The organism is Bacillus cereus group sp. N6 (assembly GCF_016483705.1).
Classification (GTDB): Bacteria; Bacillota; Bacilli; order Bacillales; family Bacillaceae_G; genus Bacillus_A; species Bacillus_A wiedmannii.
The window spans coordinates 230,685-288,355 of record NZ_JAEHBI010000001.1 but is presented as its reverse complement, the minus strand read 5'-3'; the positions used below and the strand labels follow the sequence as shown (position 1 = coordinate 288,355).

Sequence of the window (57,671 nt, the reverse complement as noted above, 5' to 3'; positions counted from 1 at the left end):
TAACAGGATATAGCTACTGGGCTGTCGGAGTAGATATTACACATTTAAAAGCGATAGAAGACCAGTTAAAACAACAAACGTCTGAATTGGAATTAATTTTTAAGGCTTTACCAGATTTATGTTTCTTAACAGAAGATGATGGCACAATTATAGATTATAAAGCAGGATCCCCTTCGAAATTTTACGTACCGGCACAAGCTTTTATGGGAAAAAAGTTTTTCGAAGTATTACCATCTCCAGTAGCACAGCAGTTTCAGGAAGCAATTCATCAAGTGAAGGAAAAAGGGACGAATGTAATTGTTGAATATCCACTTACAATTAATGGGAGTGTCGATTTCTTTGAAGCTAGATGCTTACCATTATTACATGATAAAATTATGATCATTGTACGCGATATTACAGAACGGAAAAAGACAGAAGAATTGCTAAATAAATCAGATACACTTGCAGCAATTGGTCAATTAGCAGCTGGTGTGGCTCATGAAGTGAGGAACCCATTAACTGTCATTAAAGGGTTTATACAGTTATTTCAAATTAATAAAGAAGATCAAGAAAAATATTTTGATTTAATGCTTTCTGAAATTGAAAGAATAGAAGCGATTCTTCAAGAGTTTTTATCAATTGCTAAAACAGATGAGATAAATACAGAACAAAGAAATATTTATCAAATTTATAATAATGTCGTATCGTTAATGAATACAAAAGCAATTATGACGAATATTCAAGTGGAACTATATGCAGACAACAAAGACATAAGCATTGAATGCTCAGAAAATCAATTGAAACAAGTGTTTATTAATATTTTGCAAAATTCAATCGAAGCTATGCCAGATGGCGGGAAAATTACAATTCATATTAAAGAGATAAACGATGAAGGTGTCATTATTCATGTAATTGATGAAGGAATAGGGATACCTGAAGATAGAATTAAGAGATTAGGTGAGCCTTTTTATAGTACGAAAGAAAAAGGTACCGGTATCGGATTAATGTTAAGTTATAAAATCATTGAAAGTCATCAAGGAAATATAAGTATTATGAGTGAAGTTGGAGTCGGGACAACAGTAACGATTTACTTGCCGAAAGCTCAGAGCGAAAAATCTCTATCAAATTATGATGATAGATTCGAATCAATACGTCCAATTATTAACTCTTAAATTACTAAATCCCCAATAACCAAAAGCTTAACTTTTGGTTATTGGGGATTTTTATATTTAATTTAGTAAACTTTACCTTTTCTTAACCTTTGTTTTAATTTCTATTAAGTTTTTATCAGTATATTAATATTTGTGCAAAGTACTGTATAGAAAATGTGCATTACTTTTAATATATAGATTCAATTATTAGTAGGAATTCGGTAAGGAGGAGATTATGACAAGGTGAAAAAGCATGAGAAAAAAAGTGGTAGAGCAATACCGACGCGGTTAAATATTTTATTTCTTTGTGTATTTTTATTATTTTCTGCAATGATTATACAGTTAGGTAAAGTGCAAATTTTCGATGGAGAGACTTATAAAAATGAAGTAGAAAAGAGAGAAAATGCAACTGTGAGCCTATCTGTCCCACGCGGAAAAATATTTGATAGAGAAGGCAATCCAGTAGTTGATAATAAATCTTTACGTACAATTACATATACAAAGATGAAAGGTGTAAAATCAGAAGATATATTAAAAACTGCAAGACAACTTGCAGACATAATTGAAATGCCGCAAGAAGATATAGCTAAGTTAACTGAGACAGATAAGAAAGATTTTTGGATGCAATTAAATCCGAAACTGGCTGAAAATCTAGTATCGAAAAAAGAAATAGATACATTTAGAGAAAAGGATATTAGCGGCAAGAAGCTAGATAAAAAAATAGAAGAGTTAAAAAGAAAACGGGTTACAGATAAAAATCTTCAGGAATTAACAGAGAAAGATATAAAAGTGTTAGCTATTAAAAGTAAGATGACTTCTGGTTATCAAATGGCTCCTCAAATTATTAAAAAAGATGTTAGTGAAAAGGAATTTACTATAATTAGTGAAGGTTTAGCGAATCTCCCAGGTGTAGACGTATCTGTTGATTGGGAGAGAGTGTATGTAAATGATGGATTATTCCGATCTGTTCTTGGAAATGTTTCTAATTCCGATGAAGGATTACCAAGTGAACGATTAGATTACTACTTGGTACGTGATTATAGCCGAAATGATAGGGTTGGAAAAAGTTATATCGAGCAGCAATACGAAGATGTACTTCATGGTACAAAAAAAGAAGTAAGAAGCGTTGCAGATAAACAAGGTAATACAATTAGAACGGAAATCGTTTCTGAGGGAAAGAGCGGTAAGAATTTAACTTTAACAATAGATATGGAATTACAGAAGAAAGTAGAAGAAAGTATTGAAAAAATATTAAAGACATATAAAGGGTCAGAATCCATGTTGGACCGTGCTTTCGTTGTGATGATGAATCCGAAAAACGGACAAGTATTATCCATGGCCGGGAAAAGACTTGTAGAAAAAGACGGAAAAACAGAAGTTGAAGACTATGCATTAGGCACAATGACTAGTTCTTATGAGCTTGGATCAACAGTTAAAGGTGCGACAGTTTTAACTGGATTTGAAACGAAAGCTATAACACCAGGTACTTATTTTTATGATGCACCTATGAAGTTTAAAGGAACAAAGGAAAAAAAGTCTTGGAAAGAGTTTGGAAATATTGATGATTTAAGAGCGTTACAAGTCTCTTCAAACGTTTATATGTTTCATACAGCATTAAAAATTGCAGGTGTAGATTATGTGAAAAATAGTTCATTAAATATTAAACAGGAGTACTTTGATAAAATGAGGTATTATTTCAGGCAATTTGGATTAGGTGTTCCAACGGGTATTGATTTACCAAATGAAACAGCTGGACAAATTGGTAAAAAAGATAATCAACCTGGTTTCTTACTAGACTACTCAATTGGCCAGTATGACACCTATACGCCACTTCAACTTGTACAGTATATTTCAACAATCGCAAACGGTGGATATCGAATGAAGCCACAAATTGTTCAAGAGGTAAGAGAGCAAACGTCGCAAAAAGATGAGATTGGTAAAGTGGTGCATGCAGTAGAACCAATCGTTTTAAATAAGATAGATATGAAAGAGGAATATATAAATCAAGTAAAGGAAGGATTTAGAAAGGTATTCCAAGAAGGTGATGGAACAGGAGTAAGGGCGTTCCAAAAAGCATCTTATAAGCCAGCAGGTAAAACAGGGACAGCACAGACAGTATACGGTGGAGAAAGTGATATTGGAAGAAATGAAAAAGGTGAGCGAAGAGAATGTTATAATTTAACGTTAGCAGGATATGCGCCGTATGATAATCCTGAAGTATCATTCTCTGTAGTTGTGCCGTGGGTTATTAATGATAAATCTGGTATTAACTCTGATATTGGAAAAGAAGTTTTAGATGCTTATTTTGAACTGAAAAATAAGAGATTGACTGGAGAAACTATAAAAATAGATAGCTCTCAAGAAGGTTAAAACATATGAAATAGTACAGAAACTAGAGTCGACTTATTTAGAAATAGGTTCAAAATGGGTGATAGAGAGGTAAAATCATTCTATCAATTATTCACATTTTATAAAATAAATCATATATTGATAGCATAGGACAAGCTGAAAAGCTTATTCTAACCTCACAGAACACTCCTTATCACGGTTTGGCATCTACTTATGTAGATGCCTTTTTTAATTTAATCACTAACAATTATTTATCAACCTAAAGTAGCAAGCATATTAGGACTATTAGGTGAAGATTGACGGTAATAATTACAGTATGCTTAATAAGCGAATTGAAATGTAAGGAGTGAGAAATAAGTGCTAAATATTTTAGTGGTTAATTTTCCAGCAGAGGGACATGTAAATCCTACATTAAGTTTAGTCAAAGCCTATACTGAACGAGGTGATCACGTACATTATATTACGACAGAACAATTTAAAGGCAGAATTGAAGATTTGGGAGCTACTGTATATACACATCCAGATTTATTAAAGGAGATTTCTATTGATTCTGAAACTCCAGATGGGCTGAATTCTTTCTTTCGTGTACATGTTCAAACTTCTTTATATATATTAGAAATTACGAAACAATTATGTGAAAACATACATTTTGATTTCGTAATTTATGATATATTTGGCGCTGGAGAGTTAGTAAAGGAGTATTTACAAATTCCAGGCATAGTTTCTTCTCCTATATTTTTAATTCCTCCAAATTTTTTGGAAACATTACCTTTTCATCCAAATGCAGAAATACCATTCCAACCTGATAAAATTTCTGAACAGTTACTATATCAAATGGAACATGAATTTGGAGTAACACCTAAAAATAATCTTCAATTTATGCATAACAAGGGAGATATTACTCTTGTGTACACAAGTCGCTATTTTCAACCTAATAGCGATTTATTTGGAAGAAATAACATTTTTATTGGACCGAGTATTTCAAAGCGTAAAACAAATGTACAGTTTCCATTTGAATTACTTAAAGATAAGAAAGTTATTTATATTTCAATGGGGACACTGCTTGAAGGACTCGAACCATTCTTTAATACTTGCATTGATACTTTCTCGGATTTTGATGGAATAGTTGTAATGGCAATTGGTGATAGAAATGATCGTTCAAAAATTAAGAAAGCGCCAGACAATTTTATAATTGCTTCATACGTACCCCAATCAGAAATATTAAGTGAAGCAGATGTTTTCATTACACATGGTGGTATGAATAGCGTACACGATGCCATTTATTTTAATGTCCCATTTGTTATAATTCCACACGATAAAGACCAGCCAATGATAGCGCAAAGATTAACTGAACTTGAAGCAGCACATCGGTTATTGAAAGAGAATGTTAATGTGCAAACTTTAAATGAAGCGGTAACAGACGTTCTTTCAAATGAAAAGTATAAACTTGGTATACGAAAACTGAATGATAGTTTTTTAGAATGTGGTGGTACTAAAGAAGCAATTGCAGTGATTACATCTCTTTTAAATAAATAGTTTAGACAAGATAAAAGCATAGAGGCACTACCTTTATGCTTTTATCTTATTATACTGCAAACTGCACAGCAGTATTTGCATGTAAAAAAGCGGTATCAAAAACAGGTACAGTAAGGTCGTTTTGGGAAATGAGCAATGGTATTTCAGTGCAGCCTAGCAATATACCTTCTGCGCCATTTTGAATTAATGAGTTTGTAATTTGTAATAGCTTTTCTTTTGATGTTTCTGAAATAATTCCTTTACTTAATTCATTTAAAATAACATAATGAATAAAATTTCTTTCCTCTTTATTTGGAATAATTGTCTCAATGTTATAGTTCGCTAGACGTGATTTATAGAAGTCTTGTTCCATCGTTTGTCTCGTTCCTAATAGTCCAATACGTTTTATATTATGTTCTACTATTTCTTTAGCACTTACATCACCAATGTGAAGGAGTGGTATTGATATTTCCTGTTCTACTTCTTCAGCAAATAAATGGACCGTATTGGAACACATTAATAAACAATCAGCTCCGGATTTTTCAACCTTTTTTGCGACTGTGACTAATTCGTTTTTCACTTCTTCATATTGATGATTTTGTAATAAAGTAGTTACTTCACCAAAGTCCATGCTATATAAAACAAGCTTCGCATTTTGATCGTATTGAGAGAGTGTAAGTGTATTAATATGTTTATAGTATAACGATGTAGATTCCCAACTTAGTCCACCAATTAAACCGATTACTTTCATCGTACATTCCTCCCGTAACTATTTTGAATTCATTATTTCGTAATTCCTATAAGAATACAATGATTTAAATGTACAGTTAAACGAAAAATAAAAATAATTAGAAAAGTGTTGAAATTTATACTTATTAGTGCCATAATACGAATTACAAATTAATACTTATCCAGAGAGGTGAAGGGAACGGCCCTATGAAACCTCAGCAACCCCTATATAAATTTATAGGAAGGTGCTAATTCCGCAGAGGACACGATGTGTTTTTTGGAAGATAAGAGGATTCTTGAACGTGAAGAAAATGACCTCTTATGTAAGGGGTCATTTTTTGTTGTATAGAAAGGGAGTGTCGATGCATAATTCATTTTCAAAATAAATATAGAGTAATAAAAGTTGACTAATACGGGAGGGGAATTGTAATGAACAAATTATCAACAAAGTTAGTAGTAGCAATCGGAATTGGAGCAGCATTATACGGGCTATTAGGACTTTGGGGATTTTCTATTGCACCCAATACATTTATTAAACCTGCATTAGCTATTTTAACCGTTTTTGGAGCGTTATTTGGCCCAGTGGCAGGACTTTTAATAGGACTTATCGGTCATACCGTAACAGATACAATCGCTGGATGGGGTATTTGGTGGGGTTGGGTTATTAGTTCAGGCATTATCGGCTTTGCAATGGGACTCATTCAAAAAAGAGTTAGCTTTAGTGTGAAAAACGGGACGTATAATAAGCGGGATATTTCTTATTTAGCCATTACTGGGTTAATTGGTATTGTCATTGCTATTATATTTGCTGGGGCATTCGATGTTATTGTGATGGGAGAACCATTTGACAAAATTGTTATACAAGTATTAGGAGCAACAATTGCTGATGTTATTGTATTTTTAGTTCTTGGATTGCCAATTACAATAGGTCTAGCTAAATCTAATAAGAAACATACACATTTAAAAATTGAAAAGTAGGGATGTTAACATGCAACCAATCATTTCTTTTGAACAATTCAGCTTTCAATATGAACATGCTGCGCAGCCTACTGTAAAAGACATTACATTTCATATATACCCTGGAGAAAAAGTACTAATTGCTGGACGAAGTGGTTCAGGGAAGTCAACGTTAGCTCATTGTATAAATGGGCTAATCCCCTTTTCTTATGAAGGGATTAGTACTGGTAATATTTTAATTGCCGGAAAAGACTCGAGGAAAGAGAGTGTTTTTGAACAGAGTAAACAGGTAGGAACAATTTTGCAAGATCAAGATGCTCAATTTATAAGTCTTACAGTAGAAGAGGATGTAGCTTTTTATTTAGAAAATGAATGTGTAAATCAAGATGATATGAAAAAGATTGTTTCGGACTCATTAAAAAAAGTAAAGATGCATGCTTTTCGTAAACAAAGTCCACATGAATTATCAGGAGGGCAAAAACAAACTGTTTCTTTAGCAGGTTTGTTAACAACAAATGCTGATATATTATTGTTCGATGAACCGTTAGCAAATTTAGATTCAGCAAGTAGTTTACATACGATAGAACTTATTAAAGGCATACATAAACAATATAATAAAACAATTGTAATTATTGAACATCGAATAGAAGAAATGTTAAACCTGGATTTAGATAAAATCATTTTAATGAATGAAGGGGAAATTGTTGCGATAGGGACACCAGAAGAGATTTTAGCGTCAAATATATTACCATCTATCGGCTTAAGAGAGCCTATGTACGTAGAAGTATTAAAGAAATTGCAGTTTGATGGTAATAATGACGTAATATACTACCCGCTTGAAAATCTTCAAAGGGAAAGTGTTCGTAGCATAATAGATGAGTGGATGGAGAAGCAAGTTTCTTTTAAGGGTACTCCTACAAAAAAAGAATTATTGAAAGTAGAGAATTTGTCATTCTCCTATCCTAATAAACAAAAAGTATTGGACAATGTAAATTTCTCCATATATGAAGGTGAAATTGTAGCACTTTTGGGCCATAACGGAGCCGGTAAATCAACATTAGCTCATAGTCTTATAGGCATAAACAAAACAAAAAATGATAGGATTGTATTTGATGAAGTAAATATCAATTCTTGGTCTATTCGTAAACGTGGTGAGGTTATATGTTATGTGATGCAAAATCCAAATCAGATGATTACACAACCTACTGTTATAGAAGAGGTTTCATTTTCATTAAAATTAAAAAAGTTTTCAAAGGAAGAAATTAAGCTTAGAGCGGAAGAAACATTAAAACTTTGTGGTTTGTATCCATTTCGAAATTGGCCAATTCAGGCATTAAGTTATGGACAAAAGAAGAGAGTAACGATTGCATCTGTACTAATAGCAAATCCGAAACTTATCATATTAGATGAACCGACAGCGGGACAAGATTATTATCATTATAAACAGTTTATGTCGTTTATTAGAAAACTAGCTGTAAAGGGAATATCTTTTATTTTTATCACACATGATATGAATCTCGCTTTAGAATATGCAGACAGAGCGATTGTTCTAGATGAAGGGGAAATTATTGCGAATAATTCCGCGTGCGTTGTATTAGGGGATACAGAAACGTTACAAAGGGCGAACCTAAGGGAAAGTTCTTTATTCAAACTAGTTAAATTTAGTGGAATTTCATATCCTGAAAGGTTTATGGAACATTATTTTGAGGATATTAGGGGGGAGGAAGGTGTATAGTACATATTTTCATCGCATGGATGGAGCAGTGAAACTGTTGTTATTTATTTTTTGTATGACACTTACTTTTTTATTTTTTGATTTTCGTATATTGCTATTTGTATTTATAATTGGATGTATCGGACTATTTATTGCTAAAATTCCATTTCGTAAAATTTGCATTGTTTTTACTGTTATATTTACATTTAGTTTATTAAATTCTGTCATGATTTTATTTATTACACCAACTCATGGATCTGAATTAACCGAATCATATACTTCGTTTTTACATATCGGATATGCAACAATTACATATGAAACATTATTTTATGCAGCTACACTTTCATTAAAATATTTTACGTTATTACCATTTACACTTATTTATATATACACGACTGATCCAAGCAAATTTGTGAGTAGCTTAAGTAAATTTCGAATTCATTATAAGATTACATATGCAATAAATATTGCATTACGTTATATACCTGATATTCAGTCCGAATATAAAGTTATTAAACATGCACAAGAGGCGAGAGGAGTAGCTTTTGAAAAAGGAGAAGCAAGTTTATGGATTCGTATGAAAAACCGTGTCTTAATTTTTTGGCCTTTAATTATTCATTCACTAGATAGAATCGATACAGTTTCAAATGCAATGGATTTAAGAGGATTTGGAAAGAAGAATACACGAACTTGGTTTTATACAAATAAAGCGAAAAGCGGGGATTTCATTGCTTTATTTGTAGGCATTTTTATTTTAATTGTTGCAGTGTATTTAAAGTTACATGTATTTCAAAACTTTTGGTATCCATTTTAAAGCACTCTCAAATGAGTGCTTTTACTTATTTTTATGTGGACATGCTCAAAAAAGGGATATTTACATAATGTATAATACGAACCAGTTAAAATGATCAACTACCTATTAGTTTTCAAACCAAAAGGAGGAGAAAATATGAGTTACGGTGGTTCTTGTGGTTTTGGTGGAGGTTTCGCGTTATTAGTTGTGTTATTTATTTTATTAATTATCGTTGGATGCAGCTGCTGGGGCGGAGGGTACTAATTTCTAATTAGTCTCCACAAATGTAAACTTAAAAAACATAGAAGATACTTATGTATCGAAACAAATAAAAAAGGAGCAATTATGCTCCTTTTTTATTTGTTTTCAGATGAGTTCATATTACATCTCGGCAATGTAATTGTCAAAGTTGTACCTTTATTAATAACGCTTCGGATTTTCAAACTACCTTGCATCGTTTCAATGATCTTAACAGCAACCATTGTACCTAAACCTGTACCTTTTGTTTTTGTACTAAAATATGGTTCACCAAATCGATTTACTTGCTCTTGTGACATACCAATTCCGCTATCCTCAATTCGAATAATAACTTTATTATTACTAATAGATGAGGAGATATGTAAAGTACCACCATTAGGCATTGCTTCAATCCCATTTTTTATTAAGTTTAAAAAACATTGTTGAAAGTGCTGTTTATTGCCTACAATTGTTGCTGTGGAAAAATCTTTTGTAATATGTATTGTATTCATATTGCATAATGGTAAGATCATATTAATAACTCGGTTCAACTCTTGTTCTACTGAAATATGATCTGATTTTTCTGAAGCAGGTTTGGCAAACGTTAAATAATCATCAATAATTCCTTGTGCACGATGTAACTCTTCAAGTATATGTTCAATATACTCGTCTCTTGATTCTGGAGTTAAATTAGGTGTTTTTAAAAGTTGAGTAAATCCTTTTACGACAGTTAAGGGGTTTCTTACTTCGTGCGATATACTAGCAGCAAGTTGGCTAACAATCTCCATTTTTTCCATTTTAATCATCTTCGATCGCATACATACTGCATCTTTTAAAACTTCATTAAAATAAATGCCAAACAACATCAAAATGGTTGGTAATATTATGAAATAAATAATGTACAAATTATTCACTTCAAAATCTGATAAAGTTAATACAATTACAGTTGTAAATATTGCTAGAAAAAATGTTAAAAACATTCCATAAGCTACTTTAATTTTTCTATTATACTTATTAAATTTTGCGGATGCGAATGCTGTAACGATAAACATTGTTCCATAAACTAGTATTGTTAACATACTAAATCCATAAAATGAAAATCTTGTAATTAATAAAATAGCAAACAAAATGATACCAACAGGGAAGCCACCATAAAGTGTGCCTATTATAACTGGTATTTGTCTTAAATCATGAATACAATTTTCATCCATATAGATTGGATAGCGCATACATAAAATAAGAGGGATACTCGTACAAAGGATAATAAGTAATTTTTTATATTTCTTTAAATAGCGTCCGCTATCATATATAAAATAAAAAATAAATATACTACTTAAAATGTAAAGAAGATTATTTAATACGTTTTGATTAATATAAACAAAGTTCATAATATTTTCCTCGTTATTTTGAATTTCCATTTTATATGTATTATACATGATTATAGTAGAAACTTTATGTTTTTAATAATATAGGTTATATCTTTTCAGCATTTGCCACGTTTATCCACTCTTCATAAAATACTTTAACTGATTCATATCGTTCAGCTCGGCTTTCATTTACAGCACAATACGCTATTTCATATAAATTCCTACTTGCTTCCCATTTTGTAAAGGAACGATCTTTTCCATCTCCTAAAATTTCGAAAGCCATCGCCCCCATATTAAATACATTTGTTCTTGCATCAATCATAGCGTTTAGCTCAAATTCTTCAGGAGACATAAAACGCGAGGAGCCCCATAATCTTCCCATTTTATTCACATATGGTTTTTTAGAATATAAATCAATATCACAAATCTTCGTCTCATTTGTATGAAAATTATATAAAATACTACCGTCATAAAAATCTAATGCTACATAGTTTTTCTTTTCGACATATGTATGGAAAGAAAAGATGGAATGTAATGATTGAATTCGTTCCATAACTGATAAATGTTTAAATTTATAAAATGGAGAGCTTGGATTAGTATATTTTTCAGGAGGCGGAAAACTCCAATGCGAATGGAGACATTCACCATCAAACCAATCGAAAATTAATACATATCCAGAGTGAACTGGAAAGTGTTCAATTAGTTTTATAAGCGAGTCATGCTTTAATTCCTCATATAGGAAAACCGATTTTTTTAACCTTTCAATAGCGTCTTTCACAGTTCCTTCATATGCAAGTGTTTGTGCCCCTGCATATTTAATAAATTTCTTACGCCCATCTTTTTCTACACCAAAAGATAGATTGCCTGAATCTTGCTGGTCAAAAACCGCAAATACGTTTCCTAATTTCAATAGCCAATCAAAATTTTGATGTTCTTTTAACTGGAATGTAACTTGATTCAATTGAATTTCAACTGGAATATCTTTCATATTATACCTCGCATTTATTATAATAAAGTTGTATATTTCAGTATTCGACATATTTTGTGAAAATCCTATGTTAATCACATGAAATTTTATAAATATAATAATAAAAGATTATAAGAGGGTGGATAAAATGGAACAACAAATCGTTATTAAGCCATATGAAAAAGAATGGCATAAAGAGTATGTAATAGAAAAAGAGAAATTTATTTCTTTATTCGGAGGAGATTGTATTGCTATTGAACACATAGGGAGCACATCTGTACAAGGATTAGGAGCGAAACCTCTAATTGATATGATGATTGGTGTAACTGATTTGAAAATTACGGAAAAGTGGATTGAAGCGTTATTAAAAATTGGATATGAGTATGTTCCAAAAGAAACCCCTAATTGGCGTTTTTTTAGAAAGGGAAAATGGAGAGCTGGTACCCATCATTTGCATGTTTATATTTATAATAGTGAGGAGTGGAAGAATAACATTTTATTTCGTGATTTTCTTATAGAGCATAAATGGGCACAGAAAGAATATAGAGAATTAAAAGAGGAACTTGCAACTACATATCCTTTTGATCGTGTTTCATATACAAAGGAAAAGGCACCGTTTATTCAAAAAATAATACAGGAAGCTAAAAAGATTGCTAAATAAAGTGAAACTTTAATCAGTGGGGGTTTTCTTCATCCCCCACTGATTATTAGTTGAACCAATCGGACTTTTATGGGCAGTTGATCCCCCACCTAACTTGTTTGCTTCCGCTGAATTTTGAGGTGGGGGGCTTACTGCCCATTAAAGCGGGATAAAATTAAGTGATCTTCAAATTCTCATTTTATTTTAATCTTTCTCTCATGTTCCTTTCTTTTTAATTTGATATTCTGCTTGTTACAGAAGGTTTATAAGGAAGGAGCTTGAATGAATTGGAGAAGCTACTAAGAAATAAATATTTTCATTTGTATGTTAAAATTATAGGCATTACTATTATTTTTTGTAGTATAGCATTGTTATTTATTAATGTAATATACGGCAACGCATTAAATATGAAATGGTTAAATAAGAAATTAGGTTCTTTCGGTGAATACGGGGCAATTTTAGCTGCATCGTTATGGATTTTACGTCACATATGGTTATTTTTAAAAAAGAAAAATATAATTGGGTTTAAATTGATAAAGGATGTATATCTTTTTATTAAAAAGTTTCACGTATTAATTGGATATACTGTATTAGCTGTATCAATTACTCACGGCATTTATTTTTTATTAAAAGGAAGTCGGCATCTGCTTATATTTTATAGTGGTATATTCTCTCTTTTCATTTTAATCATACTAGGAATCGTTGGATTTTTCTTACAGAAACATAATAAAAAAACAAACTTGATATTGTATAGAAAAGCACATCAAATCATTGCAATTATATTTGGGATAGGATTACTCATTCATTTAACTGTATAGGAGGAATTACTGTTGCAACACATATTAATTATTGAGGATGAGGAAAGTTTAGCTGATTTTTTAGAATTAGAATTAAAGTATGAAGGATATAAGGTAGACATTCAGTTTGATGGAAGGAAGGGATTAGAAGCCGCACTTGAAACAAATTATGATCTTATTTTACTTGATTTAATGCTGCCTGGGTTAAATGGACTAGAAGTGTGTCGTAGATTAAGGGCAACTAAAAATACACCTATTATTATGTTGACTGCACGCGATAGTATTATGGACCGCGTGACAGGATTAGATAGCGGAGCCGATGATTATCTTCCGAAACCATTTGCAATTGAAGAGCTGTTAGCGCGAATGAGAGTTATATTTAGACGAGAAGAACATATAGAAAATAAACATGTTTCATCTCTTACATTCAAAGATTTACAGCTCCAGATTGAATCGCGAACGATTACGAAAGGAAATGAAGAAATCGAACTAACAAATAAAGAATTTGAACTATTACTGATGTTTATGAAAAATATTAATAGAGTACTTACCCGTGATGTTTTATTGGATCAAGTATGGGGATATGACGCGATGGTTGAGACAAATATCGTTGATGTATACGTTCGTTATTTACGTAACAAGTTACATAGTGTAGATAAGGAGGAATATATCCAAACGGTCCGCGGTGCTGGATATATAATGAAATGATCAAAAATAGTGTGCAACGAATTCGAAATCTACCTATAAAGTGGAAATTAACACTTTGGTCCACTACTCTAGTATTTATTTTATTCATTTTATATAGTGCTCTGCAGTTTATTGTAATTAATAAGTGGACTATAGACTATGAACAGAAACAAATAAATAGACAAGTGACAGAAATAGCGGCCTATTTCCAAGATAAAAATGATAGCCTTTCGAGTAAAACGTTTGAAAACAGTAAAGATTTCTTAAACAATATGATTGATAAACATCAAATGATTCGTATTATCGGTATGGACGGGAAAACAATTGTTTCTGTTTCTCGAGAGTTTAATGAATCGTGGATAAAACCAAAACAAGTTACACATGAGGAATTATTTATAAAAAGACATGTAGAAGATCGCATATTAGTTAAGCGTATACCAATTCAAACAAAAGAGTTCACTGGTACCATTGAACTTACGAAAAACTTAGAGGCTTTCGATCATTTATTAAAAATTATTCTAGTGGTAATGGTTATTGCCGGAATATGTGGATTAATCTTTAGTTTTTTAGGTGGGCTACTAATCACGAAAAAACTATTATCAAGCGTTCAAAATATAACGGATACGATGAAACGTATAAAGAAAAATGGACTAAATGAACGGGTTCCAGTACGTGAAAATAATGATGAACTTGCAAAATTATCGTTTCTTTTTAACGAAATGATGGATGAGGTAGAAACTTCTTTTACACAACAGAAGCAGTTTGTAGAAGACGCATCCCATGAACTGAGAACACCACTAACAATTATTCAAGGACATTTGTCTATGTTAAATCGGTGGGGGAAAGATGATCCAGCAGTTTTAAATAAATCGCTTCAATCCAGTTTAAAGGAAGTTGATCGTTTAAATAAGTTAGTTTTAGAATTGCTAGAACTATCAAGAGCTGAATCAGAACAGATGCATCCAATCGCAGCTGATCCAGTCCATGTAAATAGCATATTAAAACAAGTCTCACAAAATTTTGCCGTACTTCAAACTGAATTTCAATTTGATATGAAACTGGGTGGAGATGTGGCATATGTCTCAATACCTTCATCTTACTTAGAACAAATTATTATTATCGTAATGGATAACGCAGTGAAATATACAAAAGAAGTTAATAAATATATTTGTATTGAATCTAGTGTACAATCAGGGAAAGTTAAAATTTGTATCATAGATCGTGGAGCGGGAATACCCGAAGCTGATTTACCTTTTGTTCTTAACCGCTTTTATCGTGTGGACAAAGCAAGAAGTCGAAAACAGGGTGGAAACGGTCTAGGTTTGTCTATTGCAAAACGACTTGTAGAGAAATACAACGGAACGATTCAAATAGAGAGTAAAGAAGACGAAGGAACAATCGTTACGATTACACTGCCTACCGTTTCACTTTAATAATTCAAAAAGAAGGGATGTTTTGTGCATTCCTTCTTTTTTACGGTCAAATTATTTTGTTTATTTCGAACTTTCTAGTACATTAGAAATATAAAGGGGGAATAAAAATGAAAGCTATCGTACATCAATATAAAGCTGGATTTGAAGGGGTAGAATATAAAGTATTACCAGAGATAACACCTAATGCTGGAGAAGTGAAAGTGAAATTAAAATCAGCCGGCTTAAATCATCGTGATTTATTTATAATGAATAACAGAAAAGAAATGCAATTACCATTAGTTCTAGGGTCAGATGGTGCAGGTATTGTTACGGAAATTGGAGAAGGGGTTTCAGGTGCTTTATTGAAAACCGAGGTTATTATTAATCCTAGTATTGGATGGGATAATATTGCAGAAATACCTGAGTTACCAGAGGTGTTAGGTGGACCGAAGGATGGAACGTTTGCTGAATATGTTATTGTGCCAGCTGAAAATGTAGTGGAAAAACCGTCATATCTTACTTGGGAAGAGTCTGGGGTTCTATCTTTATCGGCACTAACTGCATATAGAGCGCTTTTTACAAAGGGTAGATTAAAGTGTGGAGAACATGTTTTAATTCCAGGCATAGGCGGCGGTGTAGCGACATTTGCCATGTTATTTGCAAAAGCAATTGGTGCAAAAGTAAGTGTTACTTCAAGGGTAGAGAGTAAAAGACGGTTTGCCGAAACATATGACGCAGACTTTTCTTTTAATAGTTCTGGAAATTGGGAAGAGAGTTTAAGCGGAGAGAAAGTAGATTTAATAATTGATAGTATAGGTCCAGCAACATTCTTAAAATACTTTGATGTATTAAAACCAAATGGGAGAATTGTTAATTTTGGTGCAAGCTCAGGAGATAAAATTGAATTACCATTACGAGCATTATTTTATAATCAAATCGATATAATGGGAACATCTATGGGTAGCCGTGAGGAATTTCATGAAATGGTTAAGTTTATAGAGAAACATAAAATTAAACCAATTATTGATAAAGTATATTCGTTAGAAGAAGCTATTCAAGCGTTAAGTCGTATGGAACAAGGAGAACAATTTGGTAATATCGCACTTCGTATGTAATAAAAATATGATTTCGCAACTAGTATATTTAAATAGCTATGTTATGTATTCTACACATAAAAAGCATATGATTCGTATTATTTGAAAGGTTTTTCAGCTTTATACATAATTAGCCGTTATAATTAGTCTTACTATTGTCAAATGAGTACTAGTAAAATGAGAATTAGATGAGAAAAGTTTAAGCCCATTTTCATATTGATGTTGTATACTGTGTAAATCAAGAACGCTTTTATTTAAGGAGAGAGTATTATGAATTACACAGTATTTCAATGGTTTAATAATTTTGCTGGATCATCCAAACTATTAGATACGCTAATGATTGCTATTACAAATAGTGCTGTATATGTAGCAATTTTGTTTATGTTTATCTTATGGTTTAATAATGGAAAGAAAGTCAATGCCATTAAAAAACAATATACAGTGTTATATACGACACTTTCAGTCATTATCGCTTTACTAGTAAATGTTGTGATACATGCGGTATATTACCATCCACGTCCATTTGTATCACATGATGTGCATCAATTAGTGCCACATGCAGCAGACTCATCATTTGTTAGTGATCATTCTGTACTTGTATTTTCAATTGCATGTGTATTTTTACTTAGAGGAGAAAAACTTAAATATGTCGCTCTTATATGGGCAGTATTAGTTGGTGTTTCACGTATGTACGTAGGAGTTCATTATCCTCTAGATATACTTGGTGCTGCGTTCTTAACATTTATTACGAGCGGTTTAGTAGTGCAAAGTACACGTATGTTTGAACCGATAGCGAAATTTGTATTTAAAATGTACGCATTAGTAGCGAAACGAATTCCTTTTTTAGCGAAATATAATCATATAGCTTAATTTTTATAAATAACTATTTATAGGTTTGTTAAAAAGTTCTCCTTTGGAAATCCAGAGGGGAACTTTTTTATTATGCACAAGATAAGGGTATGCGTATGAAAAGAGTGGCGAAAGAACAACGGAATTAGCATCATAAGTTCCTATTAAATTTGTATAAGTTAACCATCTTGTGACGGAATGTTCGTAAATTTCACGCACCGTACTGTAAATAGAAAAATAAAAGCAGAAACAACAGCTACTTTCAGAACGATTTAAAGGAATTAAAAGGAAAAGTTCGAAACATATAGTATTGAAAGCAAAAATTACATAATTTGTAGCACACCTCTGCAGTAGTTAATTGTGAAAGAAAGGGGATAAATATGCATAAACTTCAAACGAATAAAGGCGCGCGGTATTTTATGGTTGCTTTTATTGTTTTGTTTCTTATTATGCTTTTGCGTTTTTTCTATATTCAAGCAGTAGGGGTCGTCCATAATGTAGATGTAAAGGACCTTGCAACTGAACAACATAATAAAAAGGGTGTTTTGGAAGCAAATCGTGGCACGATTTATGATCAAGCTGGAAAAGTGCTAGTCCAAGATTCCACAACATATCGTGTTGTTGTGAATTTAAAAGGAACAAATAAAGTGAAAAATAAAGATGAAACCGCAAGGCAATTAGCTGATGCGCTTGAAATTGATAAAGAGGATGTATTAAAAAATTTTCATGATGGACGTACGCAAGTTGAAATTGGAAAAGTTGGCCGGAATTTATCTAGAGAAGTGAAGGAACAAATAAGGCAATTAAAAATCCCAGGTGTATCTTTTATGTCAGAGAAAGCAAGAGTATATCCAAATGAAGATTTTGCATCTTATATTCTTGGTTTTGCTAGACCTGATGATAAAGGAAATACAGAAGGGAAATTTGGACTTGAAAAGAGTCTGGATAAATATTTGCGCTCGACAAATGGGAAAATAGAATATGTGGGAGCACCAAGAGGAATCCCGCTTACAAATGATATAGGGAAAATAGAACCCGCTAAAAATGGGAATAACGTATACCTTACGCTCGATAAACAAATTAATAGTTTTCTAGAAGAAGCGATGAATAAGGCACAAGAGCACTATGATCCTTCTATGTTAGTAGGAATCATAGCGGATCCAAAGACAGGAAAAGTTTTAGCAATGTCTAGTAAACCTAGTTTTAACCCTAATAAAGGTGATATCGAGTACTTTTTAAATGATCCAATCGCAAATGCATACGAACCAGGTTCAACAATGAAAATATTTACGTTAGCTGCTGCAATAAATGAAGGGGTATATAACGGGAAAGAATATTTCCAATCTGGAAAATATTCAGTTGGTTCATCTGATATAAAAGATCATAACGGTGGGTTTGGATGGGGATCTATTACATTTGATGAAGGCTTCGAAAGATCATCCAACGTAGCTTTTTCTATTTTAGAAGATCAGTTATTGAAACCGGATAAATTTAAGCAATATATGAATAAATTTGGATTCAACCAAAAAACCGGAATAGATTTACCTGGCGAAAGTAAAAACACATTATTATTAAATACACAAATTCAACAAGTCACAACTTCTTTCGGACAAGGTTCTACAGTAACTCCCATTCAATTAATCCAAGCAGCTACTGCTATAGCAAATGACGGAAAAATGATGCAACCATATATCGTTGACAAAGTTGTAAATCCAATAAATAAACAAGTTATTATGGAAAATCAACCGAAAGAAATTGGGAATCCAATAAAAAAAGAGACAGCGGACAAGGTAAGAGACTTAATGGAGCGTGTTATTACGTCTTCAAAAGGTACTGGTACAATGTATAAAGTGGATGGTTATCCAATAGGAGGTAAGACAGGAACAGCGCAAATTCCGAATCCTGAAAATGGACGATATATGGAAGGAAAAGAAAACTATATTTTTTCATTTTTAGGAATGGCTCCGATTGATGACCCAGAGTTAATTGTATACTTAGCTATTAAGCAGCCAAAGTTAAAGGGAGATGAGTATGGAGCTCAGCCGCTCGCTGAAATATTTAAACCAGTTATGAAAAATAGCCTTGAATATTTAAAAGTGAAACCATATACAGAAAAACAAATGGCAGATGCAACGAAACGATCCCAATTAAAAGTACAAAACTATGTCAATCAATCAATGGATACAGTAGAGAATAGTGTGAAAAAAGAGAAGCTCCAACCGATAATTTTAGGCGAAGGAAAAATAATAAAACAATATCCGCAATCTGGTGAAGTAATGAGTGAAGGGGATCGTATATTTTTATTAGGGAAGAACGCAATAATGCCAAATTTACAAGGTTGGTCCATGCGTGATGTTATGTATTTCTCTAAACTATTAAAATTAGAATTAAAGACTACAGGTACGGGCTATGTAACGAGTCAAAGCATTGAAAAGGGACAAGATATACAAGAAGGCGATGCATTAGAACTAAACTTAGAACCACCTTTACAACCGTTAGTAGAGGCGAATACAAATTAATTCGGACAAAGTGAAGGGTCTATATACAATAGGCTCTTTATTTTATAGATTTAAGTAATTTCACGCACCGTAATTTTTAGAAAAAATAATAAATAAAAGAATTAACAGAAACACGTTATTAAATATCTGATTATTTTTTATTTACAGTTAAATGTTTCTGTGATAATATGGAAAAAATCAAATGCAGTGAAGAGAAGAGTAAATAAAATGAATTTTTCACAGAGAGCTCCATTTAGCTGAAAAGGAGTAAAAATTCTTTATTGAACCAAGCCTCTGAGCGGCACATCGAAACCTTTTATTAGGGGGTGGTGTGACGGGAGCTCCCGTTATAGAGCTATGGTATAAGCATGATTTACAATGCAGTACCTGATAAGGTTAATATGGCGACATATTAACAAACTAGGGTGGCACCGCGATGATAAATCTCGTCCCTAAGACAAAAAGTCTTGGGGGTGGGATTTTTTTATTGTTTAAATACAATTTGGAAAGCGGGGGCCTAAAATGAAAAACTTACTTAAAGATTGGAAATATCCTTTATTACTACTGTCTGGAGTTGGAATTGCGAATTTAGGAGCGTGGATTTACTTAATAGCACTGAATGTACTTGTCTATAATATGGGAGGATCAGCCTTAGCTGTTGCTACTTTATATGTAATTAAACCATTAGCCGCTTTATTTACAAACGCATGGTCAGGAAGTATGATTGATCGTTTAAATAAACGGAAGTTAATGATTCACCTCGATATATATCGTGCAGTATTTATCGCTATTTTACCTTTACTTCCATCACTTTGGATTGTTTATGTATTCGTATTCTTTATCAGTATGGCCAGTGCAATTTATGACCCAACTGCTATGACATATATGACGAAATTAATACCAGTAGAGAAAAGACAACGTTTCAACTCATTACGTAGTTTAATAGGATCTGGTGCTTCTTTAATTGGTCCAGCGATAGCGGGAGTATTGTTAATAGCAAGTACACCGGAGTTTGCTATATATATAAATGCTATAGCATTTCTCTTATCAGCAGTAATTACATTGCTGTTACCTAATCTTGATAAAAAATCCGATATTACTACGTCAAATGATAAGTTATCTTTAGCTGTACTAAAAAAAGATTGGAACATCGTTTTAAATTTCAGTAAAAAATCTTTATATATCGTTTTTGTGTATTTCTTATTTCAAGGGATGATGGTTTTAGTTGCCGCAACTGATTCACTTGAATTGTCATTTGCGAAAGAAGTTTTATTGTTAACAGATAGTGAATATGGCTTTTTAGTTAGTATTGCTGGAGCCGGGTTTATTTTAGGAGCTATAACAAATACAATTTTATCCAAAAAAATAGCGCCTTCATTTTTAATTGGAATAGGATCATTATTCATAGCAATTGGTTATTTAATTTATGCTTTTTCAAATGAATTTTTAATAGCTGCTATTGGATTCTTTATTTTATCTTTCTCTATGGCGTATGCAAACACAGGATTTTATACCTTTTATCAAAATAATGTCCCTGTCCATATCATGGGACGGATTGGGAGTATATATGGGCTTGTGATTGCGGGCATCACCATTTTAATTACGATTTTGTTCGGAGTTGCAACTCAATTTATTTCTATACAACTTGTGGTTATTGTAGGCTCATTGGTAATGCTGCTTATAACTATCATATTGTGTGTATTTACTTTATTGCCCTCACATTCTAAAGTGCATTCCTCTGAGTCAATCAATTCAAAATAGTAATCTGGGTTTTGATTTACGGTATTCAATAGGAGGGTTTACCCTCCTATATATGGAAATATAAGAAGGGTGAACAATATTGATAAACGAGGGTGGTTTTTGTAATGAAAACAAAAGACCAAATAGACAGCATTGTAAAAGAAATGCATCAGCATATAGATTTCTCTGGTGTAATTTTAGTAAAAGAAGAAAAAGGCTTAGTCTATGAAGAGGCGTTTGGTTACGCGAATCGCAATGAATGTATAAATAATACGCTACAAACAAGGTTCGGAATTGCCTCCGGTTGTAAAATATTCACTGCTATCGGTATCTGTCAACTTGTTGAGAAGGGGATAATTACTTTTCAAACAAAGTTAAAAGATTGTTTACATATAAACTTTCCAAACTTCAATGAAGATATTACAATACATCACCTTTTGACGCATAGTTCGGGTATTCCAGATTATTTTGATGAAAGTATTATGGATAACTTCGAAGATCTTTGGGAACAAACTCCTATGTATCTATTAAAAAATTTAAAAGACTTCTTACCATTATTCCAAAATAGAAATATGATGTTTGCACCTGGAAGTAAGTTTCATTACAATAATGCCGGTTTTATCATACTTGGATTAATAATCGAAGAACAGACAGGACTTAAATTTACGGAGTATATAGAAAAAAACATATTCAATCCAATTGGTATGAATGATTCTGGCTATTTTTCTTTAGATAGATTACCAAGACACACAGCTCTAGGATATATAAAAGACGAAATTAACCAAAATTGGAGAACAAACGCCTACTCTATACCAATAAAAGGTGGTTCTGATGGTGGTGCTTTTATTACTGCGCCAGACATGCTGAAGTTCTGGGAAGCGTTATTTAACTATGAAATCATAAGCCGAGAATATACAAACATGCTTTTAACTCCTCATATTCAAGTAAATAATAATCAGTCTTACGGCTATGGAATATGGATTGAAACAAGAGAAAACAAGATATTCAAATATCATGTAATGGGATATGATCCAGGAGTCAGTTTTCGCTCAGCCGTATATCCAGGCTTAGGAATTACATTAGTTATTCCATCAAATAAAGGAGCAGGACCCGAAAAATTAATGACAGAAATAGAAGGAGCTTTTTAATTATATGGATATAGAAATTAGAGCGTATAGAAAAGAGGATGAAACTGGTTGGGTACGTTGTCGTGTGTTATCTTTTTTAGATACAGCATATTACGATAATGTATTTAGAGAGAAAGAAAAACATGAAAATCCTGCTATTGAATTAGTAGCAGTATATGAAAATCAAATTGTGGGTTTAATAGATATCGAATATGAATTAGAAGAACGTGCAGTTTGTTCAAGAGGAACTGGTCTTGGCGGCATGATTTGGCATATTGCAGTTCATCCGGATTTTCGTAGAATGAAGATTGCTAATCAACTATTAAATGGGGCAGAAAAGTTAGCGAAAGAACTTAACCTAAATCGATTGGAAGCGTGGACTAGGGACAATTTATGGGTACACGAATGGTATGAAAAGAACGAATTTGTAATCGTAGATTCATATTTACACGTATATTCCGATCATACAGACGAGATAAAAGGTGTAATGAAAAGTAATATAGATCAGTTATATCCAGTTCAAACATTTGCTCATTATACAGGTGAAAATAAAGAAGAGATAAGAAAACAATTTAAACGAGTTCACGATTGTTTTTGTTTTGAAAAGTATTTTAACTAACTAAAAAACTTTTATTTTATAAAATAAAGGTACTAAAGACGTACGAGTAAAAAGTATGTCTTTTTATTTTTAAAAATAATGCTTCAGACTGATGAGGAATCACGTTCCATATTTTACAATTTAAAGTGGCAATCGCATTTTAAGTATGGAGTAAAAAGAGGTGAATATAATTTTATAGGTAAACAAGTATAAAGGAGGATACTAAATGGATATTTTACTTGTTATTCTTATTATCGTGTTAATGCAAAGTAAGGAACGTAAAGTGAAAGTTAATCGCATTTGGCTCGTTCCGACTTTGTTGTGCTTTGTAACAATTCAGTCCATTATTCATATGGGACAATTAACTATATTACAATTATTATTATTCGTTTCCATGCTCGGAATTGGATTGATTCTTGGGGTTATTAGAGGAAAAGCGTTAACATTTCGAATAGATAGTGAAACGGGTCATGTATTACGAAAAGGAAATTGGTTAAGCACAATAATTCTTCTTATTATTTTAGGGGCGAAAATTGTAATTAAGCAAAGTATGTTTTCTGGCAGTACGCATTACACATTAATGGTTGTAACGAATGCCTTTTTATGCGTCACATTAGGTACAGTAATAAGTAGACGATATTATATTTGGAAAAAATATAATAAGTTAATACAAAAAGTATAAATACATGTATCCCTTGTTTAACAATGCTGTGAACGGTAATACTGAATAACATTGAACTTTTACAACAAGGGATGATAATATGATATTCATTTACACAGATTTCGGCGGAACACATTCAACTGCACTCGCTGCAGCGTATCATTTAAATAAATTACCAACTGATCGTAAGTTAACGAAAGAAGAAATTTTGAATGTAGATTACTTTAATAAATTGAAAACTGAAGATATGGGGAAAATCATTTTTCATGGAGTAGACGAATATGGGAATCCCGTATATACAATTGGGTGCGGGGCATCCAAAGTCGTCGTACCTGCGATGAAGCATTTAGGAGAGATTTTGCAAAAACATTATCACAGCCATGAAAAAATTATTTTTTCTAATACATCACCAACAGTACCTTTACCTATGACTTTCGGTGGACTATTTTCTAGAAGGTTCCACATCGATTTTATTGGAGTACCATTACTCGTATGGGGAGCAAAACTTAGCTGTGATAACATACAAAGACTTGTTAGTTACACGAAAGAAGCTGGCCGATTGACGAATGATTATGTTGTAATTTTAGATAATGAAACTTTTAAATAATGCACGATAAGAAGAAAATTGGGCAAATACTTCGGTTTTCTTCTTTTTTTCGTGAAAATGACAAAAAATATTCACATTTAATATGCATCTACTATAGCAAAAACAATAAAGTCCTGTTACTATTACAGGGATATTCTCTTTTCGTAACATAAATATATAGAAAAGTCAGAAAAGAGGAATTGAATTAAGGGAGGAACAACATGAAGCGTGTTGCTTGGATTACTGATAGTACAACTGCGAGTTTTACAACAGAAGGAGATAACTTTGTTATCCCAATTGAAGTTATTATTGATAGTGTGTCGTACAAAGATTGTGAAGAAGGTGTGCGTGAGCGCGTCTATAATGCGTTAAACGAAGGTAAAACTGTCACTACATCACAGCCTAACATAGGGGAAATGGTAGAGTTATTTTCGAAATGCAAAGAAGAATATGAAGAGGGATTTGCAGTTGCTATTAGCGGAAAAGTAAGTGGAACCTATCAAAACATGAAGTTAGCTGCAGACATGGCAGGTTTCCCATTAACGGTATTAGATAGTGAAACAACAAGTTATCCGATGGATGAACTAATTAGAAAAGCGAAATCGTTATACAATGATGGTATGACGTTACAAGATATACACAAAACATTAGTAGATGAAAAAAGAAGACCTTTCCACGTATTCCCGAAAAGTTTAAAAGGCCTTTACGCAAGTGGACGTGTTAAAGGCGTTCAATTTTTACTTGGAAGTTTATTAAGTGTCAACTTAATATTAGAAGTAAAAGGTGGAGAGCTTTTACTTGAAAAGAAAGTTCGCAAAATCCAAAAATGTCGAGAATACATTAAAAATGAGCTTGAAAAAGAATTACCAAAAGTACTACACATGTTCCATGCTAACGATAAAGATGGAGCTGAAGAATGGATTTCAGATATTAGACAAGCATTCCCTGAAATGGATTTCAAATTATATCCATTACCAATTTCATTTGCAGTTCATGCAGGTGAAGGTACAATAGCAATTAGTTATTAAGAGGAAAACCCGTGAATGATTCGCGGGTTTTTATTTAATTAAATTGAAAATGGAGGCATATTACGTCGCCATTAAGCAAGAAGTCTCATTTTATCGTTTTTAGGAGCAATAATCCCTCAACTTGATTTGAAATTAAAAATATAAACCTTTGCCTACTGGCTGAACAGTTTCTAGTACAGTATCGACCATTGTTTCATTGATTAGGGTTCTTATAATCCAAGCTGAGAGATCTTGAGCAGCGAAACAACCTGCAGCAGTCGAGATATTTCCTTCGTTTACGAAACTTTGTTCAATAACATCTACATCGAATTCTTTAAGCTGTTCTACTACGGATGGATATGTAGTCGCTTTTTTACCTGTTAGCAATTTTTTAGCTCCTAGTAGTAATGAACCAGAACACATAGATCCTATTAATTGTCTTTGAGGATCTACATGAATGCTATTAATATATTCTTGGTTTTTATATAAATCTTGTACACCCTTACCGCTTGCAAATATTACTGCGTCAGCAGTAGGAATATCAGATATGCTTCCTGTCATGGGAATACGTAAACCAGACATGGATATATGAGTTTTTTCCGTTCCTAATAGTTGAACCTTCCAACCAGAAACACCGCCAACTAAACGTACACGATTTAATAAATCCCATGGTAAAAAAACATCTATATCAGTAAAGTTATCGAAACAGACTATTGCAATTTTCATTTTCTAATCCCTCATTCCTTATGTATATCCCCTTATTTAGAATATAAACTTCTCCTTTTTATGTTCTATATTAACTTATAAACTCCTGTATATTCCATGCATTTGAAAGAGGTGTTAGCAATTTTTTAACTCACCCAAACATATAAATCAATTAAATCTTCTGCTTAGTTTCTACCGATTCGTTCTACAAAACCAACATTTTTAGCAATAACTTCGTAAGGTATTTGGAAATGAGAATCTTTAACTTTCTCGAGCAAGTTGGTGTAATTCATCACATACAGAAATAGAAATAAAAGTGTCATCAGAATAGTAGTCCTGCTCCACTGGTTAAATAAAGGAGAGGTGATGATATCCGTTTACATGTATATTTTATTAAATAAAAAATTATATACTTACAAAATATGTTGCATTGAAATATCCTATACATACCTTAAATTTTGTTGTATAGAGAGATAAAAGGATTTTTAAAGATAAAAATAGAAACCTATATAAAAATATATACAAATGGTAGTGATACTATGAAAATAGGTAAATTTGGAGAATTAAATAACATAAGTATTGATACAATTAGACATTATATGGACCTGGGTCTCATTATTCCTGAAAAAAAGGGAGGGCATTATTTTTTTGATAAGTATTGTCAAACAGATTTAAAACTTATATTACATTACAAAGAGCTAGGGTTTAGCTTGAATGAAATTAAAGAACTATTTTTTTATAAAAATTTAGCGAAATCTATGAATTACAAAAAAGATACTTTTTACCAATCTTTATTTAAATTGAAATATGACCAGATGGAACAGGAAATAGAACTTTTGGAGAAGAGACGGGATAAATTAAAGGAAGTGTTACATGATTTATTATTAACAAATGAAACTTCGAATTCAATTATAGGGATAGATTTAAGCGTACTTCATTTGCTTACATGTTCTAAGTGTAGTAAAAAACTAATTCTTCAAGATGGAATTATTAATAACAATCAAATTACTGAGGGGAGGTTACTTTGTAATTGTGGTGAAGAATACATTATTACTTCAGGAATTATAACTGCTGGTAAATCATTTAAATTAAATGAGCAAACGTCACTTGAAGATACTATTTCGGATTATATTCATGAAACTGATAATGCGTATTTGGAAAATATGCATAGGGAAGGGGAATGGGCGAAAAAGAAACTAATACATTTAAATTTAAATAACAAATTAATACTGGATTTAGGATCGGGACTTGGATTCTTTTTGAGAAACATTTATGAAGAACTGCCCGAAGATTGCCTATACATTGCAGTGGATCGAGATTTAAATAAACTTTTATTTTTAAAAGATGTATTAGCGAGAAGAAATCCGAAAAGAAACATTCTCTTTATCTGTGCTGATTTTTTGAATATCCCTATTCAGAATCAGTCAGTTGATATTGTAATTGATCATTCTGGTACGAGCAATTATAGTTTTGAGCATGAGGATTTTTTACTTCGCGAATTAAATCCACTCTTTAAAACGGATTGTTATTTAGTAAGTTTATTTATTTTATTTAAAAATTTCAGCTCAAATAGCCAAATTACAAATAACTTTCGAGAAAATTTTACACTTTCAAAAGTAACGAAAGAAATCCAAAATCTACACTTTCAATCCATCGATGAAAGTACTTCAAATTATTTGAAACGAGGAGGAAAGTACGAGAATTTCTTTGTTCAAGGAGAAGAAATTTATACATATTCATTTTTCGGAAAAAGATAAGGGCAACTCCGTCAAAAAAAAGTCCGGTTTTATAACTGGACTTTTTTTGATGATTTATATTTATACTCTTTGCGATTAAAAGACAAAGAGGATGTTAATCTACATGTTTAGCACTCACATGACACTCTCTTATCGGTGTATGTCTAGTAAGAGAAAAGATAGCCAAAACTAAAGACAATAGAACTAGAGATCCACCAACCCAGGCCATGTAGGCAACATTCTCTACTTGTTTTAAAGCTATACCTCCAACTGCGGAACCGAGTGAGATTCCTATTTGTAGAGCTGAATTATTAAAACTTTGTTGTATATCTGACGTATCTGGGGCGGTTTGGATTAAATAACTTTGTTGAGGTGGTGCAAGTCCCCAACTTAATGCAGCCCAAACTATCATAACAGGAATAAATAGACCAATAGAAACTGTCGTGAACGGTAATATAAATAAGATTAGAGCAAATAAAGTAATAACTATCACAATACTTTTTGGAGCCCCTATTTTATCTGATAATATACCGCCGAACGCTCCGCCACTTACTGCAGCTATACCAAATACTAAATAAAATATGCTTATCCAATAAGGGCTTAGGTGAAACTTTTCTTCTAAGAAAGGAGTAAAATAAGCATATAAAGTATAGTGTCCTGCTAACATAAACATGGTAGCTAGATGAGCAGCACCTAGTTTTGGACTACACACGGCCTTTAATTGGATAGATAAAGGAGTTCGGTTTTCCTCACCAGGTATTTTCTCTAAAAATACTGAAATTAAGATAATAGATCCCAATGATAAAATAGCTATACAAAGAAAAATAACTCTCCAGCCAAATGTGTTTGAAATTAATATGCCTAGTGGTACTCCTAAAACAAGTGAAGAGCTAATACCCATATAAATTAATCCTAATGCTTTTGCTCGGTAAGAGGGATTTACAATCTTTGCTGCAATTGTAAGGGAAAGTACGACAACTAATGCTGTACTCATAGCAGTTAAAATTCTTGCTATCATCATAAAAGTAAAGTTTGGACTAAAATAAGTAAGTATATTACCAATTAGAAACATATAAAGTGAAATAATATACAATTTTTTTCTTTCCACTTTACTTGTAAAAATTAATAATACAGGACCTGCTATTGCATAAGTAAAGGCGAAAATTGTAATTAATTGACCAGCGGAACTTAATGAAACATTAAAATCTTTAGCGATGTCTGGCAATATTCCTCCAACAATAAGCTCTACAAGCCCTACTGCTATTGTTGCTAAAGCTAATATAAATACTTTGAAATTCATTTTTTGTATTCCCTTCTCGTCATTATTTACCTTAAAACAAAAAAACTCCTGACCACAAACGCTAAAAGACGCGTTTTGTAGTCAGGAGTTATTGGTTCCTGGTAGAGACCCCCAAGCCATATTCTTGGAGTTATACATGATTCTCATATGTAATTAGTCAATGTAATAGAAGATACCATATTACTTTTTACATTTCAATAAAAAAATTTCGTATTTGTACATGTGTACCTATATGAAAAAGATAAAATGGGCTTTCTGAAACTCTAATAATTTTACCTTTCGATGGAAGCGCGTCTAAATGATTCAACTATTGCTAACTATTGATTTTGTCATCATATGTTAATTAGAGATGAAGGATATTTGTTAATATTTATCCAATATTGAACAATATAAGTAAAACCATTCATATCATAATAAAAAATTTATAAAAACAAAGGTGAGATTATTGAATATTTCAGTTCTTGGTTGTGGACGTTGGGGTACATTTATAGCTTGGTATGCTAACAAGGTTGGTCATAATGTAATGTTGTGGGGGAGAGAAAATTCAAGAAATTACATTGAATTAGATGAAACTAGAAAGAATGATTATCTTAAGCTCTCAGAAGATATCGAGCTAAGTAATTCACTACATAAAACCATTGTATTCGCGGAGATTATTATTATATCGATTAGTGCACAGGAATTACGTTCATTTGCTAATCGACTAAACTTAATTGATGAAATACAAGGGAAAACCTTTATTTTATGTATGAAAGGGCTTGAAGCAACGAGTGGAAAAAGGCTCTCTCAAGTATTTAGCGAAATTGTTGGGAAAAATACCAATATGGCGGTTTGGATAGGGCCTGGACATGTACAGGATTTTGTAAATGACATTCCGAATTGTATGGTGATTGGATCTGAAAATATTAGTATCACTAAGAAGATTGTACAGGAGTTTAATAGTGATTTAATAAGGTTTTACTACGGGCAAGATTTGATTGGCAATGAAATAGGAGCTGCCACAAAAAATGTTATGGGAATCGCCGCAGGAATGTTGGATGGATTGAATTACAGCAGTTTGAAAGGTTCGCTAATGGCCAGAGGGACTAGGGAACTTTCACGATTGGTTACAGCAATGGGAGGAAATGATTTAACAATATATGGATTGAGTCATTTAGGAGATTATGAAGCAACATTGTTTTCATTACATAGTCATAATCGAAAATTCGGGGAAGCGTTTGTCTTAGGTCAAAATTTTGATAAATTGGCAGAAGGAGTTTCAACCGTAAAAGCATTGAAAGAACTATCTAAACAATATGATGTGGAACTTCCAATTAGTAACGCTTTATATGAGATTTTATTTGAAAGTAAAGATGCAAAAGATACATTAGAAGAACTTTTTTTAAGACCTGTTAAATTTGAATTCTGATGGTAAGATGTTTTATTAAAAATATATTTTCAATAGATGAGTGCTAATATTAAACAAACGAAATTGAGTTACTTTCACTAATGAAGATTATATAAATAACAAACGTAAGTATTAAACGGCTATATAAAGTAAAAAAGCGACATCCTTTCTGTAGAATTAATTATAGAAAAGGGTGGCGTTTTTTATATGTATATTTTTGTATCTAATCAATTACAACTATTTGCTTGAACAATTCTAAGCTATTTATCTTCAAATCATTGACGGTACATGAGATTAGTTTAATGGGCATGGGGTTAACCCCATCTTTTTTTATTTCTTTGTATTAATTTTTAAACACAATGTATTGATATTGGGTTAACCCAAGAACTTACACTTAATGTAATACAAAGAAAAGTGGGGGGAATTGTTATGGGAAGCTTACGATTACATATAGAAAATAAAAAAAGAAACCAAGAACTAAGAAATATTTGTTTATATTCAATCGCAAAAACAGTATCAATATTCGGTACCTCTATGTATAGTTTCGCATTAGGATTATATGTTTTACAAATAACTGGATCTGCGTTAAATTTCGCGATTACGCTCATATTAGGAACGATTCCAATGATTGTTATGAATCCATTTGCTGGTGTAATTGTTGATAAAGTTAATAAAAAGAAACTAGTTGTTTGTATGGATCTACTAAGTGGCTGCTTATTAATAGCTGTTTATATAGTAAGTAGCTATTATGGATTAAACTTATTCATTATTTATACTACAACCTTTCTTATGACGGTATTTACAACCTTTTTTGGAATAGGATTAGAAGCTGCAAAACCAAATATCGTCTCTAAAGAGAGGCTTATGAGTATTAATTCTATAAGTAAAATTATCGATTCTGTATCTTTAATTCTTGGCCCTATGTTAGGTGGCATCGTTTTTTCAGTATTTGATATTAAAACTTTTATAATTATAAACGGTATTTCATTTATTCTTTCAGGGATAGCATTACTATTTATTCACTTTAAACTGTTCGAGTGTAATATAAATGAGGAAAATGCAAAAAGAAGAGTTAATTTTATTAAAGATATAAAAGAGGGGTTTTCTTACTTACTTGAAAAAGAAAGCTTAAAGAATACGTTTCATATTTTAATTTCGTTTAATTTCTTCTTAGGCTTTGCTGTAACTGTTCCATTGCCATACATTATTAACACAGTACTCAATCTGACCTCTGAGGAATTTGGTATCATTCAAGGGACTTTTCCAGTAGGGATGATAATTGGTGCAATTGTAGTAAAAAAGATAACTGATCGTTTTACTTACTCTTATCTTTTGAAAAAGCTAAGTTCTATGTTGTCAGTTATTATGATTATTTTAGGAATTCCAGTTTTATTCAAAAGTTTTGAAGTGAATGATTTAGTATTCGTTATTACCTATTGTGTTGTTATGATCTTTTTAGGGTTTATTATAGCGCTAATTGATATTCCTTTAATTTATTTCATGCAAAAAGAGATTCCTAATGAATATAGGGGAAGAGTGCTTAGTATTGGATTAAGCTTAGGAAAAATGATGCAGCCAATAGCACTCGCAATATCAGGTCTATTATTAAATTATATTCCAGCCTACATCATTCCAATTGCAGGTGGAATCTTATATTTAATAGTAATTAAAGTTTCATCAAATCGTTTCACGTTAGAAGTTCATTCGAAAGATTATAGTGCTTCGTAGAATCTTAGGTTATTTATAGAATGTATATTGCTACATCTTTCAAGGTAAGCTATATACAGGTGGTTTATTTAAATATGCGATTCATTTTAATTATCTTTGGGATTGCATTTTGGTGCTTGGCTTAGCATTAATCTCTTGCAATATTTTTAGTTTATTTATCCCACTAGGCCTATTCTTAGTATTTGTTTTTGACTATATTCCAAAATCTGATGATTACTTACAAAACAAGTATGGGGAACAATTTACAGTGTATAAACAGAAAACAAAAAAACTAATACCGTTTATTTGGTAAATCAACTTCATAAATTATAAAAAGCGCAGGAGCTACATCCTGTGCTTTTCTATCGTAATTCAGCTGTTTTTCTAATAACAATCTTATCAATATCATCTTCTTCATCACCATTAAATAACCCGCGTTCTTTTAAATACGCCTCAAAATATAAATCTGCTTCTGCACGTTCATCATATGGTTTTACAGATAGAACGAAACCTAATTTGTTTTGTTCCTCTAAATGAGAAGTGGAGATGTAGGCCGGTACATTGTGGCGTAAAAAGAGTTCTTTAACCGGAATAATCATATCTTTCATTAATTTCGTTAACATACCCATTTCAAACTCGAAATTAAAGCGATCTATGCTACATAAATCAGCGAATACTACACCGATAAAACCTGTATTAAATACTTCTTGATATTCTACATCTTCGTCATTACCATAAAAATTCTTTTCGATTAAATAATTTATAAAGTAAGCAACACCGTCACTTTGTTCAAATGGTTTCGTTGAAAGAACAAAGCCGATTTTCTTTTGTTTATGTAAATACACACATGACATGTATGCTGAAATGTTATGTTCTTTAAATAGAGAACTTGTTGCCCCAGAGAGGCCATCAAGTACGTGATGAACAATTTGAAGTTTTTTACGAGCGAAATAATAGGATTTCTTTTGTAACTCCAATGTATCAATAAAGACAGAGCCGATAAAGCCTGTATTTGAAATGATAGGTGTTTGCTTTTTTCTTCCTCTGCGCTTTGCTTGAGCCATTGTAAAAATCATCCCTTCATGTACAATTAAAATAAAAAGAACGTTTGTTCGTATGTTTATATTTTACTATTAAAACGCTCTAAAGTAAAGGGTTTTTGACGAAAAAAACAACAAAAAAGACACCTGTAAAAGGTGCCTTAAACGCTGTAGGGAAGAGGGTTCATCCCAACTATTTATATTATGATACAGCAACGATCTCTTCTGCATCTTCTACATCTAAATGACAGTCCATAGTACGAACATCTTGATCTTCATGACTTCCGAAATAAATAGTAATTTTCATATGTATCGCTCCTTTATTCTAGGAATACCTAAAATAATTACTAGTAATGTTACTATTTATTATATACCACTTTTTTCATTCCGACAACGTTATATCATTTTTAATTCTTTTAGGGCAAAAAGAGTGATGTATAGAGATATTTTTATAGAAATAGATACATTTCTTATGTGTTATATTTAATACTGAAGAATTCGAAAACGAATTTTTATGAAAGGAGCAAAATGAATGAATTATAAACAGTTACTAATAGATAACTTCACATATAAAACCTCATATATTGCGCGGCAGTTACATGGAATGAATGTAAAAGAAACGAAGGATTACATTGCTGTCGACTGTGGTTTACCGGCAGATACATTTAATATCATTACTATACTAAACAATAATTTAACGGAAGGTATTGAGAAACTATATAAAGTGGTAAACAACTATAATCAAAAGAAATTTCCAATGAGTGTTTGGTTTTGGGATGATAGGCATGAGCAGACTATAAAAAGCGAATTAATAAAACTTGGCTTAAAAGAAGCAGAACAAAATATCGCGATGATAGCAGACTTAAAAACAATTCATCCAATAATAAACATGACAGAAGGTTTTACGATACAAAAAGCATCTTCTTCAGGACACATCAAAAAGTTTGGAGAAACGTTAGCTAATCTTTTTGGTACATCTGAGGAAGGTACACATGTACAAGCATTCTACAATGAAACTGCTTCTTTCGATTTATGGAATAGTAAACAAATGAAACTGTACTTAGGATTTTATAAAGAAGAAGTCGTATCGGTTGGTTCATTAGTATGTATAAAAGATAGTATTGGTATTTATGATATAGCAACGAAAGAAGAAATGAGAGGGCGAGGGTTTGGCTCTACTATGTTTAATTACTTGCTGCAAGAAGCAAAAGAATTAAAAGTTGCTCAATGCGTATTACAAGCTTCACCTGATGGCATTAATATTTATAAAAAGTCTGGTTTTCAATCTGTAGGACAAATGACTGTATTTGAAAATCGACATTTATTTGAATGAATTAACCTAGCCAAATTACTTTCATGTGGGAGTTAATACATCATTATGAAAAAGATATATATCGTTACAATCATTTGCACCTTTATAGTAATAGGTACTTTTGTTTTTCATAAAGCAAATGAACTTAAGTACACGAAAGCTATTGATCAATCAAATCATATAAAAAACATTGCACATAGAGGCGCTTCTGCGTATGCGCCGGAACATACAATATCAGCGTATAAATTAGGGCAACAATTGAGAGGAGATTATATAGAAATGGATCTCCAAATGACAAAAGACGGATATTTAGTAGCTATGCATGATGAAACAATAAACCGCACTACAAACGGTACGGGGCTAGTTAAGGAACATACATTAGAAGAAATAAAGCAACTAAATGTAGGTTCTTTTTTTAATGAAAAGCATCCAAGTTTAGCGAAGAAAGAATTTGAAGGTGCTAAAGTTCCAACACTAGAAGAAATTATTGAAACGTTTGGGCATAATGCTAATTATTACATTGAAACAAAATCGCCAGATGAATATCCTGGTATGGAAGAAAAGCTATTAGAAATTATAAAGCACTACGAAATAAGTGATAAAGTTATTATTCAATCATTTAGTGAAGTAAGTCTGCAAAAGATTCATAGTTTAGATGTTAATATACCTCTAGTACAATTACTACCTTACAAAAAGGCAGTTCAATTAACTGAATTAGAGATAAAAAAGTATAAAACGTACTGCATCGGTCTAGGTATGAACTACAAATATATTGATTCAGCTTATGTAAAAAAAATAAAGAAACACGGTTTAGAAGTTCATCCATTTACTGTAGATAATGAAACAGATATGAAAAAGCTACTTTTATGGGGCGTTGACGGGATGTTTACGAATTACCCAGATCGTTTACATTCATTATTACAACCTTAAACTATAATGGTGTAATTATCACTGAATCAATAATACAAGTACCAACAAGTATACAAAGATAGTTTGTCATCCAAATGGTAACATCATTGAATACATATAGCCGATATTGAAATGAAATCCGAAAAAGAATCCAATATTTTTATTGGATTCTTTTTATTTAGCTCTAAGTGACGAACTTAAAGCAATATGAATTTGAATTTGTTAATAAAATATTACATTGAGTATGATTTTTTGTAATTACCATCAGAAAGTAACGAAATTGTAATGAATTTTAACTACGCTTTTTATATTTTTTTGATACACTGGCTACGAGAGGAATACCAATTAATGTAGGTAAAAACCAAAACCATATAGGCGGCAATAAATTAATTATGGGAATATGAATACCGACGTTTACTAAAAGTGCGGTAACGGCACCAATATAAGAACCTAACATACCTCTAATATGGTGATGGAGCCAATTTTTCCAACGTTTTTTTCGTGCGAGGTATCCATATATCGCAAATGAATAAGATAAAATCGCTACATAAAATAAATATGCGATTTTATCCCAGTTTATAATGGATAATATAATTGCAGTAACGGTGATCACAACATAGGATGCATGATATATTTCACCCCATTCTGTATGTTTTCCTTTCTTCTTTTGAGCAACCATCGCTACAATACCGGTGATTAAGCATATTGCTCCAAATAATATGTGGATGGTTAAAAGAATGTGAAAAATGCTCATAATAATTCCTCCTTTTTTATTTTTATAGTATTGCAGTATAGGAGGAAAGTTGAAACGCATTGTTTATTCACCTTAATATTTTGAAATAAATGTACTCCTAACACAAATATAAACGGACAAATTTTTCTTGAACTTAGCGGAGACACGTATTACGTGAAAAGAAGGAGAGACTTCCATGTTTACATCTATTACATATTTACAATCTGGGAATGAGAAGCAACAAAAAGTGTATGATGTTTTGAATAAACTTAACATTATGGAGGATTTAATTTTGTATAGTCCGGTTCTTTGCGGGACAATTCCTATTAGAATTGATACTCTTCAATCTGACTTAGATATAGTAATGGAAGTACATAACTTTGATGTTTTTGAACAGGAAATGAGATCTTTATACGGTTCTTATAAAGGATTCAAAATAAAAAAGAAAAAAATTAAAACTACAGAATCGATAAAGGTAAATTTTGAATTTGAAGGTTTTAAATTTGAATTATTTGCTCAGCCTAAGCCAGTACGTAACCAAAATGCATATAGACATATGATAGTAGAGCACATGCTATTAATACAGCATCCCCATATAAGGGAAGAAATTCTTCGCTTAAAAGAGAACGGTTTAAAAACAGAACCTGCTTTTGCTCAAGTATTAAATATTGACGGAGATCCTTATGACGAACTTATTTTATTGGGACAGGAAATGAGATTGTGGTAAATACGATACACAAAAACTCCTCTATAGTTAAAAGAGGAGTTTTTGTTATGCCATGAGCTTACGGATTAATTCACTCAACAATTTAATTCCGCTAGTCATTTGCTCTGGAGAAACATATCCATATGATAAACGAATGTACCGATCTGATTCTTCTTCATATATACGTCCTGGGTTTAAAAGAATTCCTTTTGATAGCGCCTCTGAAAATAATTTCTTCATCGGAATGTTAGGTACAATCTTTAGCCATAAAAATAATCCACCACTAGGAATATCCCACGATGCAACATCTGCGCAGTACTTATTTAAAGCTCGTATCATGAATTGTCTTCGTTCTTTTAATTGAATTCTTACGTTTGCAACATGTTCTTCATAAAAACCTTTATTTATCCATTCAGCAGCAACTCTTTGAGATAAAGAGCTCGATCCATAGTCTGTTTGCATTTTTATATCTGACAATCTATCAATAACTGGTTCGGGTCCAATGATCCATCCAATTCTAAGTCCTGGGCTAAGTGTTTTAGAAAGACTACCAACATATAATACATGTCCATGTTTATCTATCGGCTTTAAAGGAGGTGGAGGTGGTTCATCAATCCATAACTCTCGGTAAATATCATCTTCAATTATAGGTAACTGTTCCTTTTCACATATTTTTATTATTTCTTTTCTTCGTTCTTGAGACATTAATGCCCCTGTTGGGTTTTGAAAACTAGGGATAGAATATAAAATGTTTTTCTTTTGACTGTATTTAATACGTTTTAATAATTCGTTAGGTAAAATACCGTGATTATCCATACATATACCAGATAGATTTATATTTGCTGATTGAAATACATGAAGTGAATATAAGTAAGAAGGTTGTTCAAGTAAAACGGTTGATTCTCTATGCAAAAGACCAATTGATATTAATTGGAGTGCTTGTAATGCACCAGAGACGATTAATATAGAACTGGCTGAAGTATGTATTCCGAATGATTTTACGTATTTACTAATTGCTTCACGTAACGGCAAAAAACCTTTTTGTTCTTCGTATCCAAAATAATCTATTTCGTCACTTACGCTTTTCATAATGGACTGCATAGTTTCTAGCGGGAAAATTTGAGGCGCAAGTTCACCTTTACTAAGATGGATAAGTTCTTTATTTGCTTCTGCTTCATTGATTTCTCGTACCATTAACTTGCTAGGTTTGTGAATACCAGCTTTTACATAGTCACTCCAATCAGGCGGGGGATTCGTCGCTAATAATGACCATGTATTATTTGTTACAATTGTTCCTGCTCCAATTTCCCCTTGAATCAATCCATCTGCCATAAGTTCATCTAGCGCAGTTATTACAGTACTTCGATTTACATGAAATAATTTGGCTAACTGCCGTTGACTAGGAATCTTACTTCCAATAGGCCATTCTCCATTTTCAATTTTTTCTTTCATAAAGTTTACTATCTGCCGATACTTAGGCAGTTTTTTATTAGTTGTCATAAAAAAACTCCCTCGTTCACTTTATAAATGCCAAGTGGTTGGTTTTTACGATAAATAACTGGTTGAAGACATTGTAACAACTATTAAATATGATGAAAAGAAATAATTGGTAATTATAAAGTGGTTGGTTTGAAGGGGGAGAAAAAACATGAATAATAAAAAATGGGACTTTCGGATTATTTGTGCTCATACTTTTACGATTTTAATATGGGGGACTGCCTTTCCAGCAATTCGCATGGGGCTCGAATCTTATACACCTGAGCACCTTACTTTACTACGTTTATTAATTGCTTCATTTATTCTTCTGTTGTTTTCTTTTATATACAAGTTACGACTGCCGGACTTAAAGGATATCCCAGCAATTTTTATATTTGGTGCTTTAGGATTTACTGTTTATCACATTGCATTAAACTACGGCGAAAAAACAGTAAATGCTGGATCTGCAAGTTTAATTGTTTCAGTCACACCTATAGTAACGGCTATTTTTGCATCTGTTTTTTTGAATGAAAAAATGAAATTAAATGGTTGGATCGGTGGTGTAATTAGTTTTATAGGAATTGCTTTCATATCATTTAGTCAAGGAGATGATATTCAATTGAATAGTGGAGGATTATTTATTTTATTAGCAGCGATTTCAGAAAGCTTATTTTTTGTTTTCCAAACTTCTTACTTGAAAAAGTATGGCTTCTTGCCATTTACTATATATACAATTTTATCTAGCACTGTATGTATGCTTATTTTCTCGCCGGGAGTGTATACAGAAATACTAGCAGCTCCTCTTGAAGTGAATATGAGTGTTATATATTTAGGTTTATTTCCAACAGTACTCCCATATATCGCATTGGCATATATCATATCTCATTCTGGTGCTGCTGAGGCAACAAGTTCTCTATATTTAACTCCAGTAACTGCATGTTTTATTGCTTGGTTATGGTTAGGTGAAGTACCGACTTTTGTTTCAATAATTGGCGGGGGAATTACTATACTTGGAGTTTTAATTACTCATATATCACTATCAAAAAAAGAAAAATATACAACTCTAGTAAATAATAAATCAATATAAACTCATTCCATAACCACTTTATTATACTTTCTTTTGTTGATAAATATAATATTTTGTATTTCAGTTAAATATTGTATGTTACATTTTATGTAGTAAGCATTTTAAAAGGAGATGACAACATAATGAATGGAAAAAGAAAAATTTTCACATGTATTTCTATTATAGGAATCGGACTAGCTAGTTTTTCTAATTCTAGTTTCGCAGCAAATGGAACGGACAATTCAGTACAAACTTCTATTCCCATAGTTAATCAACAAGTAGCTGCTGTAAAAGAAATGAAACCATTTCCCCAGCAAGTTAATTATGCAGGTGTTATAAAACCAAATCATGTTACACAGGAAAGTTTAAATGCTTCTGTAAGAAGTTACTACGATAATTGGAAAAAGAAATATTTGAAAAATGATTTATCTTCTTTACCTGGTGGTTATTACGTAAAAGGAGAGATTACGGGTGATGCTGATGGGTTTAAGCCACTTGGAACTTCAGAAGGTCAAGGGTATGGGATGATAATTACAGTATTAATGGCTGGTTATGATTCGAATGCTCAAAAAATCTATGACGGTTTATTTAAAACAGCAAGAACTTTTAAAAGTTCTCAAAATCCTAATTTAATGGGATGGGTTGTCGCAGATAGTAAAAAAGCACAAGGTCATTTTGATTCTGCTACTGATGGGGATTTAGATATTGCGTATTCTCTTCTTCTTGCTCATAAGCAGTGGGGATCAAATGGAACGGTTAATTATTTGAAAGAAGCACAAGACATGATTACAAAAGGTATTAAAGCTAGTAATGTTACAAATAATAATCGACTAAATTTGGGAGATTGGGATTCTAAAAATTCACTTGATACGAGACCATCTGATTGGATGATGTCACACCTTAGAGCATTTTATGAATTTACAGGTGATAAAACTTGGCTTACTGTTATTAATAATTTGTACGATGTTTATACGCAATTTAGTAATAAGTACTCTCAAAATACAGGACTTATTTCAGATTTCGTTGTAAAAACCCCACCATAACCCGCACCTAAAGACTTCTTAGATGAGTCAGAATATACAAATACATATTATTACAATGCTAGTCGGGTACCATTGAGAATTGTAATGGACTATGCGATGTACGGCGAGAAAAGAAGTAAAGTCATTTCTGATAAAGTCTCTTCATGGATTCAAAATAAAACGAATGGAAATCCTTCTAAAATTGTGGATGGTTATCAATTAAACGGATCCAATATTGGTAGTTATCCAACTGCTGTATTTGTTTCACCGTTTATTGCTGCAAGTACAACGAAAAGTGATAATCAAAAGTGGGTAAATAGTGGATGGGATTGGATGAAGAATAAGAAAGAAAGCTACTTTAGTGATAGTTATAATTTATTAACCATGCTATTTATTACAGGTAATTGGTGGAAACCAGTACCTGATGATAAGAAAATAGAAAACCTAATAAATGATGGAACTCAAAAAGGATACGATAAATAACAAGGTTTTCTTTTTAGTAAAAGGAATTAGCACTATGCTAGTTCCTTTTTAATATTTCGTGAAACAATACAGCTTTACACTTAAATCAAGAAAAATTTAATAAGATCATGTTGTAGGTTGTTGTCGGAAAAAGGAGAATATGTCACTCTGTTGAATATAAAAATACAACCTATTTATAAAGGAGCCTAAAATATTGAATGTCCAGTTAAAGGTTGTTACGAGAGAGAATTGGGAAGATGCCTTAAAGCTACAAGTTAAAGAAAATCAGACGAAATTTGTTCCATCTGTAGCAGTTTCACTTGCTAAAGTATATATAAAACCAGATGGAGACAATGTGGAGTACATACCATTTGCGATATACGACGGCAATCTAATGGTTGGTTTTATTATGCATGCTGTTGTAAGAGAAACAACTGATATGTATTGGATAAATGGATTTATTATCGATCAAAAGCAGCAAGGGAATGGTTATGGAAAAGCGGCATTACAAGAAAGTGTTTCTTTAATAAAAAATACATGTAAGGCGTGTAAAGAAATAAGATTAACAGTACATAAAGATAATGTCTTTGCAAAGAAACTATATGAACGTTACGGTTTTCAACCATTGGGACATGAATATGATGGTGAGCAAGTATATCGTTTGTTCGTTTAAGTATTACGAAGTAAAGATGTGAAATGAAAGATGCCATTAAATGACTGGGAGGAATAGCAGTTGAAAAATAAATTTCATCATATTGTACGAGCTGTTATGTTAAAGGATAATAAATTATTATTGGCTGAATATATTGGCCATCATTATTTTTTACCAGGTGGTCATGTTGAAGTTGGCGAGTCAGCTGAGAATGCATTAATAAGAGAACTACGAGAAGAACTCGGAGTAAATTGTAGTATAAAACAATTTTTAGGCGTCATAGAAAACCAATGGCAAGACCATGAAGTTCTTCATCATGAAATTAATCATATTTTTGAAGTAGATTCGCAAGAGTTACATATTGATTTCATACCAAAATCTAAAGAATCTCATTTAGCGTTTCACTGGATAGATTATAATCAAGAGGCTTTACATACGTATAAAATCATGCCAGTACCTTCAGTTAAAGAGTTACTAGAAAGGAAATTAAGCGATGAACGACTAAACTGTTGGATTAGCAATTTTTAAACACCTCTATTAATAGTAAATACGTCCCTGAAAGGAGATTAAGAAAATAGGCTGAAAAACAAGGTACATCACCTAGTGTAAGTTCATATTTTGTTGATGTACGCATTTAGTCTATAGCCTTATTTCTACTTTGTTTGCAAAAATATATAAACTTTAACATTGGGACGGAATTTATTTTTATAAATGGAGGGTTTCGTAATGAATCAGTTTCAACAAGAACTACAATCATTAAACCTTAATGATTATCAATCTGGTAATGTTGTGTATTGGGATCAACTACAACAAAATCAATATCAATATCCATACTATTACATTCAAGACGATGCACGTCGTTGCGGCGGATGCGGAGGATGTGGTGGTCGCTGTGGTGGATGTGGCGGCGGAAGATGTGGAGGATGTGGTGGTCGTTGTGTAGGCTGCGCTGGATGTTTCGGTTGTTTTAACTGCTGGAACTGGTGGATCATTTAAGTATAGAAAACTAACAATGGTGTACATGAAAGAAAGGTGTAAATACTATTTTATACTTTTCTTTCATGTTGTAATTTTTTATTCGTGTTAAGGGGGATTTATTTGTATACATACGATAAGTTAATTTCTTGGGTAGAAAATATAAAAGAAGAAAATCATAGTTCTGCTACAGCACTGTGTATAATAAAAGATAACAAAATCGTACTAGAGCATTATAGTGGCCATCATTCAAATACATCTATAAGTAAAAAAGTAACCGCATCTTCACAATTCAACGTTGCTTCTGCGAGAAAAAGTTATTTAGGTTTAATGGTAGCATTTGCGCTTTACGAGGGGAAAATAAACTCTATTGATGATGAAGCGATACAGTATCTTAAAGACTTTGATCCTGTATTACTTGGTAAAACAACAATAAGACATTTAGTAACCCATTCGCACGGTTTAGGAGAAACGCATGATGGGACAATTTTTCGTGAATTTGAACCTGGACAAGCATGGGCGTATAGAGATGTTAATGTCAGAATGATAACACGTCTTATTTATCAGCTATATAGCAAAAGTTTTCCTGAATTGTTAAAGGAGCGTGTATTTGATCTAGCTAACTTCAAAGAAACAGGTTGGAGAATTCAGGAAGATGAAAACTTAGTTAAAGTTGTTAATAATCCAAGTGAAGACGCGATTAGTGAAATTGGTACGGTAAATGATGGTACTGAAAAAAATCTATTTGTCTCAGCTAGAGAATTTGCTTATTGGGGCAATCTTCATTTAAATCAAGGTATGATAAACGGTAAACAAATTGTTCCAAAAGAAGTTATAAAAATTGCTACGAGTTTGCAAAGTCCAACATTTGCAAACAAAGAACTACCACAAAATGGGTTATTTTGGTTCGTTCAAAATGAACCTACGCTTTTAAGTGAACTTGGTGAACGAGTGCCGAAAGGAGCGTATCAAATATTAGGAATTACAGGACCGACTCTTTTAGTAATACCTGAATATAATGTAGTTGTTGCGAAAATGTATAATAAAAGGTATAACTACGGCGGTGATAATTATTTATATTATTTACGTGAATTTAGCAATTTAGTCGCTGATACATTTCGTAACGGTAATAGGGCATAATTACTCCTATAATGAAAAAGGAGTGAAAAAAATGAAAGATAAAATGAATAAAAATAAAAAACAAAATATAAAAGATATGAATACAGAACAAAATGCAATTTATAGCGATCCTAAAGATGCAGCTAATATGCAAACGGTACCGCAGCCGAAGGATTTTGATGAAATTGAATATTAATTTTTCGTTCATCCGACTATATGATGAATGAAAAATACATCTTAAGTCCCATCACATGATTGAAATCTTTTGGTATTCTATATACATAAGCATTTGAAAATGTCTTATCTTAACAAAGGTTTCTTTAAGTAAATCTAATATAACCTGCAGAAAGACACTTCATTATGGAGTGTCTTTTTGTGTACATGAATTCAATTTCCATTTTTCATTCAGTATCTTGCTTCTTATGATGGTTATACTAACTGTGAAAATTCATGTCATGATAAAAGAAGGGGACAGTTAGTATGAAACAAACTTCTATAAATCCGTTACTAATTGTTCTAGGTACAATCATTGTTCAAATTGGCCTTGGGACAATTTATACATGGAGTTTATTTAATCAACCCCTTGTTAGTAAGTTTGGATGGAACCTCAATTCCGTAGCGATAACTTTCTCCATAACAAGTTTTTCATTATCATTCTCAACCTTATTTGCAGGAAAGTTGCAGCAAAAATTAGGACTTCGTAAACTCATCGCTACTGCAGGGATTGTTTTGGGACTCGGTTTAATACTTAGTTCACAAGTTTCTTCCTTACCATTACTATATTTATTAGCTGGTGTCGTTGTTGGTTATGCAGATGGAACTGCTTATATTACATCACTATCTAATTTAATTAAATGGTTTCCAAATCGAAAAGGACTTATTTCTAGCATATCTGTTTCGGCATATGGAATGGGCAGCTTAATCTTTAGATATATAAACGGAAGTCTTATCGATAGTCTTGGTGTATCACAAGCATTTTTATATTGGGGTATCATCGTCTTGCTTTTAGTTTTAACCGGATCGTTCTTCTTACGTGAAGCAATCGTAAGTAACACTGTAACTGAATCATTAAACAATGACTATACGCCTCGTGAAATGATGCGAACGAAACAAGTATATCTTTTGTTTTTTATGCTATTCACATCGTGTATGGGCGGTCTATATTTAATCGGTATGGTAAAAGATATTGGGGTACAGCTCGTTGGACTTAGTGCAGCAACCGCCGCTAACGCCGTTGCAATGATTGCAATTTTTAATACGGTAGGTAGAATCGTTCTTGGAACGTTATCAGATAAAATTGGTCGAATGAAAATTGTTTCTGCAACGTTTATAATAATTGGATTGTCAGTCTTTACTTTAAGTTTCATTCCTCTAAATTACGGCATTTATTTCGCTTGTGTAGCAAGTGTTGCCTTTTGCTTTGGTGGTAATATCACAATCTTCCCAGCCATTGTTGGAGATTTCTTCGGATTAAAAAACCATAGTACAAATTACGGGATTGTATATCAAGGTTTCGGGTTTGGTGCACTTGCAGGAGCGTTCATTGGAGCGTTACTGGGTGGATTTCAACCGACCTTTATTATAATTGGTGTTTTAAGCGTTATTTCCTTCATTATTTCGATATTAATTCGTCCACCAAAAGCAGAAAACAAAAAAGAAACACGACATTTATATCGGAAAGTAGCTTAATTATAAAAAGAGTCCTTGTATAGGGCTCTTTTTATATTACAAAATAAGTGAAAATGATTTGAAAGGTAATAAAGTAATTTATTTCTTTAGCAACTAAGTAGCAGATTAGTAAAATATTCATATTGTTTTATAAAGGCACTGAAATCATGTTATAAACCTACATTAACCACCCTTGTTATTAGATATGCCATTCATTTGTACACCATTATTTTAATATAAAGGTAGTTGGCTTATATTGGTTACAACTATAATTTCTTCTTTTATCGCATTCACTTCAACAAATATTGATGACATTTTTATACTTCTTGTTTTATTTTCGCAAGTAAGGACAGGAGTAATTAAGAAAGAAGGTAGTACTGTCCGAGGGAAAACTAAAATGAAAGAACTTTATATTGTTATTGGACAATATTTTGGGTTTAGTTTAATTATTTTTCTAAGTATCATCGGTTCTTTAAGCTCTTTTTTCATTCCTGTTTCGTGGATCGGATTATTAGGATTCGTGCCAATTTATATGGGAGTGAAAGGACTATTGTCACTTCGTTCTTATAAAAGTAACGAAGTCATTGCTAACGCTTCTAGTTCAATATTTAAAGTAGCTTCAATTACATTAGCTAATGGAGCTGATAATATTTCGATTTATATACCAATGTTCGCTAGTCAAAATCTTAATGCCAATATTGTTACATTAGTAATCTTTTATTGCATGATAGCAATATGGTGTTTTATTAGCTACAAATTGATAAGAGCTCCTATTTTAGCTAAAGTACTTGAAAGAAATTGTCATATTATCGTTCCAGTCGTTCTAATTGGTTTAGGAATGTTCATTCTTATCCGCAGTAATACAATTGAATTATTGTACTAATATGTTGAAACTTAGATTAAAAAGAATCAGACGCCATAAAAAGCCGTACTACAGATAAAATGTAGTACGGCTTTTCTTTATTTTAGTGAAATGAAACAGTGCTCTACGACTATTAAGTTAGACAGGATATTACGATTATTAAATTGAATAGATACTTTAAAAGGAGTGTGCTACTTAAAATGAAAATAGTAAAACAATGGGTCCAAGAAGATAGTGATTACATAAGAGAAAAAGTAATTGAATATAACCAAAAACATATTTCGGATGAAGAGAAAAAGCCTTCAGAAAAAATTAGTTTTATAGTGAGAAATGAAAAGGAAGAAATTGTATGCGGAATAACTGCAATTACATTTTGGCACCACGTACATGTCGATTTCCTTTGGGTTTCTGAAGAGTATAGACACGAAGGCTACGGAAGCCAATTAATAAAGCTTATTGAAGAATTTGCAATTGAACAAGAGTGTAGGCTAATCAATTTAGATACTTTTAGCTTTCAGGCACCTGCGTTTTATAAAAAACATGGATATAAAGTGATTGGAGTAAGTGAAGATCATCCGAAAGGACATAATCATTACTATTTAGAAAAACGTTTATAAAGTGTAAATTGAATTAACATTAGTATTTTGAGTGAATTCATATTTAGAGGCACTTCTAAAGCAAAAAAAGATCGAAGTGGAATATTAGTTACGGGAAACTAATTATTTATAGCGAATATACCTAAAATAGGCATCTAAATATATGCATTCAGATGAAGGGGGGAAATGTTATGAATTCATTTGTAAATGATAGGTTTGATGAAACGAGAAAACATCTATTCGAGGAAATTATGATATTGGATGATGCTCAATTCAATAGTAAGCCAGACAAGAATAAATGGAGTATAGCACAAGTATGTCATCACTTAGTTTTATTGGATAAAATGGTCATAAAGGTTATTTCATCTGGCTTAAAAAAGATTGATAGTACCCTAAAAGAGCGTCGAGAAATCCGCTCTATATTACAAGATAGATCGCTAAAATTTATAGCTCCAGGAATGATTGAACCAAGTTTAGAACCATTTGAAGTGCAGAAAATAATCGATATGTTAAACGAATCGAGAAAAGAATTAATGCGTTTCCTAAGTACAATAGAAGATGAATCTATATTAACGATTAAATCAGTGATGCATCCAGCTCTTGGAGAATTACTTCTTGATCAGTGGATAGAACTGATCTATTTGCATGAACAGCGTCATATAGAACAAATCAAAGAGATAAAACTACTTTGTGAAATTGGGAAGTAAAAAATCTTTGGCTATTAACAAAAAATACGGGTCTCATATGTATACTTTTAAAATTGATCTAAAGAAACGTTAATTTGGAATCCGTTTGTTATATAAGTTTAACCTCGTCTCAAAATAGGAGCGGGGTTTTTACTAATTTAGGAGTTATTCTGGCATTTTCATTTAGTATTAATTTAATCAATTTTTATTCTAATACTTCGTGAACTTACTATTAAAACAAGTTAATGATAGAATGATAAATAGACAGAAAATTCCTTTTAGTAAAAACAGAGGAGGTACGTATGAAAAAAGTAAATGTTACATATGCACTTTTATACGATAAAACAAATGAAAAGATCTTAATGGTAAAAAATAAAGGAAAGAATGGTTCCTATTACACATTACCAGGTGGCGCAGTTAAATTTGAGGAAACGTTAGAAGAGGCAGTCATTCGAGAAGTGAAAGAAGAAACCGGTCTACATATAACTGTAAACGGGATTTGTTACATTAGTGAAGCTTTTTTCGAAGAGAGAGGACATCATGCAATATTCTTTAATTTTTTAGGTGAAATAATTGACGGGCAGGCAAATATAACAAGGCCAAAAGAAATTGAAGAAATTACCTGGATGGAATTACATAGAGCAGCACCGCATTTACGTATACCAGTACACTTATTAAATACATTACAAAGGAAAGAAACAGTACCTTACTTTTTTAACGGGACAATCGTTCATCAATCTTCATAACATTATCAATTCATGTAAGGCGGGGAAAAAATGGAGTTTATCGTTAATCATAAACATTTCACTCAAGCACTTTCAGAAGTAAATAAAGCTATATCTACCAAAGCTATAATCCCTATATTATCTGGCATAAAAATAACTGTAGATCAATCGGGAATTACTTTAATCGCAAGTGATTCAAATATTTTCATCGAAAAATTCATCCCTAGTTCCACTGAAGGCGACCAAATTACAACTATAGTAAAAGCAGGAACTATTGTAGTACCTGCAAAATATTTCATTGAAATTATAAAAAAAATGCCAAGCGATGTATCAATAAAAAGTACGAATGAGCAAATCATTACGATACAGTCAGAAGAAATCACATTAAACTTAAATGGACTTCCAGCATATGAGTTTCCGAATGTACCACTTATAGACGATCATGCAAAAATACAAGCAGAAACAGAACAATTGATTGAAGTATTTAAACAAACTGTCTTTGCAGTAGCTAAAAATGAATCTAGACCCGTTCTTACGGGAGTACATATCGAATTAGAACACAACAAATTAATTTGTGCTGCAACTGATTCACATAGACTTGCTATACGCGAAACGATAATTTCTACAGAGGTGAAAGCAAGTTGTATCGTACCAAGTGCAACTATTAGTGAACTGCTAAAATTAATGAATAGTAATTCAGAATTCGTATACATCTATCTTTCAGAAAGTCACATTATTTTTACATTCGGTACAACTACATTATATTCAAGATTAATTGAAGGAAAATATCCTAATATATCTAGTTTAATTCCAAATGAATTTCAAACAGTCATTAACGTAGATAGAAAAAGGATTTTACAAGGTGTAGATCGATCCAGCTTATTATCAAGTGAATGGGCAAATAACAATGTTAACTTAGAAATCATAGACGAATCCACAATTAAAATTTCTTCTAACGCTTCTCAGATTGGAAAAATATCCGAGACACAACAGATAGATGAGATTCAAGGTGAAAAACAATTAAATATATCTTTCGATGGACGATTTATGATGGATGCTTTAAAGGCGATAAAAGAAGAAACGGTTACTTTAAGTTTCAGCGGTTCTATGAGACCGATATTAATTGAAGCAGGGACACCATCTGCAGCAGTACATCTTATATCTCCAGTAAGAGCTTACTAATAACAAAGGAAGGAATCACATTATGTACAAGCACACTTTATGTTTTATAAAGAGAAATGAAGAGATACTTATGTTAAATAGAGAATATGACCCTGTAAAAGGATTATGGAACGGGGTAGGTGGAAAGATAGAAAAGGGAGAAACACCTTTAGAAAATGCGATTCGTGAAATAAAAGAAGAGACTAATATAGAAGTTACGCATGAACAAATTCAGTTTAAAGGTATTATTAAGTGGGAGGACTCATCTTACTCTGGTGGTATGTATGTTTATTTAGTAGAGCTACATAATGAATTTACATATCACACTCCAAAAAAAGTATCAGAAGGAATTTTAGATTGGAAAGAGATTTCTTGGATTCTAAGTGACTATAATTACGGCGTAGGAGAGATGATACCTAAATTTTTACCGGATTTATTCCACAATGAATTAATATTAGAGCACAATTTTGTTTTATCTAATCATAAATTAATAGATTATAGGAATGCGGAATTGATTAAGCAGGATAGTTCTATAGATAATATAGTTCAATTATAAAAAGAAGGAATTGTAATCTATAATACACAGCAAAATAATTATTACTCAAATGATTCGAAAAGTAGCTAAGGAGAAAATTCAAATGAGGATGAGTGTAATGAAGAAAATAATTATTTTACTCATAGCTGTAGTTTTAATTACTTTTGCTTTTTATCAATACAACAAAAAAGATAGCGTAGCTAAAAATGATAAAGTATATGTAGAAGACTTTAAAGGTAAAAATGATTCAAACAAAATACAATCTGCTATTAATAAAGCAGAATCAAGTACAATTAAAACAGTATTGCTTGAGGATAAGAAGTATAAAATCACGTCACCAATTATAGTGAAACAAGGTGTAAAGTTATTATTCGGTTATGGAACACAGTTTGTTGTTGAAGGTAATTTCAGAGTTCTAGAATTAGAAAAAAACGCTTCTATCGAAGGAGCCTATATAGCTGTAAACGATCCTACATTTAATTCTGAAGTTATATATTTAGACGGCAAAAATAAGTATTATAACACTTGGCACAAAACACAAATAAAAGATATAAATATTATTAATTGGACAGAAACAAATAAAGGTACTGGAATTTCTTTGTATTCTGGTGGGAAAGAAAATGAAATTTCATTTATTAACTTTGAAAATATAAAAGTTGTAGGAATGGAAACTGGGCTGAAATTAGTAGCAAAGAAACCGCAATCTGGTTATGCTTGGATAAATGCCAACCGTTTTATAAACTTCTCACTTGAAGATTGTGTAAATATGATTTATATGGATAGTAATGTAACTACACCAAATGAAATTAGCGGTAATCAATTTACAAATCTACAATTACAGCCATCAAGTAAAACGAAAAATATATTAAGAGTAAGTGGACAACATAACGAGTTCAATGGAATGGTGTGGGATTTACAGAAAATCAATCACGAAAACGAACTCATTGAACTAACTGATAAAAGTATGAATACGGTTATTAATATTACCTCTGTACAAACAAATAGAGTTTTAGATAGCGGTAAAGCAAATATAGTAAAATAAGGTTAAATACAGAAAAAGAGCGAATTCCTTATAATAGAGATCGCTCTTTTTTATTTATAGTTAAATTTCTCTCCACCAAGCTGATGAAGGATAGTCTGTAGATTTTAACGTGATAGATTCACCAATTTGTGGCGTTGCAATATTAACTCCTAAACGCTTTGCTTCTTTTGTCACACGTTCAATAGGATCACTCCATTCATGTAATGATAATGTAAAAGCACCCCAATGAATCGGAAGAAGTAATTCTCCTTTCACGTCAATATGAGCTTGCACTGTCTCTTCTGGTAACATATGAATAGCAGACCACCTCGGATCATATTGCCCGCATTCCATTAACGTAAGATCGAATGGACCGTATTTATCACCAATCTCCTTAAAGTGAGGAGCATACCCGCTATCACCACTAAAGAAAACTTTAGTCTCTTGACCAAGAATAAGCCATGAACACCATAACGAACAATCTCTATCTGTTATACTTCGTCCTGAGAAATGCCTTGCAGGTGCGCAAACTAATTTTATATTATCAAACGTAATTTTGTCCCACCAATTATGTTCACTAATTTTGCTAGGTGAAACACCCCATTTAATTAAATATTGCGCAACTCCAGTTGGAACATAAAAGTGCTTCGCACGATCTTTTAACAGCATAATACTCTTGTAATTCAAATGGTCATAGTGATTATGAGAAATGATAATCGCATCAATTTCTTGAAGGTCTTCACGTTCTAAAGAAAAAACACCACTATAACGTTTGCTATTAAACAGAGGAAATGGGGAAGAGGCATCTCCAAACATTGGGTCTAATAACAATGTTTTACCTTCTATTTTCAAAAGAGAAGCAGAGTGCCCAAACCATGTCACACTCTCTAAAGACTCATTATTTTTATCCGATAAAACAATAGGTAAATTCTTTAAAGGACGCAGCTTTGATTTCATTTTAAAGTAATCAGTCATTAAACCGATTATATCTTTCGGTTTAAAACTTACATCAGTATGAATTTGATTCATATATTTCTTTTTCATTCGTTCTCCTTTTTACGTTTAACAATTTACGTATGTTGTTATTGTAGCTATTTGTAGTTTAAACGAAATTAATTTACCTTTCATCTTAAATTCAGTACATTTCATAAATTTGTCAAATTCATTATTCTTATATATAAAAAATAAATCAGGCAGCAGATAAAACAAATATAAAGTAAATGTAAATTGTTTTAATTTGGTAAATACTTCCTTATAAACAACAACGAACATACGTTTTGTTATATGTTGTAGAAGAAAATACGTCTCTAATTATTAAAAGGAAGGAGAGGATGTAAGTGCAAGTAGAGAGAAAAAAGAAATCAAAATGTAAACTATCAAAATCTCAAATAACTCAGCTATTTGCAGAAGGGAAGAGTACCTCAGAAATAGCTACGCTTGCCAATGTGTCTGCTAGATATATTCGTATGGTTTTAACAGACAATAACGTTCCAAGGCGTGCTGTAGGGAGTTGGAAAAGGAAGTATGACATATCAGAAGATTATTTTAAAACATGGTCAAATAACATGGCTTATATTTTAGGATTTATAGCAGCAGATGGTGTTATACAGAAAGAAAATCAATGTGTCAGTATATCTCAAAAAGAAAGTTACATTTTAGAAGATATAATTAGAAGATATAAAACAAGAACTACACACCAACCAGCCACTATATCAAAATAAAAAAACAGGCGTATATATGCTAAACATTAATAGCGAAACAATAAAAGACGACCTTATGAATATACATGGAATCATGCCATGTAAATCATTAAATATCAAATTCCCATTCGTGCCTGAAGAATATTTACATCATTTTGTTCGTGGATATTTTGATGGGGATGGTTACGTCAAGTATGAAAATTATATAGTAAGCTTTGTAGGAGGATCATATAGATTTATGAATTCTTTACATCAAATTCTTCAAAATCACAATTTACGAGCCGATTTACTAAATCAAAACAAACATTATCGCGTTATTTTATCTGGAAGAAAATCAATACAACTATTTTCAAATTGGATTTATAAAGACAAAGATATTTATTTGCATAAAAAATATGAAGTATTTCAGAAAGAAAGTCTAAGTTTAGACCAATTACAAGATCGAAAACTAAAACAAACTCAAACCGCCGTTAAACAAAGAAAACAAAATTACCTTAAAGCATACATGAAAGATAAGTGTAATGCTACAACTTGTTCAAATTTAGAAATAAGCGAATCGACTTTTAAACGTTGGTTAAAAAATGATAATCAATTGAAAACAGAGTATGAAAAGATTAGTTTGACAAGTTCCACTAGCGATAACTAAATATAAAACTCTAGAAAACCTTAGTATAGGTATGAAGATAGCAATACTAAGGTTTTTAATTTGAAATCATTAAAGGATTCTTAGTTTTATTTATAGAACATAACAAATACATAGATTTTATAATTAATTTGCTAAAAAAGGAGAGGGACACCTTGCAAAAGAAATTTATCAATCCAGAAACGATGCCACCAACTTTTGGATATTCGCATGTTGTCGAAGTTAGTAACGCTAAACGAACAATTTACATATCTGGACAAGTAGCAATCAATACTGATGGTCAAATAGTTGGCGTTGGTGATTTAGCTACACAAACACGACAAGTATTCGAAAACATTAAAAGTGCATTAGAAACTTCGGAATTACAATTTAATGATGTAGTAAAATTAACGTTTTTCTTAACAGATATTTCTCAAATGGCCATTGTTAGAGATATTCGAGATCAATACATTGATACTAAGAATCCACCAGCAAGTTCGGCTGTAGAAGTTAGAAAATTAATTAACGATAACTTATTAATTGAAATCGAAGCAATTGCTGTAGCAAACTAATTTTAAAAACTTATTCGTAATCATATCAATGCAATTCGTTTAATGCGTTCATTTAAAACGAATTGCATTTTTTATTGCCTTAAATATAATTTATATCTGGAGACATTTTCATCAACAACTTATAAAACAACAAAAAAACAATCCATCACACAGAATGATTAAAAAGAACAAGGGGAGGCTAATCACCAATACTAAAATTTAATAAGTTTATTATTTTTAAGTTAGTTAACATAATATATATTATAGGCAGTTGTAGAAAAAAGCGATATCAGGTATCAAAAACCAAGTAAACTATACTTAATGAGACGGAGCGGAGATTTTTAGTGAGATTTACATAAAATCGTATCTAAACGAATTTCTACAGTTTTTATCATTCTTTTTGTTATAAATCCATCACAGCAAATTCAAATCAATAATCCATTAAGAATTATCGAATCAAAAACATTTTTGATCGACAAGAAATTTTTATACAGAAAAATTATTTCTATACAAAATATAAATTATTAAATTCATTTTATGTTTTACTTAATAAATTTATATTGCTATTTACACACGTTTTATAACTTTAGATTATTTGTTGTTATTTCTGTCAGTTACACTTGACTTTTATTGTACTTACCGTTCTTTATTCTAGTTAACATAACGTTTATTTTTAACATAAAAAAATCTCCCTCACCTTTAGGAAGATTTTTTAGCTTGCTAGTATTTCAGTTATATGTTTTTAATAACAATCCCAATTGTAAATAACATTGGAAAAATCTAGATTTAATAAATCGTCTTTCTTTATAAAGAAATTAGCAACACCAGAATCTCCCCACATAATATTTAATGAATCATCTGTATCAATTTGCAACAATAACATGTCATGTTGCTGGTATTTTTCTTCCCATTCCCTTGGATCTGTCTGTGTGAAAAATGGATAACCACCAATTTTATGCCCTTGATCTTTACATAAATCATCATATAGTTCGCCTAATTCAGTATTATTTTCTTCATCAACAATTTTTTCCCAATCAATTTCCTCACTAAACATCTTTTCAAATCGATAATCCCTTGATGTTACTGGTTGATAACCTAATTCAAGCTTTAATTGCGCTGCTTCAGGAATGATAAAGTTCTCTAATTCTGAAGTGTTTAAATAACTAAAATCAGTAATTACCTTATTTAAATCTTCTATAATTGTAGAATGATAAATAATTCGAAAGTCTTTTTGGATTGTTGGATGATCAAAATCTGCTCCGTAAAGTTCATCTTCAGCACTTACGAAAAACTGTAGCATACCCTTTTGAGGCATATATTCAACATGCGGCATTTCTTCAAAGTTTAGCTGCGCTAGTAACATCATAGGTTGTCCATTTGAATCTTTAGGATGCTCTTGATCTATAGGTAAATACGGATAACCACCAAATTTACTTTCAAAAAGCGTTGTCTCTGCTAATGTTCCAGACACTTTAATATAAGGTTTCACACTTTCTTCTAAAATACTACGATACTGCTCTAGTTCTTTCGGAATTTGAAGCTGATACGTATTCTTCATTACATTTGCCTCCCTTTAATAATGAATTAAAAATGCCGTACTTAATTATATAGCAAAAGATAGCTTCATTGAAAATTGTTAAAAATCCGTTTTCACCCTCGTTTTTTGTGCGCTTGGTGGACAAAGTAGATTATGCTCTAAAACCTTTTTATTAATAGTTCGAATTAAATCCGCTGCTTCTGTAGTATTTGTATTTTCTTTTAGCTTTTCTTTTAAATCATCAATTTCCTTTGAAAGCTCAATCCACCTAGGTAAAACATGATTATTCTTTAACGTTCTATAAAGTTGCTTTTCAGGATTGTATGAAAGGTCTTTATCAAGATTAAGAGGTTTCCCTTTACCTGGCAAATTATCAAAAGACCCTTTCTTTTCTGCTTCTTTAACGATAGAACTAATATGATCCTCATACGTATAAGACCAAACTTTCTCATCTTTTACTAATATCTCTTGCTTTTTTAGTTTTTTATCTAGTTCTTCTTGATTCATAGACTCTCTCTCCTTTTTAATTTAGAGTGTTGTTTTTGTAAGTTTTAATGCTTTCAATCCATCAAACAACTTTTCTCGCCACCAAACACCGTCATGTCCGCCTTGAAACTCTTCATAAGTAATTTGGTACCCTTTTTCTTTTAAAGCTTTATACAGGCGTCTATTAGCCGTTAAAAGAGGTTCGTTTTCAAGTTCTCCTGCTGCTATGTAAAAATGAGGTTGACTCGTATCGGAATCTATAGATGAAATTTGATTTTCAATCCAAGGAATTTGATTTTCATAATCATCCTTTTTCCAATGCACGGATCCAGACATTGACAACACGTTTCCGAAAACATGTGGATTTTGAAGTGCTGCATAAAAAGCTGCTAAGCCACCAAGACTGAAACCGGCAATTGTTGTATGTTTCGCTTCTTGATGCACACGATACTTAGCGTGAATCCACGAAAGTAATTCCTCCGTTAAAAATGCATTCATTTTATCGTTATAAGTTAGCTCTTCTAGTCGATCAACAGGATCTATTGCAACAGCAATACAAGATGGGATTTCTTTTTCGTATATTAAATAATTGAGTGTTCTTGCGATTGAAAGGTTATTAATGAATGAATTCCCATCAAATGCAATGAGAAGTTCTTGAAGATGTGAAGTGTGAGAATAGTCATGAGGCGTATAAATATGAATGTTACGTGTGTTATTTAAAATCGTACTATGAAAAGAATATGTTTCAATTTTTCCAGATGGATAATGATCTGAAGGGAAACGACTGCTATACTGCACTTCCATCCCTATACTTAACACTGATGCTTTATTAGCACCTTCTCCAAATGTATTTCCATTAAATCGGTCTAGTTCGTACTGTTCACTACGCTTTATCCAATCATTTTCGAAAAAATCGTTTACTGAAAAATAGTAAGTTGAAATAAAACTCTTATCCGTCCTAAACGTTTCATACCAAATATCTGTCTGTAACAATCGTTTTAATTGATTTACAGACAGATCCCAACCAGGAAAACTACCGAATACATAAACATTTTCAGTTTTTTGGTCCCCTAACCATATATACGTTATAAGCTTATACTGATTATTTACAGGACATTGTTCTATTAGTGGCGTATGATTTGACTTTATTTCATGCAAAAAAGTATAAAAAGCTTTCTCGTTTCCATTTTTTAATTGATTATTAAGCTCCTCTAATTTAGGACTAATTATTGAAGTCACCCATCTTCCTCCTTTGTATTTCTTTTCACTAGATTGCTTTTATAAAAATTAGGATTAGGATGATATTGTATTTAGATGAGTTATTTATTAGAAAGTTTATCAATTGCCTGAATAGAAAGTTCCAACGCTTTGATTCGTCTTGTTAAAAGAGTTCTTTGCGGACTACCTACTTCAGACTTATCATAGGCTCTCTCAATTGATGGAAGTAAACCAACAAGGACATTACGAGCTTCTGCTAACTCTTCTTGACTATACTGGTGACTTTCTTGATTCCAAACGTTTTCTAGTACTGCTAACCCTACACAAACGGCTTTAAGTCGTTTTTTCACTAATGTAGTATTTGCACCTTTTTGAGTCATCTGTAATAGTGCATTTTCAAGTTTACGAATAGTCGATTGTAAAGATTTTCTTGATTCCGATTTATCTATATTTGATACGTTTTCCATTTTACTGTTGTTCCTCCTGGCTTAACTTATTTAATACTGGATATAATAAGTACTTGATTTCACTCGAAATAT

General features: G+C 31.9%; 54 protein-coding genes, 3 pseudogenes, 2 riboswitches and 1 other annotated feature (1 of these 60 only partly in view). Of the genes and pseudogenes, 44 read left to right on the top strand and 13 right to left on the bottom strand.

Annotated features, from left to right (window positions below; genetic code table 11):
* The 3 genes from JDS99_RS01535 to JDS99_RS01525 all read left to right on the top strand — a co-directional run.
* On the top strand, positions 1-1,154 hold the 3' portion of the coding sequence (locus JDS99_RS01535) for a PAS domain-containing sensor histidine kinase (protein ID WP_098133340.1). Its footprint begins 634 nt before the window's first position; only the last 1,154 of its 1,788 coding nucleotides appear in the window; its start codon lies off the left edge, out of view; it ends in the stop codon at positions 1,152-1,154.
* 222 nt (positions 1,155-1,376) lie between these two features.
* A complete protein-coding gene (locus tag JDS99_RS01530) occupies positions 1,377-3,503 on the top strand; it encodes a penicillin-binding transpeptidase domain-containing protein (protein ID WP_199694319.1) in 2,127 nt (708 codons plus the stop codon).
* A gap of 336 nt (positions 3,504-3,839) precedes the next feature.
* Positions 3,840-5,018, top strand: a complete 1,179-nt coding sequence (locus JDS99_RS01525; RefSeq protein ID WP_097908619.1) for a macrolide family glycosyltransferase — start codon at positions 3,840-3,842, stop codon at positions 5,016-5,018.
* Between the two features lie 49 nt (positions 5,019-5,067).
* Here the strand turns inward: JDS99_RS01525 and JDS99_RS01520 are convergent, their stop codons facing one another.
* On the bottom strand, positions 5,068-5,748 hold the full coding sequence (locus JDS99_RS01520; RefSeq protein ID WP_097908621.1) for an aspartate/glutamate racemase family protein: 681 nt from the start codon (positions 5,746-5,748) through the stop codon (positions 5,068-5,070).
* 153 nt (positions 5,749-5,901) lie between these two features.
* Positions 5,902-6,017: riboswitch (SAM riboswitch) on the top strand.
* 138 nt (positions 6,018-6,155) lie between these two features.
* On the opposite strand from JDS99_RS01520, the gene JDS99_RS01515 reads away from it, so the two are divergent.
* The 4 genes from JDS99_RS01515 to JDS99_RS01500 all read left to right on the top strand — a co-directional run bounded on the left by JDS99_RS01515 (position 6,156) and on the right by JDS99_RS01500 (position 9,454).
* Complete coding sequence (locus JDS99_RS01515) at positions 6,156-6,704, top strand: ECF-type riboflavin transporter substrate-binding protein (RefSeq protein WP_199694317.1); 549 nt, start codon at positions 6,156-6,158, stop codon at positions 6,702-6,704.
* Positions 6,705-6,714: 10 nt separating this feature from the next.
* Positions 6,715-8,418: an ABC transporter ATP-binding protein gene (locus JDS99_RS01510; RefSeq protein ID WP_199694315.1), complete on the top strand. Its 1,704-nt coding sequence runs from the start codon at positions 6,715-6,717 to the stop codon at positions 8,416-8,418.
* A complete protein-coding gene (locus JDS99_RS01505; protein ID WP_199694313.1) occupies positions 8,411-9,211 on the top strand; it encodes a CbiQ family ECF transporter T component in 801 nt (266 codons plus the stop codon). Before JDS99_RS01510 ends, JDS99_RS01505 begins: the two co-directional genes overlap by 8 nt.
* A 135-nt stretch (positions 9,212-9,346) precedes the next feature.
* Positions 9,347-9,454: a YjcZ family sporulation protein gene (locus tag JDS99_RS01500; protein ID WP_000120182.1), complete on the top strand. Its 108-nt coding sequence runs from the start codon at positions 9,347-9,349 to the stop codon at positions 9,452-9,454.
* A gap of 92 nt (positions 9,455-9,546) precedes the next feature.
* Here the strand turns inward: JDS99_RS01500 and JDS99_RS01495 are convergent, their stop codons facing one another.
* Together JDS99_RS01495 and JDS99_RS01490 are read right to left on the bottom strand one after the other, a co-directional pair.
* Positions 9,547-10,815: a sensor histidine kinase gene (locus JDS99_RS01495; RefSeq protein WP_098047620.1), complete on the bottom strand. Its 1,269-nt coding sequence runs from the start codon at positions 10,813-10,815 to the stop codon at positions 9,547-9,549.
* 85 nt (positions 10,816-10,900) lie between these two features.
* A complete protein-coding gene (locus JDS99_RS01490) occupies positions 10,901-11,782 on the bottom strand; it encodes a protein kinase (protein ID WP_199694311.1) in 882 nt (293 codons plus the stop codon).
* 127 nt (positions 11,783-11,909) lie between these two features.
* Here JDS99_RS01490 and JDS99_RS01485 point away from each other — a divergent pair, with 127 nt between their 5' ends.
* The 13 genes from JDS99_RS01485 to JDS99_RS01425 all read left to right on the top strand — a co-directional run bounded on the left by JDS99_RS01485 (position 11,910) and on the right by JDS99_RS01425 (position 25,478).
* Positions 11,910-12,422, top strand: a complete 513-nt coding sequence (locus tag JDS99_RS01485) for a GrpB family protein (protein ID WP_097908632.1) — start codon at positions 11,910-11,912, stop codon at positions 12,420-12,422.
* Between the two features lie 266 nt (positions 12,423-12,688).
* A complete protein-coding gene (locus JDS99_RS01480) occupies positions 12,689-13,219 on the top strand; it encodes a hypothetical protein (RefSeq protein ID WP_061678537.1) in 531 nt (176 codons plus the stop codon).
* 12 nt (positions 13,220-13,231) lie between these two features.
* The gene (locus JDS99_RS01475; protein ID WP_071723193.1) at positions 13,232-13,906 is read left to right on the top strand and encodes a response regulator transcription factor; all 675 of its coding nucleotides are present in this window, start codon (positions 13,232-13,234) and stop codon (positions 13,904-13,906) included.
* Complete coding sequence (locus JDS99_RS01470; RefSeq protein WP_199694309.1) at positions 13,903-15,318, top strand: HAMP domain-containing sensor histidine kinase; 1,416 nt, start codon at positions 13,903-13,905, stop codon at positions 15,316-15,318. Before JDS99_RS01475 ends, JDS99_RS01470 begins: the two co-directional genes overlap by 4 nt.
* A gap of 107 nt (positions 15,319-15,425) precedes the next feature.
* Entirely contained in the window at positions 15,426-16,412 is a 987-nt protein-coding gene (locus JDS99_RS01465) for a zinc-binding dehydrogenase (protein WP_098856990.1), read from the top strand.
* A gap of 249 nt (positions 16,413-16,661) precedes the next feature.
* Positions 16,662-17,261, top strand: coding sequence for an undecaprenyl-diphosphatase (locus tag JDS99_RS01460; protein WP_199694307.1), 600 nt, complete (start codon positions 16,662-16,664; stop codon positions 17,259-17,261).
* Between the two features lie 359 nt (positions 17,262-17,620).
* Entirely contained in the window at positions 17,621-19,759 is a 2,139-nt protein-coding gene (locus JDS99_RS01455; RefSeq protein ID WP_199694305.1) for a penicillin-binding protein, read from the top strand.
* A 177-nt stretch (positions 19,760-19,936) separates the two neighbouring features.
* Positions 19,937-20,195 (top strand) — a binding site (T-box leader).
* Positions 20,196-20,260: 65 nt separating this feature from the next.
* Complete coding sequence (locus tag JDS99_RS01450; RefSeq protein WP_199694304.1) at positions 20,261-21,499, top strand: MFS transporter; 1,239 nt, start codon at positions 20,261-20,263, stop codon at positions 21,497-21,499.
* Positions 21,500-21,603: 104 nt separating this feature from the next.
* Complete coding sequence (locus JDS99_RS01445) at positions 21,604-22,626, top strand: serine hydrolase domain-containing protein (RefSeq protein WP_097908434.1); 1,023 nt, start codon at positions 21,604-21,606, stop codon at positions 22,624-22,626.
* Positions 22,627-22,630: 4 nt separating this feature from the next.
* Positions 22,631-23,224: a GNAT family N-acetyltransferase gene (locus tag JDS99_RS01440; RefSeq protein WP_199694303.1), complete on the top strand. Its 594-nt coding sequence runs from the start codon at positions 22,631-22,633 to the stop codon at positions 23,222-23,224.
* Positions 23,225-23,429: 205 nt separating this feature from the next.
* The gene (locus JDS99_RS01435) at positions 23,430-23,885 is read left to right on the top strand and encodes a CcdC protein domain-containing protein (RefSeq protein ID WP_199694302.1); all 456 of its coding nucleotides are present in this window, start codon (positions 23,430-23,432) and stop codon (positions 23,883-23,885) included.
* 79 nt (positions 23,886-23,964) lie between these two features.
* The gene (locus JDS99_RS01430) at positions 23,965-24,471 is read left to right on the top strand and encodes a DUF3189 family protein (protein WP_199694301.1); all 507 of its coding nucleotides are present in this window, start codon (positions 23,965-23,967) and stop codon (positions 24,469-24,471) included.
* A 200-nt stretch (positions 24,472-24,671) separates the two neighbouring features.
* Positions 24,672-25,478 carry a DegV family protein gene (locus tag JDS99_RS01425; RefSeq protein WP_199694300.1) on the top strand — a complete coding sequence of 269 codons (807 nt, stop codon included), beginning with the start codon at positions 24,672-24,674 and terminating at the stop codon, positions 25,476-25,478.
* A 132-nt stretch (positions 25,479-25,610) separates the two neighbouring features.
* Here JDS99_RS01425 and JDS99_RS01420 read toward each other — a convergent pair whose 3' ends face one another.
* Positions 25,611-26,183, bottom strand: a complete 573-nt coding sequence (locus tag JDS99_RS01420; protein ID WP_199694299.1) for a DJ-1/PfpI family protein — start codon at positions 26,181-26,183, stop codon at positions 25,611-25,613.
* A 518-nt stretch (positions 26,184-26,701) separates the two neighbouring features.
* Here JDS99_RS01420 and JDS99_RS01415 point away from each other — a divergent pair.
* Positions 26,702-27,919, top strand: coding sequence for a methyltransferase domain-containing protein (locus tag JDS99_RS01415; protein ID WP_199694298.1), 1,218 nt, complete (start codon positions 26,702-26,704; stop codon positions 27,917-27,919).
* Positions 27,920-28,013: 94 nt separating this feature from the next.
* On the opposite strand, the gene JDS99_RS01410 is transcribed toward JDS99_RS01415, so the two are convergent.
* On the bottom strand, positions 28,014-29,198 hold the full coding sequence (locus JDS99_RS01410; protein WP_088063928.1) for an MFS transporter: 1,185 nt from the start codon (positions 29,196-29,198) through the stop codon (positions 28,014-28,016).
* A 58-nt stretch (positions 29,199-29,256) separates the two neighbouring features.
* A riboswitch (purine riboswitch) is annotated at positions 29,257-29,356 on the bottom strand.
* 278 nt (positions 29,357-29,634) lie between these two features.
* Between JDS99_RS01410 and JDS99_RS01405 the strand changes: the two genes are divergently transcribed.
* The 3 genes and pseudogenes from JDS99_RS01405 to JDS99_RS01395 form a co-directional block, all read left to right on the top strand.
* Entirely contained in the window at positions 29,635-30,606 is a 972-nt protein-coding gene (locus JDS99_RS01405; protein ID WP_256943720.1) for an NAD(P)H-dependent glycerol-3-phosphate dehydrogenase, read from the top strand.
* 408 nt (positions 30,607-31,014) lie between these two features.
* A complete protein-coding gene (locus JDS99_RS01400; RefSeq protein ID WP_097906956.1) occupies positions 31,015-32,313 on the top strand; it encodes an MFS transporter in 1,299 nt (432 codons plus the stop codon).
* Positions 32,314-32,353: 40 nt separating this feature from the next.
* Positions 32,354-32,605 (top strand): annotated as a pseudogene (locus tag JDS99_RS01395) (methyltransferase family protein); the annotation flags it as partial.
* A gap of 49 nt (positions 32,606-32,654) precedes the next feature.
* Here the strand turns inward: JDS99_RS01395 and JDS99_RS01390 are convergent.
* The gene (locus JDS99_RS01390) at positions 32,655-33,368 is read right to left on the bottom strand and encodes a hypothetical protein (protein WP_095205749.1); all 714 of its coding nucleotides are present in this window, start codon (positions 33,366-33,368) and stop codon (positions 32,655-32,657) included.
* Positions 33,369-33,864: 496 nt separating this feature from the next.
* Here JDS99_RS01390 and JDS99_RS01385 point away from each other — a divergent pair, with 496 nt between their 5' ends.
* Together JDS99_RS01385 and JDS99_RS01380 are read left to right on the top strand one after the other, a co-directional pair.
* Complete coding sequence (locus tag JDS99_RS01385; protein ID WP_199694297.1) at positions 33,865-34,665, top strand: GNAT family N-acetyltransferase; 801 nt, start codon at positions 33,865-33,867, stop codon at positions 34,663-34,665.
* Between the two features lie 45 nt (positions 34,666-34,710).
* Positions 34,711-35,574, top strand: coding sequence for a glycerophosphodiester phosphodiesterase (locus JDS99_RS01380; protein ID WP_199694296.1), 864 nt, complete (start codon positions 34,711-34,713; stop codon positions 35,572-35,574).
* Between the two features lie 271 nt (positions 35,575-35,845).
* On the opposite strand, the gene JDS99_RS01375 is transcribed toward JDS99_RS01380, so the two are convergent.
* Positions 35,846-36,307, bottom strand: a complete 462-nt coding sequence (locus JDS99_RS01375; RefSeq protein WP_199694294.1) for a DUF2306 domain-containing protein — start codon at positions 36,305-36,307, stop codon at positions 35,846-35,848.
* 175 nt (positions 36,308-36,482) lie between these two features.
* Here JDS99_RS01375 and JDS99_RS01370 point away from each other — a divergent pair, with 175 nt between their 5' ends.
* Positions 36,483-37,013: a DUF4269 domain-containing protein gene (locus tag JDS99_RS01370; RefSeq protein WP_060486812.1), complete on the top strand. Its 531-nt coding sequence runs from the start codon at positions 36,483-36,485 to the stop codon at positions 37,011-37,013.
* Positions 37,014-37,058: 45 nt separating this feature from the next.
* Here the strand turns inward: JDS99_RS01370 and pdxR are convergent, their stop codons facing one another.
* Positions 37,059-38,492: a MocR-like pyridoxine biosynthesis transcription factor PdxR gene (gene pdxR / locus JDS99_RS01365; RefSeq protein WP_199694293.1), complete on the bottom strand. Its 1,434-nt coding sequence runs from the start codon at positions 38,490-38,492 to the stop codon at positions 37,059-37,061.
* 148 nt (positions 38,493-38,640) lie between these two features.
* Here pdxR and JDS99_RS01360 point away from each other — a divergent pair, with 148 nt between their 5' ends.
* From JDS99_RS01360 to JDS99_RS01290, 15 genes and pseudogenes are all read left to right on the top strand, one after another.
* Complete coding sequence (locus tag JDS99_RS01360) at positions 38,641-39,555, top strand: DMT family transporter (RefSeq protein WP_199694292.1); 915 nt, start codon at positions 38,641-38,643, stop codon at positions 39,553-39,555.
* A gap of 122 nt (positions 39,556-39,677) precedes the next feature.
* Positions 39,678-41,039: pseudogene (locus JDS99_RS01355) on the top strand (glycosyl hydrolase family 8).
* A gap of 193 nt (positions 41,040-41,232) precedes the next feature.
* The gene (locus tag JDS99_RS01350; RefSeq protein WP_088063617.1) at positions 41,233-41,691 is read left to right on the top strand and encodes a GNAT family N-acetyltransferase; all 459 of its coding nucleotides are present in this window, start codon (positions 41,233-41,235) and stop codon (positions 41,689-41,691) included.
* A gap of 60 nt (positions 41,692-41,751) precedes the next feature.
* Complete coding sequence (locus JDS99_RS01345) at positions 41,752-42,198, top strand: NUDIX domain-containing protein (RefSeq protein WP_097906963.1); 447 nt, start codon at positions 41,752-41,754, stop codon at positions 42,196-42,198.
* Positions 42,199-42,396: 198 nt separating this feature from the next.
* Positions 42,397-42,666 carry a heterocycloanthracin/sonorensin family bacteriocin gene (locus JDS99_RS01340; protein WP_199694291.1) on the top strand — a complete coding sequence of 90 codons (270 nt, stop codon included), beginning with the start codon at positions 42,397-42,399 and terminating at the stop codon, positions 42,664-42,666.
* Between the two features lie 102 nt (positions 42,667-42,768).
* A complete protein-coding gene (locus JDS99_RS01335) occupies positions 42,769-43,785 on the top strand; it encodes a serine hydrolase domain-containing protein (RefSeq protein WP_088063618.1) in 1,017 nt (338 codons plus the stop codon).
* 31 nt (positions 43,786-43,816) lie between these two features.
* Positions 43,817-43,960, top strand: coding sequence for a hypothetical protein (locus tag JDS99_RS01330; protein WP_087984441.1), 144 nt, complete (start codon positions 43,817-43,819; stop codon positions 43,958-43,960).
* Between the two features lie 284 nt (positions 43,961-44,244).
* Complete coding sequence (locus JDS99_RS01325; RefSeq protein ID WP_199694290.1) at positions 44,245-45,453, top strand: L-lactate MFS transporter; 1,209 nt, start codon at positions 44,245-44,247, stop codon at positions 45,451-45,453.
* 235 nt (positions 45,454-45,688) lie between these two features.
* A complete protein-coding gene (locus JDS99_RS01320) occupies positions 45,689-46,315 on the top strand; it encodes a cadmium resistance transporter (protein WP_097908367.1) in 627 nt (208 codons plus the stop codon).
* A gap of 179 nt (positions 46,316-46,494) precedes the next feature.
* The gene (locus JDS99_RS01315) at positions 46,495-46,911 is read left to right on the top strand and encodes a GNAT family N-acetyltransferase (protein WP_199694289.1); all 417 of its coding nucleotides are present in this window, start codon (positions 46,495-46,497) and stop codon (positions 46,909-46,911) included.
* A 170-nt stretch (positions 46,912-47,081) separates the two neighbouring features.
* Positions 47,082-47,597: a DinB family protein gene (locus JDS99_RS01310; RefSeq protein WP_199694288.1), complete on the top strand. Its 516-nt coding sequence runs from the start codon at positions 47,082-47,084 to the stop codon at positions 47,595-47,597.
* A 281-nt stretch (positions 47,598-47,878) separates the two neighbouring features.
* On the top strand, positions 47,879-48,322 hold the full coding sequence (locus JDS99_RS01305) for an NUDIX hydrolase (protein ID WP_097908370.1): 444 nt from the start codon (positions 47,879-47,881) through the stop codon (positions 48,320-48,322).
* Between the two features lie 30 nt (positions 48,323-48,352).
* The gene (gene dnaN / locus JDS99_RS01300; RefSeq protein WP_060486798.1) at positions 48,353-49,483 is read left to right on the top strand and encodes a DNA polymerase III subunit beta; all 1,131 of its coding nucleotides are present in this window, start codon (positions 48,353-48,355) and stop codon (positions 49,481-49,483) included.
* Between the two features lie 22 nt (positions 49,484-49,505).
* Positions 49,506-50,018 carry an NUDIX hydrolase gene (locus JDS99_RS01295; protein ID WP_097908372.1) on the top strand — a complete coding sequence of 171 codons (513 nt, stop codon included), beginning with the start codon at positions 49,506-49,508 and terminating at the stop codon, positions 50,016-50,018.
* A gap of 82 nt (positions 50,019-50,100) precedes the next feature.
* Positions 50,101-51,039, top strand: coding sequence for a pectate lyase family protein (locus JDS99_RS01290; RefSeq protein WP_097908373.1), 939 nt, complete (start codon positions 50,101-50,103; stop codon positions 51,037-51,039).
* A gap of 60 nt (positions 51,040-51,099) precedes the next feature.
* Here JDS99_RS01290 and JDS99_RS01285 read toward each other — a convergent pair whose 3' ends face one another.
* Positions 51,100-52,062 carry an MBL fold metallo-hydrolase gene (locus JDS99_RS01285; RefSeq protein WP_097908374.1) on the bottom strand — a complete coding sequence of 321 codons (963 nt, stop codon included), beginning with the start codon at positions 52,060-52,062 and terminating at the stop codon, positions 51,100-51,102.
* A gap of 293 nt (positions 52,063-52,355) precedes the next feature.
* On the opposite strand from JDS99_RS01285, the pseudogene JDS99_RS01280 reads away from it, so the two are divergent.
* Together JDS99_RS01280 and JDS99_RS01275 are read left to right on the top strand one after the other, a co-directional pair.
* Positions 52,356-53,364, top strand: a pseudogene (locus JDS99_RS01280) (LAGLIDADG family homing endonuclease).
* A gap of 152 nt (positions 53,365-53,516) precedes the next feature.
* The gene (locus JDS99_RS01275) at positions 53,517-53,912 is read left to right on the top strand and encodes a RidA family protein (RefSeq protein WP_087984485.1); all 396 of its coding nucleotides are present in this window, start codon (positions 53,517-53,519) and stop codon (positions 53,910-53,912) included.
* Between the two features lie 721 nt (positions 53,913-54,633).
* Here the strand turns inward: JDS99_RS01275 and JDS99_RS01270 are convergent.
* The 4 genes from JDS99_RS01270 to JDS99_RS01255 form a co-directional block, all read right to left on the bottom strand.
* Positions 54,634-55,449, bottom strand: coding sequence for a YwqG family protein (locus tag JDS99_RS01270; RefSeq protein ID WP_199694287.1), 816 nt, complete (start codon positions 55,447-55,449; stop codon positions 54,634-54,636).
* 78 nt (positions 55,450-55,527) lie between these two features.
* Entirely contained in the window at positions 55,528-55,935 is a 408-nt protein-coding gene (locus JDS99_RS01265; protein WP_097890144.1) for a DnaJ family domain-containing protein, read from the bottom strand.
* A gap of 21 nt (positions 55,936-55,956) precedes the next feature.
* Positions 55,957-57,153: an alpha/beta hydrolase-fold protein gene (locus JDS99_RS01260; RefSeq protein WP_199694286.1), complete on the bottom strand. Its 1,197-nt coding sequence runs from the start codon at positions 57,151-57,153 to the stop codon at positions 55,957-55,959.
* Between the two features lie 80 nt (positions 57,154-57,233).
* On the bottom strand, positions 57,234-57,599 hold the full coding sequence (locus tag JDS99_RS01255; RefSeq protein WP_199694284.1) for a hypothetical protein: 366 nt from the start codon (positions 57,597-57,599) through the stop codon (positions 57,234-57,236).
* Positions 57,600-57,671 lie beyond the last annotated feature (72 nt).

What these genes read in the sequence shown, in the direction of transcription:
- JDS99_RS01520 (WP_097908621.1), bottom strand. Translation starts at nt 5,748, where the DNA reads ATGAAAGTAATCGGTTTAATTGGTGGACTAAGTTGGGAATCTACATCG.
- JDS99_RS01515 (WP_199694317.1), top strand. Translation starts at nt 6,156, where the DNA reads ATGAACAAATTATCAACAAAGTTAGTAGTAGCAATCGGAATTGGAGCA.
- JDS99_RS01510 (WP_199694315.1), top strand. Translation starts at nt 6,715, where the DNA reads ATGCAACCAATCATTTCTTTTGAACAATTCAGCTTTCAATATGAACAT.
- JDS99_RS01500 (WP_000120182.1), top strand. Translation starts at nt 9,347, where the DNA reads ATGAGTTACGGTGGTTCTTGTGGTTTTGGTGGAGGTTTCGCGTTATTA.
- JDS99_RS01495 (WP_098047620.1), bottom strand. Translation starts at nt 10,815, where the DNA reads ATGAACTTTGTTTATATTAATCAAAACGTATTAAATAATCTTCTTTAC.
- JDS99_RS01490 (WP_199694311.1), bottom strand. Translation starts at nt 11,782, where the DNA reads ATGAAAGATATTCCAGTTGAAATTCAATTGAATCAAGTTACATTCCAG.
- JDS99_RS01485 (WP_097908632.1), top strand. Translation starts at nt 11,910, where the DNA reads ATGGAACAACAAATCGTTATTAAGCCATATGAAAAAGAATGGCATAAA.
- JDS99_RS01470 (WP_199694309.1), top strand. Translation starts at nt 13,903, where the DNA reads ATGATCAAAAATAGTGTGCAACGAATTCGAAATCTACCTATAAAGTGG.
- JDS99_RS01465 (WP_098856990.1), top strand. Translation starts at nt 15,426, where the DNA reads ATGAAAGCTATCGTACATCAATATAAAGCTGGATTTGAAGGGGTAGAA.
- JDS99_RS01460 (WP_199694307.1), top strand. Translation starts at nt 16,662, where the DNA reads ATGAATTACACAGTATTTCAATGGTTTAATAATTTTGCTGGATCATCC.
- JDS99_RS01455 (WP_199694305.1), top strand. Translation starts at nt 17,621, where the DNA reads ATGCATAAACTTCAAACGAATAAAGGCGCGCGGTATTTTATGGTTGCT.
- JDS99_RS01450 (WP_199694304.1), top strand. Translation starts at nt 20,261, where the DNA reads ATGAAAAACTTACTTAAAGATTGGAAATATCCTTTATTACTACTGTCT.
- JDS99_RS01445 (WP_097908434.1), top strand. Translation starts at nt 21,604, where the DNA reads ATGAAAACAAAAGACCAAATAGACAGCATTGTAAAAGAAATGCATCAG.
- JDS99_RS01440 (WP_199694303.1), top strand. Translation starts at nt 22,631, where the DNA reads ATGGATATAGAAATTAGAGCGTATAGAAAAGAGGATGAAACTGGTTGG.
- JDS99_RS01435 (WP_199694302.1), top strand. Translation starts at nt 23,430, where the DNA reads ATGGATATTTTACTTGTTATTCTTATTATCGTGTTAATGCAAAGTAAG.
- JDS99_RS01430 (WP_199694301.1), top strand. Translation starts at nt 23,965, where the DNA reads ATGATATTCATTTACACAGATTTCGGCGGAACACATTCAACTGCACTC.
- JDS99_RS01425 (WP_199694300.1), top strand. Translation starts at nt 24,672, where the DNA reads ATGAAGCGTGTTGCTTGGATTACTGATAGTACAACTGCGAGTTTTACA.
- JDS99_RS01420 (WP_199694299.1), bottom strand. Translation starts at nt 26,183, where the DNA reads ATGAAAATTGCAATAGTCTGTTTCGATAACTTTACTGATATAGATGTT.
- JDS99_RS01415 (WP_199694298.1), top strand. Translation starts at nt 26,702, where the DNA reads ATGAAAATAGGTAAATTTGGAGAATTAAATAACATAAGTATTGATACA.
- JDS99_RS01410 (WP_088063928.1), bottom strand. Translation starts at nt 29,198, where the DNA reads ATGAATTTCAAAGTATTTATATTAGCTTTAGCAACAATAGCAGTAGGG.
- JDS99_RS01400 (WP_097906956.1), top strand. Translation starts at nt 31,015, where the DNA reads ATGGGAAGCTTACGATTACATATAGAAAATAAAAAAAGAAACCAAGAA.
- JDS99_RS01390 (WP_095205749.1), bottom strand. Translation starts at nt 33,368, where the DNA reads ATGATTTTTACAATGGCTCAAGCAAAGCGCAGAGGAAGAAAAAAGCAA.
- JDS99_RS01385 (WP_199694297.1), top strand. Translation starts at nt 33,865, where the DNA reads ATGAATTATAAACAGTTACTAATAGATAACTTCACATATAAAACCTCA.
- JDS99_RS01380 (WP_199694296.1), top strand. Translation starts at nt 34,711, where the DNA reads ATGAAAAAGATATATATCGTTACAATCATTTGCACCTTTATAGTAATA.
- JDS99_RS01375 (WP_199694294.1), bottom strand. Translation starts at nt 36,307, where the DNA reads ATGAGCATTTTTCACATTCTTTTAACCATCCACATATTATTTGGAGCA.
- JDS99_RS01370 (WP_060486812.1), top strand. Translation starts at nt 36,483, where the DNA reads ATGTTTACATCTATTACATATTTACAATCTGGGAATGAGAAGCAACAA.
- pdxR (WP_199694293.1), bottom strand. Translation starts at nt 38,492, where the DNA reads ATGACAACTAATAAAAAACTGCCTAAGTATCGGCAGATAGTAAACTTT.
- JDS99_RS01360 (WP_199694292.1), top strand. Translation starts at nt 38,641, where the DNA reads ATGAATAATAAAAAATGGGACTTTCGGATTATTTGTGCTCATACTTTT.
- JDS99_RS01340 (WP_199694291.1), top strand. Translation starts at nt 42,397, where the DNA reads ATGAATCAGTTTCAACAAGAACTACAATCATTAAACCTTAATGATTAT.
- JDS99_RS01330 (WP_087984441.1), top strand. Translation starts at nt 43,817, where the DNA reads ATGAAAGATAAAATGAATAAAAATAAAAAACAAAATATAAAAGATATG.
- JDS99_RS01325 (WP_199694290.1), top strand. Translation starts at nt 44,245, where the DNA reads ATGAAACAAACTTCTATAAATCCGTTACTAATTGTTCTAGGTACAATC.
- JDS99_RS01315 (WP_199694289.1), top strand. Translation starts at nt 46,495, where the DNA reads ATGAAAATAGTAAAACAATGGGTCCAAGAAGATAGTGATTACATAAGA.
- JDS99_RS01310 (WP_199694288.1), top strand. Translation starts at nt 47,082, where the DNA reads ATGAATTCATTTGTAAATGATAGGTTTGATGAAACGAGAAAACATCTA.
- JDS99_RS01305 (WP_097908370.1), top strand. Translation starts at nt 47,879, where the DNA reads ATGAAAAAAGTAAATGTTACATATGCACTTTTATACGATAAAACAAAT.
- dnaN (WP_060486798.1), top strand. Translation starts at nt 48,353, where the DNA reads ATGGAGTTTATCGTTAATCATAAACATTTCACTCAAGCACTTTCAGAA.
- JDS99_RS01295 (WP_097908372.1), top strand. Translation starts at nt 49,506, where the DNA reads ATGTACAAGCACACTTTATGTTTTATAAAGAGAAATGAAGAGATACTT.
- JDS99_RS01290 (WP_097908373.1), top strand. Translation starts at nt 50,101, where the DNA reads ATGAGGATGAGTGTAATGAAGAAAATAATTATTTTACTCATAGCTGTA.
- JDS99_RS01285 (WP_097908374.1), bottom strand. Translation starts at nt 52,062, where the DNA reads ATGAAAAAGAAATATATGAATCAAATTCATACTGATGTAAGTTTTAAA.
- JDS99_RS01270 (WP_199694287.1), bottom strand. Translation starts at nt 55,449, where the DNA reads ATGAAGAATACGTATCAGCTTCAAATTCCGAAAGAACTAGAGCAGTAT.
- JDS99_RS01265 (WP_097890144.1), bottom strand. Translation starts at nt 55,935, where the DNA reads ATGAATCAAGAAGAACTAGATAAAAAACTAAAAAAGCAAGAGATATTA.
- JDS99_RS01255 (WP_199694284.1), bottom strand. Translation starts at nt 57,599, where the DNA reads ATGGAAAACGTATCAAATATAGATAAATCGGAATCAAGAAAATCTTTA.